The organism is Buttiauxella brennerae ATCC 51605 (assembly GCF_001654925.1).
Taxonomy (GTDB): Bacteria; Pseudomonadota; Gammaproteobacteria; order Enterobacterales; family Enterobacteriaceae; genus Buttiauxella; species Buttiauxella brennerae.
The window spans coordinates 1-56337 of record NZ_LXER01000018.1 but is presented as its reverse complement, the minus strand read 5'-3'; the positions used below and the strand labels follow the sequence as shown (position 1 = coordinate 56337).

60 protein-coding genes, 5 tRNA genes and 1 pseudogene (1 of these 66 only partly in view) are annotated in these 56337 nt (G+C 49.5%); 36 read left to right on the top strand and 30 right to left on the bottom strand.

Annotation, left to right across the window (positions count from 1 at the left end; translation table 11 throughout):
• Positions 1-154, top strand: the 3' end of a protein-coding gene (gene dgcQ / locus M975_RS10995) for a cellulose biosynthesis regulator diguanylate cyclase DgcQ (protein ID WP_064559281.1). 1523 nt of this gene lie to the left of the window's left edge; only the last 154 of its 1677 coding nucleotides appear in the window; its start codon lies off the left edge, out of view; the stop codon is at positions 152-154.
• Positions 155-163: 9 nt separating this feature from the next.
• On the opposite strand, the gene M975_RS10990 is transcribed toward dgcQ, so the two are convergent.
• On the bottom strand, positions 164-976 hold the full coding sequence (locus M975_RS10990; protein ID WP_064559279.1) for a mannosyl-3-phosphoglycerate phosphatase-related protein: 813 nt from the start codon (positions 974-976) through the stop codon (positions 164-166).
• Between the two features lie 337 nt (positions 977-1313).
• The gene (yodD, locus tag M975_RS10985) at positions 1314-1535 is read right to left on the bottom strand and encodes a YodD family peroxide/acid resistance protein (RefSeq protein ID WP_064559277.1); all 222 of its coding nucleotides are present in this window, start codon (positions 1533-1535) and stop codon (positions 1314-1316) included.
• 131 nt (positions 1536-1666) lie between these two features.
• On the opposite strand from yodD, the gene dsrB reads away from it, so the two are divergent.
• Entirely contained in the window at positions 1667-1855 is a 189-nt protein-coding gene (gene dsrB, locus M975_RS10980; protein WP_064512068.1) for a protein DsrB, read from the top strand.
• Between the two features lie 107 nt (positions 1856-1962).
• On the opposite strand, the gene rcsA is transcribed toward dsrB, so the two are convergent.
• The 14 genes from rcsA to fliF form a co-directional block, all read right to left on the bottom strand.
• Positions 1963-2586 carry a transcriptional regulator RcsA gene (gene rcsA, locus M975_RS10975; RefSeq protein WP_064559275.1) on the bottom strand — a complete coding sequence of 208 codons (624 nt, stop codon included), beginning with the start codon at positions 2584-2586 and terminating at the stop codon, positions 1963-1965.
• Between the two features lie 212 nt (positions 2587-2798).
• A complete protein-coding gene (gene fliR, locus M975_RS10970; RefSeq protein ID WP_064559273.1) occupies positions 2799-3584 on the bottom strand; it encodes a flagellar biosynthetic protein FliR in 786 nt (261 codons plus the stop codon).
• On the bottom strand, positions 3581-3850 hold the full coding sequence (gene fliQ / locus M975_RS10965) for a flagellar biosynthesis protein FliQ (protein ID WP_064545507.1): 270 nt from the start codon (positions 3848-3850) through the stop codon (positions 3581-3583). Before fliQ ends, fliR begins: the two co-directional genes overlap by 4 nt.
• An 11-nt stretch (positions 3851-3861) precedes the next feature.
• Positions 3862-4599 (bottom strand): flagellar type III secretion system pore protein FliP, encoded by a 738-nt coding sequence (gene fliP / locus M975_RS10960; RefSeq protein ID WP_064559271.1) that lies wholly within the window; start codon positions 4597-4599, stop codon positions 3862-3864.
• Positions 4599-4988 (bottom strand): flagellar biosynthetic protein FliO, encoded by a 390-nt coding sequence (fliO, locus tag M975_RS10955; protein ID WP_064559268.1) that lies wholly within the window; start codon positions 4986-4988, stop codon positions 4599-4601. Before fliO ends, fliP begins: the two co-directional genes overlap by 1 nt.
• 4 nt (positions 4989-4992) lie before the next feature.
• Positions 4993-5403 carry a flagellar motor switch protein FliN gene (gene fliN / locus M975_RS10950; protein WP_064559266.1) on the bottom strand — a complete coding sequence of 137 codons (411 nt, stop codon included), beginning with the start codon at positions 5401-5403 and terminating at the stop codon, positions 4993-4995.
• Positions 5400-6404: a flagellar motor switch protein FliM gene (gene fliM, locus M975_RS10945; protein WP_064559264.1), complete on the bottom strand. Its 1005-nt coding sequence runs from the start codon at positions 6402-6404 to the stop codon at positions 5400-5402. The genes fliN and fliM overlap by 4 nt, the downstream gene beginning before the upstream one ends.
• 4 nt (positions 6405-6408) lie before the next feature.
• Positions 6409-6876, bottom strand: a complete 468-nt coding sequence (fliL, locus tag M975_RS10940; RefSeq protein ID WP_064559347.1) for a flagellar basal body-associated protein FliL — start codon at positions 6874-6876, stop codon at positions 6409-6411.
• A 126-nt stretch (positions 6877-7002) separates the two neighbouring features.
• A complete protein-coding gene (locus M975_RS10935; RefSeq protein WP_064559262.1) occupies positions 7003-8211 on the bottom strand; it encodes a flagellar hook-length control protein FliK in 1209 nt (402 codons plus the stop codon).
• Positions 8208-8651 carry a flagellar export protein FliJ gene (gene fliJ / locus M975_RS10930; protein ID WP_064559260.1) on the bottom strand — a complete coding sequence of 148 codons (444 nt, stop codon included), beginning with the start codon at positions 8649-8651 and terminating at the stop codon, positions 8208-8210. The genes M975_RS10935 and fliJ overlap by 4 nt, the downstream gene beginning before the upstream one ends.
• A gap of 62 nt (positions 8652-8713) precedes the next feature.
• Positions 8714-10072: a flagellar protein export ATPase FliI gene (gene fliI / locus M975_RS10925; protein ID WP_064559259.1), complete on the bottom strand. Its 1359-nt coding sequence runs from the start codon at positions 10070-10072 to the stop codon at positions 8714-8716.
• On the bottom strand, positions 10072-10773 hold the full coding sequence (gene fliH / locus M975_RS10920; RefSeq protein WP_064559253.1) for a flagellar assembly protein FliH: 702 nt from the start codon (positions 10771-10773) through the stop codon (positions 10072-10074). Before fliH ends, fliI begins: the two co-directional genes overlap by 1 nt.
• Positions 10766-11758: a flagellar motor switch protein FliG gene (gene fliG, locus M975_RS10915; protein WP_064512055.1), complete on the bottom strand. Its 993-nt coding sequence runs from the start codon at positions 11756-11758 to the stop codon at positions 10766-10768. Before fliG ends, fliH begins: the two co-directional genes overlap by 8 nt.
• Entirely contained in the window at positions 11755-13440 is a 1686-nt protein-coding gene (fliF, locus tag M975_RS10910) for a flagellar basal-body MS-ring/collar protein FliF (protein WP_064559251.1), read from the bottom strand. Before fliF ends, fliG begins: the two co-directional genes overlap by 4 nt.
• Positions 13441-13657: 217 nt before the next feature.
• Between fliF and fliE the strand changes: the two genes are divergently transcribed.
• Positions 13658-13969, top strand: coding sequence for a flagellar hook-basal body complex protein FliE (gene fliE / locus M975_RS10905; RefSeq protein ID WP_064559249.1), 312 nt, complete (start codon positions 13658-13660; stop codon positions 13967-13969).
• Between the two features lie 176 nt (positions 13970-14145).
• Here the strand turns inward: fliE and M975_RS10900 are convergent, their stop codons facing one another.
• A complete protein-coding gene (locus M975_RS10900) occupies positions 14146-14658 on the bottom strand; it encodes an LbetaH domain-containing protein (protein WP_064559248.1) in 513 nt (170 codons plus the stop codon).
• A gap of 252 nt (positions 14659-14910) precedes the next feature.
• Between M975_RS10900 and yedD the strand changes: the two genes are divergently transcribed.
• Complete coding sequence (yedD, locus tag M975_RS10895; protein ID WP_064559247.1) at positions 14911-15324, top strand: lipoprotein YedD; 414 nt, start codon at positions 14911-14913, stop codon at positions 15322-15324.
• Positions 15325-15370: 46 nt separating this feature from the next.
• Here the strand turns inward: yedD and amyA are convergent, their stop codons facing one another.
• The 4 genes from amyA to fliD form a co-directional block, all read right to left on the bottom strand.
• A complete protein-coding gene (gene amyA / locus M975_RS10890; RefSeq protein ID WP_064559246.1) occupies positions 15371-16858 on the bottom strand; it encodes an alpha-amylase in 1488 nt (495 codons plus the stop codon).
• A gap of 94 nt (positions 16859-16952) precedes the next feature.
• The gene (gene fliT, locus M975_RS10885) at positions 16953-17327 is read right to left on the bottom strand and encodes a flagella biosynthesis regulatory protein FliT (protein ID WP_064559245.1); all 375 of its coding nucleotides are present in this window, start codon (positions 17325-17327) and stop codon (positions 16953-16955) included.
• A complete protein-coding gene (gene fliS, locus M975_RS10880; RefSeq protein WP_064559244.1) occupies positions 17327-17737 on the bottom strand; it encodes a flagellar export chaperone FliS in 411 nt (136 codons plus the stop codon). Before fliS ends, fliT begins: the two co-directional genes overlap by 1 nt.
• 17 nt (positions 17738-17754) lie before the next feature.
• The gene (gene fliD, locus M975_RS10875; protein WP_064559243.1) at positions 17755-19167 is read right to left on the bottom strand and encodes a flagellar filament capping protein FliD; all 1413 of its coding nucleotides are present in this window, start codon (positions 19165-19167) and stop codon (positions 17755-17757) included.
• Between the two features lie 265 nt (positions 19168-19432).
• On the opposite strand from fliD, the gene M975_RS10865 reads away from it, so the two are divergent.
• The 8 genes from M975_RS10865 (at position 19433) to sdiA (ending at position 26681) form a co-directional block, all read left to right on the top strand.
• Positions 19433-20779, top strand: coding sequence for a FliC/FljB family flagellin (locus M975_RS10865; protein ID WP_064559242.1), 1347 nt, complete (start codon positions 19433-19435; stop codon positions 20777-20779).
• A gap of 164 nt (positions 20780-20943) precedes the next feature.
• Positions 20944-21663, top strand: a complete 720-nt coding sequence (locus M975_RS10860) for an RNA polymerase sigma factor FliA (protein WP_064559241.1) — start codon at positions 20944-20946, stop codon at positions 21661-21663.
• Between the two features lie 51 nt (positions 21664-21714).
• A complete protein-coding gene (gene fliZ / locus M975_RS10855) occupies positions 21715-22266 on the top strand; it encodes a flagella biosynthesis regulatory protein FliZ (protein WP_064559240.1) in 552 nt (183 codons plus the stop codon).
• Between the two features lie 84 nt (positions 22267-22350).
• Entirely contained in the window at positions 22351-23151 is an 801-nt protein-coding gene (tcyJ, locus tag M975_RS10850; RefSeq protein WP_064559239.1) for a cystine ABC transporter substrate-binding protein, read from the top strand.
• A 130-nt stretch (positions 23152-23281) separates the two neighbouring features.
• Positions 23282-24268 carry a D-cysteine desulfhydrase gene (dcyD, locus tag M975_RS10845; RefSeq protein ID WP_064559238.1) on the top strand — a complete coding sequence of 329 codons (987 nt, stop codon included), beginning with the start codon at positions 23282-23284 and terminating at the stop codon, positions 24266-24268.
• A gap of 68 nt (positions 24269-24336) precedes the next feature.
• A complete protein-coding gene (tcyL, locus tag M975_RS10840; RefSeq protein ID WP_064559237.1) occupies positions 24337-25005 on the top strand; it encodes a cystine ABC transporter permease in 669 nt (222 codons plus the stop codon).
• Positions 25002-25754: an L-cystine ABC transporter ATP-binding protein TcyN gene (gene tcyN / locus M975_RS10835; RefSeq protein WP_064559236.1), complete on the top strand. Its 753-nt coding sequence runs from the start codon at positions 25002-25004 to the stop codon at positions 25752-25754. The genes tcyL and tcyN overlap by 4 nt, the downstream gene beginning before the upstream one ends.
• A gap of 204 nt (positions 25755-25958) precedes the next feature.
• Positions 25959-26681, top strand: coding sequence for a quorum-sensing transcriptional regulator SdiA (gene sdiA, locus M975_RS10830; protein WP_064559235.1), 723 nt, complete (start codon positions 25959-25961; stop codon positions 26679-26681).
• A gap of 73 nt (positions 26682-26754) precedes the next feature.
• Here the strand turns inward: sdiA and M975_RS10825 are convergent, their stop codons facing one another.
• The gene (locus tag M975_RS10825) at positions 26755-26979 is read right to left on the bottom strand and encodes a DUF2594 family protein (protein ID WP_064559234.1); all 225 of its coding nucleotides are present in this window, start codon (positions 26977-26979) and stop codon (positions 26755-26757) included.
• Between the two features lie 425 nt (positions 26980-27404).
• On the opposite strand from M975_RS10825, the gene uvrY reads away from it, so the two are divergent.
• From uvrY to ldtA, 4 genes are all read left to right on the top strand, one after another.
• Positions 27405-28064: a UvrY/SirA/GacA family response regulator transcription factor gene (gene uvrY / locus M975_RS10820; protein WP_064559233.1), complete on the top strand. Its 660-nt coding sequence runs from the start codon at positions 27405-27407 to the stop codon at positions 28062-28064.
• Positions 28057-29889, top strand: a complete 1833-nt coding sequence (gene uvrC, locus M975_RS10815; protein ID WP_064559232.1) for an excinuclease ABC subunit UvrC — start codon at positions 28057-28059, stop codon at positions 29887-29889. The genes uvrY and uvrC overlap by 8 nt, the downstream gene beginning before the upstream one ends.
• A 57-nt stretch (positions 29890-29946) precedes the next feature.
• Positions 29947-30504 carry a CDP-diacylglycerol--glycerol-3-phosphate 3-phosphatidyltransferase gene (gene pgsA, locus M975_RS10810; RefSeq protein WP_064559231.1) on the top strand — a complete coding sequence of 186 codons (558 nt, stop codon included), beginning with the start codon at positions 29947-29949 and terminating at the stop codon, positions 30502-30504.
• Positions 30505-30717: 213 nt separating this feature from the next.
• Positions 30718-31653 carry a L,D-transpeptidase gene (gene ldtA, locus M975_RS10805; protein WP_425339005.1) on the top strand — a complete coding sequence of 312 codons (936 nt, stop codon included), beginning with the start codon at positions 30718-30720 and terminating at the stop codon, positions 31651-31653.
• A 45-nt stretch (positions 31654-31698) separates the two neighbouring features.
• On the opposite strand, the gene M975_RS10800 is transcribed toward ldtA, so the two are convergent.
• The 4 genes from M975_RS10800 to M975_RS10785 form a co-directional block, all read right to left on the bottom strand.
• Positions 31699-31774, bottom strand: a tRNA-Asn gene (locus M975_RS10800).
• 132 nt (positions 31775-31906) lie between these two features.
• The gene (locus M975_RS10795; protein WP_064559229.1) at positions 31907-33685 is read right to left on the bottom strand and encodes an aminopeptidase P family protein; all 1779 of its coding nucleotides are present in this window, start codon (positions 33683-33685) and stop codon (positions 31907-31909) included.
• 12 nt (positions 33686-33697) lie between these two features.
• On the bottom strand, positions 33698-35158 hold the full coding sequence (locus tag M975_RS10790; protein ID WP_064559228.1) for an AMP nucleosidase: 1461 nt from the start codon (positions 35156-35158) through the stop codon (positions 33698-33700).
• A gap of 129 nt (positions 35159-35287) precedes the next feature.
• A tRNA-Asn gene (locus M975_RS10785) sits at positions 35288-35363 on the bottom strand.
• A gap of 190 nt (positions 35364-35553) precedes the next feature.
• On the opposite strand from M975_RS10785, the gene M975_RS10780 reads away from it, so the two are divergent.
• The 9 genes from M975_RS10780 to M975_RS10740 all read left to right on the top strand — a co-directional run bounded on the left by M975_RS10780 (position 35554) and on the right by M975_RS10740 (position 41665).
• Positions 35554-35919, top strand: a complete 366-nt coding sequence (locus tag M975_RS10780; protein ID WP_064559345.1) for a hypothetical protein — start codon at positions 35554-35556, stop codon at positions 35917-35919.
• Between the two features lie 49 nt (positions 35920-35968).
• On the top strand, positions 35969-37852 hold the full coding sequence (locus tag M975_RS10775) for a cytochrome c biogenesis protein CcdA (RefSeq protein ID WP_064559227.1): 1884 nt from the start codon (positions 35969-35971) through the stop codon (positions 37850-37852).
• Entirely contained in the window at positions 37852-38463 is a 612-nt protein-coding gene (locus tag M975_RS10770; protein WP_064559226.1) for a DsbA family protein, read from the top strand. Before M975_RS10775 ends, M975_RS10770 begins: the two co-directional genes overlap by 1 nt.
• The gene (locus tag M975_RS10765) at positions 38453-38956 is read left to right on the top strand and encodes a protein disulfide oxidoreductase (protein ID WP_064559225.1); all 504 of its coding nucleotides are present in this window, start codon (positions 38453-38455) and stop codon (positions 38954-38956) included. Before M975_RS10770 ends, M975_RS10765 begins: the two co-directional genes overlap by 11 nt.
• Before the next feature lie 220 nt (positions 38957-39176).
• On the top strand, positions 39177-40094 hold the full coding sequence (nac, locus tag M975_RS10760; protein WP_064559224.1) for a nitrogen assimilation transcriptional regulator NAC: 918 nt from the start codon (positions 39177-39179) through the stop codon (positions 40092-40094).
• Positions 40095-40199: 105 nt separating this feature from the next.
• On the top strand, positions 40200-41144 hold the full coding sequence (gene cbl, locus M975_RS10755) for an HTH-type transcriptional regulator Cbl (RefSeq protein WP_064559223.1): 945 nt from the start codon (positions 40200-40202) through the stop codon (positions 41142-41144).
• A gap of 223 nt (positions 41145-41367) precedes the next feature.
• Positions 41368-41443 (top strand) — tRNA-Gly (locus M975_RS10750).
• A gap of 49 nt (positions 41444-41492) precedes the next feature.
• Positions 41493-41566 (top strand) — tRNA-Cys (locus M975_RS10745).
• 12 nt (positions 41567-41578) lie between these two features.
• Positions 41579-41665 (top strand) — tRNA-Leu (locus M975_RS10740).
• Between the two features lie 150 nt (positions 41666-41815).
• On the opposite strand, the pseudogene M975_RS10735 reads toward M975_RS10740, so the two are convergent.
• A pseudogene (locus tag M975_RS10735) lies at positions 41816-42330 on the bottom strand (site-specific integrase); the annotation flags it as partial.
• Positions 42331-42372: 42 nt separating this feature from the next.
• Between M975_RS10735 and M975_RS10730 the strand changes: the two are divergent.
• Both M975_RS10730 and M975_RS10725 read left to right on the top strand, forming a co-directional pair.
• Complete coding sequence (locus M975_RS10730) at positions 42373-42978, top strand: hypothetical protein (RefSeq protein ID WP_064559222.1); 606 nt, start codon at positions 42373-42375, stop codon at positions 42976-42978.
• A gap of 63 nt (positions 42979-43041) precedes the next feature.
• On the top strand, positions 43042-43401 hold the full coding sequence (locus M975_RS10725) for a hypothetical protein (protein ID WP_064559221.1): 360 nt from the start codon (positions 43042-43044) through the stop codon (positions 43399-43401).
• 56 nt (positions 43402-43457) lie between these two features.
• Here the strand turns inward: M975_RS10725 and M975_RS10720 are convergent, their stop codons facing one another.
• Genes M975_RS10720 through M975_RS10710 form a run of 3 tightly spaced genes read right to left on the bottom strand, consistent with a single transcriptional unit; the run spans position 43458 to position 44664 of the window.
• Complete coding sequence (locus tag M975_RS10720; RefSeq protein WP_064559220.1) at positions 43458-43706, bottom strand: hypothetical protein; 249 nt, start codon at positions 43704-43706, stop codon at positions 43458-43460.
• On the bottom strand, positions 43706-44185 hold the full coding sequence (locus tag M975_RS10715) for a DUF2778 domain-containing protein (protein WP_064559219.1): 480 nt from the start codon (positions 44183-44185) through the stop codon (positions 43706-43708). Before M975_RS10715 ends, M975_RS10720 begins: the two co-directional genes overlap by 1 nt.
• Positions 44182-44664 carry an Hcp family type VI secretion system effector gene (locus M975_RS10710; protein ID WP_064559218.1) on the bottom strand — a complete coding sequence of 161 codons (483 nt, stop codon included), beginning with the start codon at positions 44662-44664 and terminating at the stop codon, positions 44182-44184. Before M975_RS10710 ends, M975_RS10715 begins: the two co-directional genes overlap by 4 nt.
• A 508-nt stretch (positions 44665-45172) precedes the next feature.
• Between M975_RS10710 and M975_RS10705 the strand changes: the two genes are divergently transcribed.
• From M975_RS10705 to M975_RS10665, 9 genes are all read left to right on the top strand, one after another.
• Positions 45173-45757 (top strand): YecA/YgfB family protein, encoded by a 585-nt coding sequence (locus M975_RS10705; RefSeq protein WP_064559217.1) that lies wholly within the window; start codon positions 45173-45175, stop codon positions 45755-45757.
• A gap of 320 nt (positions 45758-46077) precedes the next feature.
• Positions 46078-47493: an undecaprenyl-phosphate glucose phosphotransferase gene (locus tag M975_RS10700; RefSeq protein WP_064559216.1), complete on the top strand. Its 1416-nt coding sequence runs from the start codon at positions 46078-46080 to the stop codon at positions 47491-47493.
• Complete coding sequence (locus tag M975_RS10695; RefSeq protein WP_064559215.1) at positions 47483-48769, top strand: outer membrane beta-barrel protein; 1287 nt, start codon at positions 47483-47485, stop codon at positions 48767-48769. Before M975_RS10700 ends, M975_RS10695 begins: the two co-directional genes overlap by 11 nt.
• A 1-nt stretch (position 48770) precedes the next feature.
• On the top strand, positions 48771-49328 hold the full coding sequence (locus M975_RS10690) for a polysaccharide biosynthesis/export family protein (RefSeq protein WP_064559214.1): 558 nt from the start codon (positions 48771-48773) through the stop codon (positions 49326-49328).
• A gap of 2 nt (positions 49329-49330) precedes the next feature.
• Positions 49331-51466, top strand: coding sequence for a GumC family protein (locus tag M975_RS10685; protein ID WP_064559213.1), 2136 nt, complete (start codon positions 49331-49333; stop codon positions 51464-51466).
• A complete protein-coding gene (locus M975_RS10680) occupies positions 51463-52674 on the top strand; it encodes a lipopolysaccharide biosynthesis protein (RefSeq protein ID WP_064559212.1) in 1212 nt (403 codons plus the stop codon). Before M975_RS10685 ends, M975_RS10680 begins: the two co-directional genes overlap by 4 nt.
• Complete coding sequence (locus tag M975_RS10675) at positions 52671-54044, top strand: hypothetical protein (protein ID WP_064559211.1); 1374 nt, start codon at positions 52671-52673, stop codon at positions 54042-54044. Before M975_RS10680 ends, M975_RS10675 begins: the two co-directional genes overlap by 4 nt.
• 1 nt (position 54045) lies before the next feature.
• The gene (locus tag M975_RS10670) at positions 54046-55035 is read left to right on the top strand and encodes a glycosyltransferase family 2 protein (RefSeq protein ID WP_064559210.1); all 990 of its coding nucleotides are present in this window, start codon (positions 54046-54048) and stop codon (positions 55033-55035) included.
• Between the two features lie 9 nt (positions 55036-55044).
• Complete coding sequence (locus M975_RS10665; protein ID WP_064559209.1) at positions 55045-56256, top strand: glycosyltransferase family 4 protein; 1212 nt, start codon at positions 55045-55047, stop codon at positions 56254-56256.
• Positions 56257-56337: the final 81 nt, after the last annotated feature.

The following is a 56337-nucleotide window of genomic DNA, read 5'->3' as shown; positions in this document are numbered from 1 at the left end:
ACAGGGCAATACCGTGAGGATCAGCGCATCCTTTGGCGTCAGCAGCGCTGATGAATTTAGCGATTACGATTTCGAGCGGCTGCAAACCTACGCCGATCACCGCTTGTACAAAGCGAAGCAAAACGGGCGTAATCAGGTTTGCCATCACGATTAAAAGGCTGACTCAACGGGGGATGAAGTGATCAAGTCCCTCTTTCCAGCCTTCCGGGCCATAGCTCTGACTGCGGTAAACGCGCTGAGGACTGTCGTTTTGTAGCGTCATCGTCTGGCGACTGTAGCCTTTCACAATGACGGCGTAATCGACGCTATCAAGCAATAACGCGTCACTTGGGCTGTCGCCAAGCCCAATCGTGATGCGTTGTTTCCCATCGCGTTGCCTGAATTGCTCTTGCAGCCAGTGGAGTGCTTTATCTTTACCCGCCTGCATATCCAGCACATGCCAGAATCGCCCACCTTGTAATAGCACCAGACCGAGCATCATCAGCTGGTCGCAAAATGCCGTCATCATTTCATCGCTGTCACGCCAGATTAAGGTTTCCGAGGCTTCATTAAGCTTCGCGAGACTCGCTTGTTTGCGCGTTAGCCCGGTCAGCTCGCAAAGGGTGCTTTCGTCGACATCCGCAAAACAGGTGAACTTAAAGCCAAATTTTTCACGCAGCTTGTCCAGAATCGAGAAAAGTTCTTCGTGATGAATCCCGGTCAGCAGGCGGGGGTAGTCCTCGCTGTCGCTCCAGCGCGCATCAAGCTGAATGACCGCACCGTTTTCTGCAATGAACGGCTGCCCGGTTAATGAGAACTCATTTTGCCAGTCAATGATTTCAGCCGCACTTTTCGCGCTACACAACACCAGCGGGATCTCATGTTGACGCAATATGTTGATCCAGGGGCTTGCGGCCTCCCAACGGTAGGAGTGATGCTCCAGCAGCGTGCCATCAAGATCAGAAATAATTAATAACGGATCGTGCAGACTCGGCATGATGCTTCTCCTGAAATAAAAATATTAAGGGCCAGGTTGGTTAGGAAAAATCTCAATTAAATTCATCAGCTAATCATTAATGAGTACTCGCATTGAAGTCGAAAACCGCCAGTACCGGGGGATTGCGCTTCGTTTAAGACTGCCTATAGCGAATAATTTAATATTCATAGAATGAATCATTTCATTGTTTTGAAATAAATCTGAGGTATGGTGAATGCACGTCAGACTTCCTGATGTAACGAATTTTCAAGTGCTTCTTGCTTACGCAAGTTTGATCCCGGCGTTCCTGCCGGGATTCTTTTATCCCCTGCAACTCGAATTATTTCGCGTATGTGATCTAGCGGTTCACTTCGTTCACACTAAAATCATGGATATCCAGTTCAAACGCTTCCGCTAATTCGGAGTAGGTATGCCATGTGCGCCCATCGATACTGACTCGATGCGGATCGTCGCTATCACTCGCACGTGTCACTTCACTTTCGCTAATCTCATTGATGGCCGCCAATAGCGCATCGACATCGATACGTGTGGTTTCATTGAGCTCTTTCGCGGTCTTCATGCAGTCGTCCTCCAGGCTGTACCCGTGTTTAAGTATAGACGCTTAACAAAATGCATAACCTTGCGCATCATGCGATGCGAATGAGTCGTTTTTGTTCTACACTGGCACAAAGAAACCTGAGGATTTTTGTTATGAATATCAACGATCGCGTCACAGTAAAAACCGATGGTGGCCCGCGTCGGCCAGGCGTGGTGTTAGCTGTCGAGCAGTTTAGCGAAGGGACAATGTACCTCGTGTCGCTCGAAGAGTATCCGTTAGGGATCTGGTTCTTTAATGAACTGGGGCATCCCGATGGCGTTTTTGTCGAACGTTCTGAGTAATCTATTTCAGGTGGATGTCGCTTGCGCTAATCCACCCTGCAAAATTGTCTCAACCGCGCAGGTCGGATTAGCGTAGCGACATCCGACATTAACCTGACGATTAAGCTTTAGCGTAAATTAACAAAAATACCGTTCGTGACATTATCGGTAAGGCGCACCACATGATAAATGACCTGTTTATTATGTGTTTTTATCTTTCGTTTTATATTTCCTTTGTGCGACGACACCGTTTTGGCTTTGATATTCATCTGGTCAGATATTTGAATAGTGCCTTGCCCGGACATCCACATTTTAAGCATGCTGGACTCAGTCCGGCTTAATGATAACGTGGGTAAATTAATATGACCGATACAATGCGCATTTTTTGCTAAATATTCAGAAAGTATTTCGTCCAGCGATTCTGGTTTAATCGATTTAGAACTGATAAGCAGATTATTTCGTACTAATAAATACTCATCGAAATGAACATTCGCTATTGCCATAAATACCAGAAATAACGTGCTGGGATGTTGATTAATGATCTGCTTGATGCGCTCGCTGCTCTGAGCGTCATGGATGAAACAGTCTTCATTAATAAACACCACATTAGGCGTCTGGGACTCACAAGCAAGCGCTAATGCATCTATCGTCTCTACGTTGGTCATCTGTCGTTTTCGGATGCCACGGCTGGTTAAATAACCTGTTAATCCCAGTCGGGTATAACTGCATAAGTCCATAATGATCGTTGACATAACATCCCCCACCTGTAATTAAGTATTTTTAGGCGTACTCACTATCTAGTAAAGTTATGTATAATTTGCTAAGAATGTTCCCAAAGTAAAGTGAATGTTACGTTATGTGAGATAGCTAAAAGCATATAAGCCGCACCGGATATATCCTGGTGGATGTTATTTAAAAAAGTTTTTAGGAATATCCTTACGAAGGCTATACAAACAATGTGGAATTAAGTTGCAGGTATTTCGCTCACAATATCGGAGAGCAAATTAAAGACTTCGCCAAATAAGTGTTCAGCGAACGGGGCCATTAACGGAATTAATGCAGCCATCACTAACATGCCCACTGCCAGCGTCAATGGGAAACCAATCACAAACACAGAAAGCTGTGGCGACATTCGGTTTAGCAAACCCAGGGCTATGTTCAGCGTGAGGAGCAGGGTGATTAACGGCAATGCCAGCATCAAACCATTGAGGAAGATTAAACCGCCAGCCCGCGTGAGCGCCATAAACGCGTTGCTGTTAATGGGGTTACCGCCGATTGGCAGAGTATGAAAAGTATCGACCAGCATCGAAATAAGCCATAAATGGCCGTTAAACACCAGAAACAGCAGCATCGCCAGCATGTCCATAAAGCGGGCGAGGACCGGCATATTCAGGCGGCTACCTGGGTCAAAGAAGGTGGCGAAAGAAAGCCCCATCTGCAAGCCGATGATTTCACCTGCGGTACGAATTGCGGCAAAGGCAAACTGCATGGTGAAGCCCAGTGCAATGCCAATCAGAATTTGTTGTGCAGCGAGCCAGAACCCGGCGGCGGAGAAAATCGTCACATCGGTTGCCGGAAGTGTGGGGGCCACTATCCAGGTGATCATCAGCGCAAGGCCAACTTTCACCTTTTTGGAAATAGAGCGTTCACTCAGAATTGGTGCTGTCGAGATCAGCGCCAGAATACGAATAAATGGCCAGAAACCCATACTTAATAATGTGAGCCACTGCCCGCTATCAATATGAATCATCCAATGTTCATCGGAATGTTCGTCAGCAGCGTGCGCATATAATCCAACAGCAGATTCAGCATCCACGGCCCTGCAACGATAATAGTGACAAACACGGCCAGAATTTTTGGAATAAACGACAGCGTCATTTCGTTTATTTGGGTGGCGGCTTGCAACATACTAATTATCAGACCGGTGACCAGCGCCACCATCAATAATGGGGCGGCGAGCGCCAAAGCCACTTTCATCGCTTCGGTGCCCATCATCATGACCGACTCAGGAGTCATCTTTTTCCCCTCTAACTATAGAAACTTTGCGCAAGCGACCCGACTAACAACTGCCAGCCATCCACCAGGACAAACAACATCAATTTGAAGGGTAGGGCAATGGTTGCCGGTGGCACCATCATCATCCCCAGCGCCATCAGTACGCTGGCGATAACCAGGTCGATAATCAAGAACGGAATGAACACGGTAAAGCCAATCTGGAATGCGGTTTTCAGCTCGCTGGTTACGTACGCCGGTAACAATATGCGCATCGGGACTACTTCCGGCCCTTCCAGCGGCGGGGTATTGGCTAAGCGTGCGAACAGTGCCAGATCCGCTTCACGGGTCTGGCGCAGCATAAATTCACGCAGCGGCTTCGAGCCTTTTTCCAGCGCTTCATCCATCTGGATTTTGTTTTCACTAAATGGCTGATAAGCATCGGTATAAATTTTGTCGAATACCGGCGCCATAATGAAAAAGGTTAAAAACAGCGCCAGCCCAAGCAGCACCTGGTTTGGCGGTGCAGAGGGCGTTCCCAGTGCACTACGCAACAGGCCAAAGACAATGATGATGCGCGTAAAGCTGGTCATCATTAGCAAAATTGCCGGTAGAAAAGTCAGCGAGGTTATAAAGACCAGCGTCTGAACCGGCAGTGACCAGCTTTGCCCGCCGTTAGACATCGGTTGGCTGATCAGGCCCGGTAACTGGGCGAAGGCGGCTGGCATCACCAGCCACAAGCCGAGCAACGAGAAGGGGAGCCAACGTTTCATTATTCTTTCCCGTTACGTTTAAGCAGGTTTTTCATCAGAGTCTGGAAATCTGCCGGTTGAGCGGGTGCTGCACTTTCACTAACCGGTGCGGCAGGCAGCGTGTGCAGATGAGTGATTTGCCCGGCGGTCACGCCGAGCACCAGACGTGCATCTTGCACATCAACAATTACCACGCGTTCACGCGCGCCAACGCTACAACTGGCGCTGACTTTCATCTCTTTGCTGGAGCCTGTTTTCGGTGTAAAGCCAAAGCGTTTTGCCACCCAGGCGGCAAGCAAAATAAAGAAGATAATTGCCGTTAACGCACCGCTCACCTGCACAAGCGGAGATTCAGTGCTGGTGGCCGTCTGTTGCGGCACGGCTTGTTGTACAGTTGCCTGGGTTTTCATTGGCTTAACGGCTCAAACGACGCATACGCTCAGACGGCGTGATGATGTCAGTGATACGCACACCGTATTTATCTGCCACCACCACCACTTCGCCCTGGGCAATCAGGTAGCCGTTGATCAGAATATCCAGCGGTTCGCCCGCAAGGCCATCCAGCGCCACAACCGAACCTTGCGACAAGCGCAGCAGTTCTTTAATGGTCATGCGTGTGCGACCTAATTCCACCGTCAGCTTAACGGGAATGTCCATAATCAGGTCGATATCCTGCATCGCCCCGGCAATGTCATTGCCTTCCAGTGCACGGAATACGCTGTCTGAAGTGCTTTTGGTCGACACTTTTTGTTCGTTCAGCGCATCAGCCCACAGATCGTCCACAGAGCCTGCATTGTCGTCGGACGGTTGATTAATATCACTCATTTGGGCTGTTCCTCGTTCAGCGAATTCAGTATCGGGTTGATCAAGTGTTCGACGCGCAATGCGTACTGGCCGTTAAGCGTGCCGTACTGACTGGTCAGTACCGGAACACCATCAACGTGCGCCAGAATCCTGTCCGGTTTATCAATCGGCAGCACGTCACCAGGCTTCAGTTTTAAAATTTGCGACAGGCGCAGCGGAATGTCAGCGAAGTTGGCAATCAGTTCCAGCTCGGAATGCTGCACCTGGCGTACCAACGTATCGCGCCAGCTTTGGTCTTCCTGACGGGAGTTTTCCAGCGGCGGGTTCACCAGCAGTTCGCGCAACGGTTCAATCATGCTAAACGGCAGGCAGATATTAAACTCGCCGGTCAGGTTGCCAATTTCGACATGGAATGGCGTGTTCACCACGATGTCGTTCGGTGACGTCGTGATATTGGTAAATTTCACCTGCATTTCGGAACGCACATATTCCACTTCCAGCGGATAAATGGCTTTCCATGCGTCGCTGTAAGATTCCAGCGCCAGTTTCAGCATGCGGTTAATCACGCGCTGCTCGGTATGGGTAAATTCGCGGCCTTCCACTTTGGTCGGGAAACGCCCGTCGCCACCAAACAGGTTATCAACGGCGATAAACACCAGGCTTGGTGAAAACACGAACAAGCCAGTACCGCGCAACGGTTTGAGGTGCATCAGGTTGAGGTTGGTCGGTACCGGCAAGTTGCGGGCAAATTCGTGATAAGGCTGAATACGAATCGCCCCAACGGTAATGTCCGGGCTACGACGCAACAGGTTAAACAACCCCATACGGAACTGACGGGCAAAACGCTCGTTGATGATCTCCAGCGCTTGCAGGCGCTCACGCACCACGCGACGCTGGGTATTGGGATCATACGGACGAATGTCGGTTTCGTTAGTGACGCTTGTTGCCGGTGCGTCAGCGTTGTCACTGTCGCCATTTAACAGTGCGTCAATTTCGGCCTGAGAAAGAATGCTATCGCCCATGGGGTTACCGCAAAATAAAGGCGGTATACAGCACGTCGCTGACTGCCTGTTGAGGTTGACCGGCGACAAGCGGTGGTGCCAGGGTATTTTTTATGGCTTCAACCAGCTTCTGTTTGCCTTCATCGGTCGCAAGGGCGGCGCTATCCTGGCGTGAAAACAGCAGCAGTAAACGGCTGCGGACTTCTGGCAGGAATTCGCTTAAACGTTGACGCGTGGCATCGTCTTTCAGACGCAACGTAATACCGATGTACAACACGCGATCCGCATCACCGAGGTTCACGGTGAAGGTATCGAGTGCATAAAATACCGGTGCTGGCGGTGGCTCTGGTGCTTTAGCTTGAGCCGTCGCTGGCTGTTGATGCATACGCCAGTAGCTGTAACCTGCGGTAGCGCACGCTGCAAGAGTGATCAGGACCAGTAACGGCATCCAGATGGAGCGCTTGCGGCCTTTTGGCAAAGCGTTGTCAGTCATATAACGCATCTTTCCTGTATTCGGTACTGCATATTGGGGTGATTATCCCGTGTCTGCGGGCGTTCAAAGGCCCGAAAACAAGGGATATTTGTGACTACCTTTCTCGTTTAGCTTAGGGAACGCGACTCAGGCGAAAATATCTACCGCGTTATTACCTGACGCTAAACGCTGAATGCTGGCAGGCACAGCAAGGGATTCGGCATCACCCATTGACGGGAAATTGCCCCCTGAACGTTGTGCCTGCTGCTGTTGCTGGCCCGATTGCTGTTGCTGCCCGGCAAAACTTTCGCTGCTGATACTGCTTTGCCCCAGCTCAATTCCGCTTTCTGCCAGCGCAATACGCAAGTTCGGCAATGTCGCTTCCAGTGCTGCACGCACGTGGCTGTGAGCTGAAACCATCTGCAACTGAGCCTGGTTATCATCAAGTTTCATGCTGATTTGAATCTGGCCCAGATCTTCAGGATGCAGGCGTAGTTCTGCGGACTGCTGGCCCTGACGCGTAAATAATGTGATGTGCTGGCTCACGGCCTGCTGCCACTCCTGGCTGCCTAACTGGGCGCTGATCTGCGGTGCGACAGGCACGGCAATTTGTGCAGTAGCCGGTGTGGCAACCGTCGCGGTGCTAAAGGTTGGCGTAGCGAGCGCCGTCGCGGTGGTGGTGTTGTTTGCCGCCGCATCACGGTTACCGGTTTCCGCATTATTGACGGTGAATGCTTTCGCATCGGTAAGGGGCTCGTTGGTGGCGAGGGCGTTTTTGGCGGCCGGAGAGGTATCCAGTGCCACCGTTTTATCGACCACCGCATCATTTCCACGGTTATCTGTAGTGACAGGCGTTTTAATGCCGCTACCGGCCAGCAGGGACGTTAGCCCGCTGGTTACACTTATATCTGTCTCAGGCGAAATCACCATTGCGCTGCTGGCTGGTGCTTGTTGAGGCAACATGGCGAATAGCGCGCTCAAGGCCTGCATATCGGCATTACTCAAGGTATGCGTTTGCTCATTTTGCGCATCGACTTGCGCGGTTTTATCTTCCGTACCCGTTTTTTTCACATTGGCGAGCAGGGCAGATAATGCTTCCGGTGAACCGAGATTATCCAAAAGCGATGCGAGCGTTGTTTTTTCATCAACAGCGGCCGTGGCTTTGCCTGCCGTTTTGTCCTGCGCGGTTTCAAGTGGCAGGGTTTTACCCTCACCGAGTGCGAGCTGTCCCGGCAGTGCTTTTCCGAGCAGGCTCAGGAAATCTTCGCCAGACCCTTTTTCAGTGGTCGCGGCACTGCCTGAGCCAGTCGATGTGGTGACATCAGGAGAAGTAATCATCAGGGGCTGTGTCATCATTCTACTTTCCTCAGAGTTGCCCGCTGGGCATATTCATCCATCTGTTTTTGATCGAGTTTGTTTTCGGCCAGCAACACCTGCGCCGCTTTTCTGTCCTGCAATGTGCGCCAGGCCTGCAATCTCTTTTGCTTTTCTTGCCAGAGATTAAGCGCTTGATTGACCTTATTATTCCACTGCAACAACTGTTGGCGGTGCTGGTCGATGGCTTTCTCAAGCGTCTGTATAAATTGCTGATAGTTCTGCCAGCGGTTGCTGGCAATGCCCTCTGCCATGCTGTTATTGAGGCTCGAGCTGTATTCAAATTGATAGTTCATCAGCATGTTGAGCTGTTCTTCTGCCGCCTGGCAGCTGCGGCGCATTTCCCCTAAGCGTACTGCTGCATCTTCGACCTCTTTTTCTGCCAGGTCGCGCAGGGTATCCAGTGCTGTGCTTTGGTTCATTGTTACCTCTCGTCAAGCTTATGTCGGATGGCGCGAGCGCTTATCCGACCTACGATGGGTTATCAAACCGTTGGAAAAATAATCTCCAGTGACTGACACGCCTCTTCCCAGCCGCTGCGCTCAAAAATCCCTTGTTGTAAAAACGCTTCCAGTTGCGGCCACAGCAAAATGGCTTTATCAAGCTGTGGGTCACTGCCTTTGGCATAGGCGCCGACGCTGACCAAATCGCGGTTACGCTGGAAACTGGATAACAATTGTTTGAAATGGCGAACGCGGGCGTAATGCTGATCGGTAATTAATGACGTCATGGCACGGCTGATCGACGCTTCAATGTCGATTGCAGGGTAATGCCCACCTTCTGCAAGACGGCGCGACAAGACAATGTGACCGTCAAGAATGGCGCGTGCGGAGTCGGCAATCGGATCTTGTTGATCGTCACCCTCGGTCAGCACGGTATAAAACGCAGTAATGGAACCGCCGCCAGAAATGCCGTTACCCGCGCGTTCGACCAGCGCCGGGAGTTTGGCAAACACCGAAGGCGGGTAACCTTTGGTGGCAGGCGGCTCGCCAATCGCCAGCGCGATTTCACGCTGCGCCATCGCATAACGGGTCAATGAGTCCATAATCAGCAAGACATGCTGACCACGGTCGCGGAAGTCTTCTGCGATACGCGTGGCGTACGCGGCACCCTGCATACGTAACAGCGGTGAAACGTCAGCAGGGGCGGCAATCACCACTGAACGGGCGCGGCCTTCAGGGCCAAGAATATTCTCGATAAAATCTTTGACTTCGCGACCACGCTCACCGATCAAACCCACGACGATGACATCGGCCTGGGTGTAGCGCGCCATCATGCCCAACAACACACTTTTCCCAACGCCGGAACCGGCAAACAGACCCATACGTTGCCCACGGCCAACCGTTAACAGCGCATTGATCGGGCGCACGCCAACATCGAGAACGTGTTCGATGGGGGTGCGTTGTAAAGGGTTGAATGGAGCCGCACCGAGTGCGCCAAGCGTGGTGGTTTCCGGGGCGGGAAGGCTGTCTAGCGGGCGGCCGCTGCCATCAAGCACACGCCCCAGCAGTGCCGGGCCAAGCGGGAGTTGTTTGCCGCTGTGCAAACCGCCTTCACTGGTTGCGCGTGCGTAAACGCGTGCGCCAGGCAGAATGCCTTCCACTTCTTCAAGCGGCATCAGGAACAGTCGCTGGCCGTTAAAACCAACGACTTCACACTCGATGTCGCGGGAATGCTGCTCGATAATGCAGGTTGCACCCAGCGGTAATTGCAGGCCAGTCGCTTCCAGTACCAGGCCGGTTGCCCGCGTCAGGCGACCATAACGGCGCACCGTCGGCAGTTGCGACATTTTCGCTTCGAAAGTGTCGAGCGAATTGAGCCAGCGAGTCAGGCGCGCAGTCATCACAACACTCCAGGGGCTGCGAGGCGGCAAAGTTCCTGCCAGCGCGTGGCAACACTGGCGTCGAGGTCACCTTCATCGGCTGAGACTTTACATCCGCCCTGATGCAGGCTCGGGTCACCACGCAAACGCCAGCCATGCAGGCTGAGGGTGGCGCCCAACATCTCTTCAACACGTTGCAAATCATCCGGGTGAACGCGCAGTTGCGGTTTACCACTGAACAGCGGTTCTTGCTGTAATAACGACTGGATCTGTTTAATCAGCGCCGTGTTATCAATGCCTTTTGTCTCGCCAATCACCTGGCGTGCGGCTTCCAGTGCCATTTGCATCAGACGCGATGCGATGACGCTGTCGAGCGCATCGAGGGTGTACTGGAACTCGCTCACCAGTTGCTGCATACGTGCATGCACTGGCGCTTGCTGCTGTTTAGCTTCAGCAAGGCCTTGCTCCAGGCCCTGCTGGAAACCCGCTTTGCGGCCTTCTTCTGCACCGGCGACCTGGCCGGCGGCGTAACCTAGCTGGTGGCCTTGCTCATGTGCCTGTATCTGCAATTGCGCAAGCTGCTGTTGTAAATCCGGCTCGCTTTCTTCGGGCTGTTCAGCGCCATCACTGTCTGTATCGGACGGGAATAGCGGCTCGAACGCCTGTGAGGGCGGCGCTAAATCATCAGGCATCCAGATTTTCCACGGCAGCGAGTTAGACATAAGTATCCTCGCTGGTGCCAATCACCATCTCGCCGGTTTCTGCCAGGCGACGAACGATAAGCAGAATCGCTTTCTGTTCGTTTTCCACCTGCGACAGGCGCACCGGGCCACGGTTGGAAAGGTCGTCGCGCAGAATATCTGCCGCACGTTGCGACATGTTGCGCAGGAATTTCTCGCGCAGCGGTTGCTCGGCACCTTTGAGGGCGATAAGCAGCGATTCGGACTCCACTTCCTGCAACAGGCGTTGAATGCTGCGGTCGTCGACTTCGACCAGGTTTTCGAACAGGAACATTTCGTCGATGATTTTCTGTGCCAGCTCGCCGTCGAAGTCGCGAACAGCAGAGATAACTGCTTCTTCCTGCTGCGTTTTCATCAGGTTGATAATTTCTGCTGCCGTTCTCACGCCGCCCATTTTGCTGCGTTTGAGGTTCTGGCCATCGAGCAGGTTGTTAAGCACTTCGGTCAACTCTGCCAGGGCCGCAGGCTGCACGCCGCCGAAGGTGGCAATACGCAGCATTACATCGTGGCGTAAACGTTCGTCGAACAACGCCAGAATGTCGGCCGCCTGAGCGCGTTTGAGATGAACCAGAATCGTGGCGATGATCTGCGGGTGCTCGTCGCGGATAAGATCGGCGGCACTTTGCGGCTCCATAAAGTTGAGCGTTTCCATGCCCGAAGTGGTTTCGCGAGTTTCGAGAATATCTTCCAGCAGGCTGGATGCACGCTCTTCACCCAACGCTTTGATCAGCACCGAACGCAGGTAGTCGTTGGCGTTAATCGACAGCGCCGCATATTGCTCGGCTTCTTGCTCGAACTCAGCTAACACTTCGGTCAGTTGTTTGTTGGAAATCTGCCGAATGCTGGCCATTGCCGCACTGAGATGCTGGACTTCACGTGGGCTGAGGTGCTTGAACACCTCTGCCGCACGGTCTTCGCCAATGGTCATCAACAGAATTGCGCTTTTCTCTGTTCCGCTAATACTCATAGTTCGTTACTCATCCATTGGCGTATCACCAGCGCAACGACGCGCGGATCGTTATCAGACATCTCGCGAATGCGTTGGCTCATCACTTCAGCGCTCAGTTTTTGATTCACTTTGCGTTGTTGCTGCTGTTCGTCTTTAGTCAGGCGGACTGAAACGGCTTCGTCTTCTTCCACACGCTGGCGTTGTGCTTCCTGCTGGGCTTGTTGCACCACTTCTTTGCGCTGAATGAGTGGGCGAACCAGTTTGCGCCACAGCAGCCAGGCAACAATCAGCACAACCAACCAACGGCCTGCGGACATCAGCATTTCGAAGAAGGCTTGTTGCTTCCAGAATGGCAGCTCCAGGCTGGTGTCTTCTGTTGCGCTAAACGGTGAGTTCACCACGTTGAGCGTGTCGCCGCGCTTATCGGAATAGCCCATCGCTTCACGCGTCAGGTTCTCAATTTGCTTCATCTGCTCAGGCGTGAGAGGCAGCGGTTTGCCATCAGCTAGCTGGCGGTAGTTCACGACGACCGCAACGGACAGGCGTTGAACATCACCCACGTTCAGCTTGGTATGCAAAATGGTGCGGTCGACTTCGTAGTTGGTGGTTTCGTCACGTTGCGTGTTACTTGAACCTGTCGGGCTGGACCCACCCATCGACGCCGACTGATTTTGTTGTGGCGCATTCGCCGCATTATTTTGCGGTGGCGTGGAAATAGGCGCGTTATTAGCGGGTGCCGGTTGGTTTGACAGTGCACCCGGCACGCCGCCTGGGTTACGGCCATTTACCTGCTCGCTTTGGTTTAACTGACGAGAGCGGACAGCCGCCTGAGAAGGGTCACTGTTCGGGTGATACTGCTCCTGAGTTTGTTCTTTATTCGCAAAATCAATCTGTGCTGTGACCTGGGCGTGGACATTACCACTGCCAACGATCGGACCGAGAATGGACTCGATACGGCGCTGGAAGCGACTTTCGACATCCATCGCATATTTAAGCTGCGCATCATTCAGGTCGCGGCCTGCGGTATTGGACTGCGTAAGCAGGTGCCCACCTTGATCAACCAGCGTTACGTTGCCAGGCGGCAAGCCGGCGACGGCACTGGAAACCATATGAACGACAGCGCTGATTTGACCTTCATCCAACGCGCGGCCTGGCTCAAGGTTAAGGGTGACGGAAGCAGAAGGGGATTTTTGTTCGCGCACAAATAAAGACGGTTTTGGCATCGCAAGATGCACGCGCGCCGATTTAACCGGGCCGAGAGTTTCGATAGTTCTGGCAAGTTCACCTTCCAGCGCACGCTGGTAGTTAATTTGCTCGCTGAACTGGCTGATACCAAATTTTTCCTGGTCCAGCAGCTCAAAGCCGACCGCGCCACCTTTCGGCAACCCTTGTTGGGCCATGCGTAAACGCAGTTCGTGGACTTTATCTGCCGGGACTAAAATCGCGCTGCCGTTATCCGAGAAGCGATAAGGCACATTCATTTGGGTCAACTGGGTGACGATTGCCCCACCATCCTGATCGGCCAGATTGCTGTAAAGCACTTTGTAATCAGGTGATTTAGCCCACAGCACAAGTGCCATAACAATGGCGATAGCGGCAGCACCGGCGACCATCAGCGGGATTTTAGGATTTGCACGAATGCGGTTAAGCCACTCCTGGGTTTTGTTTTGTGGCGTTTGTGCCTGGTCCGCAGCGGTCATTGAGCGCCTCGTGGCTGGGCATAGACAACATATTTAATAGAAAGAGTGAACAAAACGAGCTCCCACAACAAAAGTTCCACATAGATGGCAACGTCATTATTTTCTTTCTCAGAAGTTTCGATGGCTGAATTAGGTCTATTTATTGACGCTAATTACCGCCTTTGTCCTATTGACAAGGTGGTAATCTTGCCGCGGTAAAAATCATTGGGGCAGGAAAATGGCCATTCAGGGTATTGAAGGTGTACTTCAGCAGTTGCAGGCAACCGCACTGTCGGCGGGGAATCAGGTTCAGAGTTACGAGCCTAAAGTCAGTTTTGCCGGTGAATTGCAGGCAGCGCTGGGTCGTATCAGCGAAACACAAACCTCTGCCCGTACTCAGGCTGAAAAATTTGCTCTCGGCACACCAGGTGTTGCACTCAATGATGTGATGGTCGATCTGCAAAAATCGTCGGTTTCATTACAGATGGGAATACAGGTGCGCAACAAGATGGTTTCGGCGTACCAGGAAGTGATGAACATGCAGGTGTAGTTACCCCTCATACTTGAAATTGTATCTGTGTTGGCTGCGCTTACGCGCCAGAATCACTGACTTTAGCTAGCTCATCGGGAGTGACTCAATTGCCGCTTTGATACAATTCCAATTATTTTTGGTGATTGATTTTGTTAATTAAGTCAATACAACCTAAGCATGAGATTTAATATTAATTAAATGGTTAAGGTTTCGTGTTTCTCGAGAATAACCATTTTATTGCTGGAAATGACGGTGCTATTTGCTGGCACGCTTTTTAGAACCAGGGTGCCAACACCAATGGTCACGTTGTCGCCTATCTCAATATCATCACCAATGATGCACGAATGGGCACCCATATTGACGTTGTTACCCACATTGAATTTGATATCGACACCGTTTTTATTGCTGCCTAGGGTGCAGAACTGGCGAATAGTGAAACCCTCACCAATGACGCAACTTCTGTTGATAATCATGGAGTTGCCGTGCCATATCTTGAAGCCTTTTCCTATTTTCAAATGATAAGAAAGTTCTACCCCAAATAACCCTTCATTCACGACTCTGTTCAAAATGACAAACAGTAAGGTGAGGGGATACAACGCCTTAGTTCTGGCGTGAAGCGTCGCCATCCTGAAAATAAGAATAATCAGTTTAGATTTAGCGGTATTGATTTTTAAGTCATAAATTAATATGGAAAAAAATTCACGCATTGCGATATTCCCTTTAGGGGTTATAAGAATAATCTTAATTCATATTCTGTGACTCGCCATTGAACGGGCGAAAACTTTTGTTGTTGCGTTTTACCTGAATTAAGAAGTCGAAGCTAATCAGAGAAAAAGGCTTTCGCACGCGGGTGGCCGTTGGGCTCCATTTGCGCATCAATGAACTGCAAGTCACTGAAACACTGGCGGGCTCAGTGCTTTAATGCGAAAATTATTTTTTCTCCGCAGTCGGGATAGATGATGAAGAAGATTGCATTATTGACAGTGTTGCTAGCGTTAAGCGGCTGTGTGCAGGTTGATGATTACCGCGAAGTCGTGAAAACTCCGGCACCTGCTGGGCTTGCCGGGTACTGGCAATCACAAGGCCCGCAAAGTGAAATGGTCAGCCCGGAAGCGATTGCGACTCTGGTGGTTACGCCAGAAGGCGACACGCTGGATTGCCGTCAGTGGCAACGCGTGATTGCACTTCCAGGTAAACTGACTCAGCGTTCGGATGACTGGTATAACGTCACAAACAAGCGTGATGTTTATAGCGTGGAACGTGAAGGCGATACGCTGGAATATGCGGGCATGACGATGAAACGTGTTGAGCGCCCAACACAAGAATGTGCTGATTATTTGCAGAAAAACCCGCTCGAAACGAAGTTGCCGTAAGCGGAAATTTCCCTCTCCTTTAATCCAGGAGAGGGAATGATTGATTCTATAACACTTCTTCTATCACCCACACGCTGACGCTGCCGCCGTTACAGGCAAACGTCGCGTTTCCTTTTTCGTCAGTTTTCACGATTTCTTCCCGGTTGCCAAGGTAATCCCGCCAGTTCTTGTTGCCATAATTGTCGCCAAGCGTAATGGTCTTTTCACCTTCATCACCGTTCGATAACACCACCACACAGCCCGGGTTTTCATCGGTACCGCTGCGTGAAAACGCAATACAGTTTGGGTGGTCAAAATAAAGTGTCTGCACGCCGTGGGCAAAGAGTTCGCGGGCATGGATTAAATCATCAAGCTGTTCGATAACAGGCATGTCGATATGATAAGTTTCGCCGTCACCGCCTTCGTCATCGTAACTGGCGCCAAATAAATCCGGATAAAACACACTCGGCACCCCATTTTCACGTAATAAAATCAGTGCGTAAGCCAACGGTTTGAACCACGGTTCAACAGGGGCTTCGAGGGATTGCAGGGGTTGGGTGTCGTGATTAGCAACCAGCGTTACGGCATGGAAGGGGTCGGCTTCAACCAGCGTGCCGGTGAAAATTTGGCTCATGTCGTAATCACGGCCTTGTTTTGACGCCTGGTGAAATTTCATTTGCAGCGGGGCATCAAATAACATCGTTTTTCCGTCGACCTGGGCGATATATTCCTGGAGTTTATCGACTTCATGCGACCAGTATTCGGCAACGATAAACAGCGGCTGTTCAGCCACTTCCTGAACATGCTCGATCCACTCTTTGTAGAACCAGGCCGGAATGTGTTTGACCGCATCGAGGCGGAAGCCACTACAACCGGTTTCTTCCATCACCCAGCGCGCCCAGTATTTCAGCTCTTCGGTGACGGCGTGGTTACGGAAGTCGATATTCTCGCCCATCAAATAGTCAAAATTACCGAGTTCATCATCAACCTGATCGTTCCAGCCTTCGCCAGTGTAGTCGTTGATGATTTTAAAGATCCCGTCTTCATTCGGGTTTTCGATGTGGTCTACACCGCTGAAGCATTTGTAATCCCAGATAAACTCCGAATATTTACCGGCGCGAGCAGGGAAGGTGTAGCGCGTCCAGGCTTCGCACTCGATGACCTCGTCATCGATTTCATTACGGTTTTCTTCATTGACGCGGTTAACACGAATGCGCTCTTTTTCGTCAGCGCCCATTTTGTGATTGACCACCACATCAAGCAGCACTGCTATATCGTTTTCTTTTAGGGCTTTTATTGCTGCCAGCAATTGAGTTTTGTCGCCGTACTTGGTGGCCACCGACCCTTTTTGGTCAAATTCGCCGAGATCAAAAAGGTCGTAGCAGTCGTAACCTACCGAATAGCCGCCAGAACTGCCTTTATATGCAGGAGGTAACCAGACCATATTGACGCCAATGTCATTGAGCGTTGCCGCGCGTTCGGCGACTTCTGCCCACAACTGACCCCCACCGGGGTAATACCAATGGAAAAATTGCAAAAGGGTTGGGTTGCGCATCTTCAGGCTCCATGAAAGAGGGATCTCAATTATGGATGATATGCCTGAAAATGCATGGTGCGATAAAGCTTAACCTTTATCACACCTTAGAACGTCAGGAGGTTGTGTCCTGACTGTCTTGCGGTGCCAGGATCTGCCCACCTTGTTTACCATAGGTGGTTAAAACAGACTGTTGGATGGAAGATTGCCCCACCAGTTTCGCAAGTTCATCCATACGAATCTGTAACAGACGCTTTATCTCGCTCTCATTATCAAGAATGGCGCGGAGTATCGGGCTAAGTTGCTCCTGCATCAGTATTGAAAGCTTAATATCGCTCATGAGTTGAGTCAGTTCATGCACCGCATTAACGTAATCCATTTCACTGGCGATTAATTCGTCCCACATTCCTTTGCGGGCGTTGTTCAGCATAACCTTACTTTTTTCTAATAATTGCTGATAGCGAGTGTACAGTTGCGGCGCATGGTTCATTAGACGACGTCCTGAATCCGGTTAGGCATCTGAGCAACTTCTTTCCAGGCATCGGCAATATTTCGCAGCAGGTTCTCGACCTCTTCGATCGCGCTGATGTCATTGTGTAAGTTGGCCTGGAAGATACGTCGCACCATATAACTATAAAGAGCGAGCAGATTTTGCGTGAGCTCATCGCTGCTGGTTTCATCAATGCCGATTTTCAGCCCGTTATCGATGATATTAATGGCTTTGGACAGCGAAAGGCCTTTCCCTTCCAGATTGCCATCCTGCAAAAAAAGACGCGCACGAACTAACGCATTGAGAGCACCATCGAACAACATGGTTACCAACTGCTGTTGGCTGGCGCTCATCACTGCGCTTTCCACTTCAATTCTTGCGTAGGCCTGAGTACCTTTTGCCCCGTACATATCTGCTCCTGAATTAATTAGCTTTTGGAACTGCTGGTATCGAACTGTTGAGTCAGATAGCTGCTGGTGGAGTTCAGTGAGCTCATCATTACGTCCAGCTGAGTAAATTGCGCTTTGTAACGCGCCATTTCTGAATCGATGCGGTCGCTGGCTTTGTTGTACTGAGCGGTCAGATTGTTCAGCGTTTTACTCACACCATCTGTTGCTGCCTGGATAATCCCGGTGCTCGATAGCCAACTGGTCAGATTCTTGCTGATGGTGGTAGTGATACCGCTGGTTTTGCCGTCGCCAACGATCATATCTTTCACACCAGCGGCATCTTTGCTCAGCGCAGTTTCCAGTTTGTCGTTATCGAGCGTTAATTTGCCGGTGCTCGGATCTGAAGTTACGCCAATCTGTGCCAGCGTTTTAAAGGACGAAGTGCTCTGGGTGTTAGTGAGCAAACCTTTTAGCTGCGATTGAATGGTGCGTAATGTGGAATCACCTAATAGTGCGCCATTGCTGGTGTCCTGAGTCGCAGTACCACTATCAACAGCGGTGTATTTAGTTAAGCTGCTGAAGGTGTCCTGCAATGAGTTATAGGCATCGACCCAGGCTTTGACCGCGCTTTCTGCCTTAGAGGTGTCTTTCGTGATGGTCAGCGTCTGGTTGCCGGTGGTGACATCTTTCAGATTAAGCGTGATGTCTTCCAGCGCATCACTGATGGTGTTGCTGCTGTTGATGATTTTAATATTGTTAACCGTCAGCTCAGCATTCTGCGCGGTCACGCTCTCTTCCATACCGTTGCCAGCATCGGTACGAGTGCCGTTGTAGCCCATAAAACTTTGGAGCGCACTGTCACCGCTGACGCTCAGCTTCATCGCATTGTCACTGCCGGTGTCATCGGAAGTCACAGACAGGCGATATTGACCATTACCAACGTTGATAATACTGGCGCTAACACCGCTTTTGGAATTATTGATGGCATCACGGATACCGCCCAATGACGAGTTGGCCGCGCTAACATTAACTGTGACGGGATCTTTTCCACCACCTTGTTGGATAGTGATCACGCTATCGCCAGTAGCAATTGCGGTTTTGCTGTCAGCCTGGGTATTTTTGGTGGTCAGCGTTTGCGATTGCGCCAGTTGAGTGACGTTAATCGTATATTTCCCGGCGACGGCATTGCCAGTTGTTGTCGCGCTGAACGCGGTGCTGCTGCTGGCAGTTGATGTTGCAGTAAATAAGTCTGCTTTATTCAGCGCAGTGTTCGCGGTCTGGAAGCTAACCAGTGCACTTTTTAAGGTGCCATAAGCGCTCAGTTTTGCCGTGTAGGAGCTTTGTTGTTTCGAAATTGGCGTTAACGTTGCTTTTTGTGCTGCCTGCAGACTATCCAGAATGCTGCTCAAATCCAGACCGGACCCAATTCCCAGCGTAGAAATACTAGCCATATTATTTCCTTAATGTATCGACGCATAAAATGAATACCGGGATTATCGGCCTGGATAATGCAAAGTTTACGATTAATTTCTTTTTTTTAATGGCGAGAATAGCGGCAGGGGAAAAGAGTATTTCCGGGGCTAAATATTTTTCTGTGAATGTGAAAAAAATCTAAAGGTTGTGGATGACCAGACGATAACAGGTTTAACGGCGACGAAGCCGAAGGGTGGAAACCCAACCCATAAACCCTAGACTTGAAACACAGGAAAATTAATCATGGCACAAGTCATTAATACCAACAGCCTCTCGCTGATTACTCAGAACAACATCAACAAGAACCAGTCTGCTCTGTCGACTTCTATTGAGCGTCTGTCTTCTGGCTTACGTATTAACAGCGCTAAGGATGACGCGGCAGGCCAGGCGATTGCTAACCGTTTCACCTCCAACATTAAAGGCCTGACTCAGGCTGCGCGTAACGCCAACGACGGTATCTCTCTGGCACAAACTGCGGAAGGCGCACTGTCAGAAATCAACAACAACTTACAGCGTGTGCGTGAACTGTCCGTTCAGGCAACTACTGGCACTAACTCTGATTCTGACCTGTCTTCAATCCAGGACGAAATCAAATCCCGTCTGTCTGAAATTGACCGTGTATCGGGTCAGACTCAGTTTAACGGCGTGAACGTTCTGGCAAAAGACGGCTCCATGAAGATCCAAGTTGGTGCTAACGATGGCCAGACTATCTCTATCGATCTGAAGCAGATTGATTCTTCTACTTTAGGTCTAAAAGGCTTCTCTGTTTCTAAAAGCGCTGTTTCTGTTGGTGATGCAATCACTCAGTTGCCAAACGCAACAGCGGGTCAACCACCAGTTTCCATTACATTTGACAGCACTGTTTCAACAGATCTCAAACTAACCGATACTTCCGGGCTATCCCTGCATAACTTAAAAGATAGCGCAGGTAAATTAACTGATCAGTATGTTGTCCAAAGTGGTGATAAAACTTACGCTGCTACCGTAGACACTGCGGGTAAAGTAACTCTCAACAAAGCTAATGTAACTTACAGTGATGTTGCGAATGGTATCGATACTGCTACTCAGGGTGGGCAGCTTGTTCAGGTAGGTACTGGCTCTACTGGTAACCCAACTGGTTTTGTATCTATTCAGGGTAAAAACTTTGATGCTGGTACTGCTGTATTGGCAAATAACGGCGGTGACGCCACACTTGGTACTCCGACTACAACCGGTACTACAATAGAAGCAGTGTCAGTTGGCTTGAGCACTGGTCTTAAATCTGATGGTACCACAGCCGTTACAGCATCAGCTGAGTTTGCTGGTGCTTCTACCTCTAACCCATTAGCTCTGCTGGACAAAGCTATTGCTCAAGTTGATACCTTCCGTTCTTCCCTGGGTGCGGTACAAAACCGTCTGGATTCTGCAGTAACCAACCTCAACAATACCACCACTAACCTGTCTGAAGCGCAGTCCCGTATTCAGGACGCCGACTATGCGACCGAAGTGTCAAATATGTCTAAAGCGCAAATCATCCAGCAGGCGGGTAACTCCGTGTTGTCTAAAGCTAACCAGGTTCCACAGCAAGTACTGTCTTTGCTGCAGGGCTAATCGCCTGATACCTGACCAAACCCCGCGCTTGCGGGGTTTTTTCTTTCTGCTTGTTACCCATAACCCCCAAATAACCCCTCATTTCACCCACTATTCTTGCGATTAAAAACCCTCCAGAAACGGATAATCATGCCGATAACTCAATTAACGCAGGGCTGTTTATCGTGAACTCACTGTATACCGCTGAAGGTGTGATGGATAAACACTCGCTGTGGCAGCGTTATGTACCGCTGGTGCGTCACGAAGCATTGCGCCTGCAGGTTCGCCTGCCCGCGAGTGTGGAGCTTGACGACCTGCTACAGGCGGGCGGCATCGGGTTGTTAAACGCAGTGGACCGTTATGATGCCCTGCAAGGAACGGCATTTACTACCTACGCGGTGCAGCGCATCCGTGGGGCGATGCTTGATGAGTTGCGCAGCCGTGACTGGGTGCCCCGCAGCGTCAGGCGTAACGCCCGCGGCGTTGCGCAGGCAATTGGTCAACTGGAGCAAGAGCTGGGCCGTAATGCTACCGAAACAGAAGTGGCAGACCGGTTGGATATCCCGCTCAACGAATACCGTCAGATGTTGCTCGACACCAATAACAGCCAACTCTTCTCTTATGACGAGTGGCGTGAAGAGCATGGCGATAGTATCGAACTGATTACTGAAGAGCATCAGCAGGCAAACCCGCTTCAACAACTGTTGGAAGGCAATTTGCGTGAGCGTGTGATGGGTGCAATTGATGCGTTACCGGATCGCGAAAAAATGGTGCTGACCCTTTACTACCAGGAAGAGCTTAATCTGAAAGAGATTGGCGCGGTACTGGATGTGGGGGAGTCGCGCGTCAGTCAGTTGCATAGCCAGGCGATTAAACGTTTACGCACCAAGCTCGGTAAGTTGTAGGGAAGGGAGTGCCGCCGAACAGTTATTATATAAGATGACCGGGATACCATAATGACGGTGCAGCAATTAAAAAAACGGCCATTAAGCCGATATTTGAAAGACTTTAAACACACACAAACTCATTGCGCACAGTGCGCAAAATTGCTCGACAGGATCACACTTACGCGCCGTGGCGAAATTGTCAGCAAAACTGCCATTGCCCAACTTGATACTCTAATCGATGAAAATGGCTGGCAGCTTGAGCGCCAGTCATGGGCAGCCTTATGCCGTTTCTGCGGCGATTTATATTGCAAAGAACAGCAGCATTTTTTCGATATCATCGGTTTTAAAGAGTATTTGTTTGAACAAACCGAGATGAGCCACGGTACGATCCGCGAATATGTGGTGCGTCTGCGCCGCCTGGGTAACCATTTTGCGGAACATAACATTCCCACTCCCTCCACGGTTAAAGCGTATTTCGACGATTCAATGGATGCGTGGCTGCCGCCAACCAGTACCAATAACTACCGTATAGCCCTGCGCAAGTACGGGCAGTTTCAAACCCTGAACAAAAATACCAGTGCCCATTTCCAGGAAAATAAATCAACTTCTGATATATATTAAAATGGCATAAGTTGTAGCGTAGTGGTTTTGATTGATTATATTAAGTCGTTACACTACATCAAATTATCGACATTCGGGGTATCTATGAAATTAGCAATGGTAGGGCGTCAGGCGCTGATGGGCGTGCTGGCTGTGGCAATGGTAGCTGGCGCGAGTGTGCAGACGTTTGCGGCTGAAAACTTACTGAATAAAGTTAAAGAGCGCGGCACGTTGTTGGTTGGGCTGGAAGGGACTTATCCTCCGTTTAGCTTCCAGGGTGATGATGGCAAACTAACCGGTTTTGAAGTGGAGTTTGCCGAGCAACTGGCACAGCATCTGGGTGTGAAAGCCGCGCTGAAACCAACTAAATGGGATGGCATGCTGGCGTCGCTGGACTCTAAACGCATCGACGTGGTGATTAACCAGGTGACCATTTCCGATGTGCGTAAGCAAAAATATGATTTCTCCACGCCATACACCGTTTCCGGTATTCAGGCGCTGGTGAAAAAGGGCAATGAAGGCAGCATCACCGGGCCTGATTCGCTGAAAGGTAAAAAAGTGGGCGTGGGTCTTGGGACTAACTACGAAGAGTGGTTGCGTGCCAATGTGCAGGGCGTTGATATCCGCACCTATGATGATGACCCAACGAAATATCAGGATCTGCGCGTAGGCCGTATTGATGCGATTCTGGTTGACCGCCTGGCAGCATTGGATCTGGTGAAGAAAACCAAAGATACCCTGGCAGTCGCCGGTGCTCCGTTCTCTCGTCAGGAAGCGGGTGTTGCAGTGCGTAAAGGCAACGAAGACCTGGTTGAAGCAATCAACAAAGGTATCGCTGATATGCAGAAAGACGGCTCTCTGGCTAAGCTTTCCGAGAAATGGTTTGGGGCTGACGTGACTAAGTAATTAACTCGGCAGCCTAAGGCGGATTAGCGTAAGCGACATCCGCCTTTTTTATTTGTATTTGTCGGCATTTTACCCGGCTGGTGCATAATGAATAAATCTGGATTTTATTCAAAGTGTAATGGAGTAGCTCATGTCACTGCACAATCTGACGCGATTTGCGCGCCTGGAGTTTATCGGCGCCCCGACGCCACTCGAATACCTGCCGCGTTTTTCCGATTACCTGGGGCGCGAAATTTACATCAAGCGCGACGACACGACGCCAATGGCGATGGGTGGTAATAAACTGCGTAAGCTTGAGTTTCTGGCCGCCGATGCGTTGCGCGAAGGTGCGGATACGCTGGTTACCGCAGGGGCCATTCAGTCAAACCACGTTCGCCAGACCGCCGCAGTCGCCGCGAAGCTCGGGCTAAAATGTGTCGCGTTGCTGGAAAATCCGATTGGGACTAAAGCGGAAAATTACCTCACCAACGGCAACCGTTTGATGCTCGACCTGTTTGATGCCGAAATTGAAATGTGCGATGCGCTGCATTCGCCGGACAAACAACTGGAAGAGATAGCCATCCGTCTTGAAGCTCAGGGTTTCCGCCCGTATGTGATTCCTGTTGGTGGTTCTAATGCATTAGGCGCGCTGGGTTATGTGGAAAGCGCCCTGGAGATTGCCCAGCAGTGTGAAGGGGCGGTGAATGTCTCTTCTGTTGTGGTTGCCTCGGGCAGTGCCGGGACTCATGCGGGTCTTGCGGTTGGGCTTGAGCAAGTCATGCCGGATGTCGATTTAATCGGCGTGACGGTTTCACGTTCTGTCGCTCTACAGTTGCCAAAAGTGGCAGCGTTGCAGCAGGCGGTGGCGCAATCGCTGAGCGTGAGCGCGAATAACCCGATCACTTTATGGGATGATTATTTCGCGCCGGGTTATGGCACCCCTAACGAAGAAGGGCTGGAAGCCATTAAATTGTTGGCACGCCTGGAAGGCATTTTGCTTGACCCTGTTTACACCGGCAAAGCAATGGCTGGCCTGATTGATGGTGTGGCACAGAAGCGTTTCAAAGACGACGGTCCGATAATCTTCATTCATACCGGTGGAGCGCCTGCGTTATTTGCTTATCATCCTCTTGTGTAATGAGATTATGAAGGGCGACACCCGGTTGGGTGTATGACAAGAATAAAAAGACAGGGTGTAATTCAAGTATGCAAGAAAGTATTCAACTGGTGCTCGATTCGGCACCGTTTCTGCTCAAAGGTGCGGTCTTTACGCTGCAACTCAGCATCGGCGGTATGTTCTTTGGGCTGATACTCGGCTTTTTACTGGCGCTGATGCGCTTGTCACCGTTTTGGCCAATCTCGTGGTTGTCGCGGTTTTATGTGTCGATTTTTCGTGGCACGCCGCTTATCGCGCAGCTGTTTATGATCTACTACGGCTTACCGCAGTTTGGTATTGAGCTTGATCCGATCCCGGCTGCGATGATCGGTTTGTCCCTTAATATGGCGGCCTATGCTTCAGAAACACTACGTGCGGCTATCTCATCTATTGATAAAGGGCAGTGGGAAGCGGCGGCAAGTATCGGTATGACGCCATGGCAGACACTGCGCCGCGCGATATTGCCGCAGGCTGCGCGTGTAGCTTTACCGCCACTGAGCAACAGCTTTATCAGTCTGGTGAAAGACACCTCGCTTGCCGCAACGATTCAGGTGCCAGAACTGTTCCGTCAGGCACAGCTCATTACCTCGCGTACTCTGGAAGTGTTCACCATGTATCTTGCCGCGTCGTTGATTTACTGGGTGATGGCAACCGTGCTCTCTGCGTTGCAAAACCACTTCGAAAATCAGCTTAACCGCCAGGACAGGGATCCAAAATGAGCGCAATCGACGTAAAACAACTGGTCAAAAAATTCCATGGGCAAACTGTGCTGCATGGTATCGATCTGGAAGTTAAAGCCGGTGAAGTGGTGGCGATTATTGGGCCGAGTGGCTCCGGTAAAACCACGCTATTGCGCTGCATTAACTTGCTGGAACAACCGGAAGCCGGAACCATCAAGGTTGGCGATATCACCATTGATGCGGCGGTTTCACTAAGCAAACAGAAAAATCGCGTTCGCGAACTGCGCCAGCATGTGGGTTTTGTGTTCCAGAGTTTTAACCTTTTCCCGCATCGGACGGTTATCGAAAATATCATCGAAGGCCCGGTTATTGTAAAAGGCGAGCCGAAAGAAGAGGCCATCGCCCGGGCGCGTGAGTTGCTGGCAAAAGTCGGCTTGAGCGGTAAAGAAACCAGTTACCCACGCCGCCTTTCGGGTGGTCAGCAACAGCGTGTCGCCATTGCGCGTGCACTGGCGATGCGCCCGGAAGTGATTCTGTTTGATGAGCCAACTTCGGCTCTCGACCCTGAGCTGGTAGGTGAAGTGCTGAGCACCATCCGCCAGTTGGCTGAAGAGAAGCGCACCATGGTGATTGTGACGCATGAAATGAGCTTTGCTCGTGACGTGGCCGACCGCGCTATCTTTATGGATCAGGGGCGGATTGTGGAGCAGGGGCCTGCCCGCGAACTGTTTGCTAACCCGCAACAACCGCGCACGAAACAGTTTCTGGAAAAATTCCTGACACAGTAATTTTTATGGCCCCATCCGGGGCCGTAATGACAACTCATGACGCCAGGATTCATTAGCGTGGTCAATTGAAAATGGCTATTTAGCACGAGTTTTCAACATTTGGGCGCTGTTACCGTTAAATCATATTAATAATATTGATAAATGTGATAGCGTTGGGTATTAGCTTTGGAAATGATTTCAGTGTCAGGAGCAACGCCAGACATAATGGATGATCGCAACTTTTTTCACTGGCGGCAGGATGCGCTTAATACTTTCCAGTCTGTCACTCAGGCTGATGAAATAACCACAATTCTTCATCAGCAAACAGAATTGCTGGAATTTGACTATTACTCACTGTTTATTCGCCACCCGGTGCCGTTTACCCGTCCGAAATCGTCTTTACGATCGTCTTATCCACAAAGCTGGCTTGATCACTATCATGCTGCTAATTATTTTGCGATTGATCCGGTGTTACGCCCTGAAAATTTCATGCGTGGGCACTTGCCCTGGGACGATGCGCTGTTCAGCGATACTCAGGAGTTCTGGAACGCTGCGCGGGATCACGGCCTGCGCCGTGGCATCAGCCAGTGTGTAATGTCGCCTAACCGTGCACTGGGTTTTTTATCTGTTTCGCGTTCGGCAAGCAAAGGCAAAATATTACCGGATGTTGAGCTGGAGTTACGCCTGCAATATTTGGGCGAATTGAGCCTGATGACATTAACGCGTCTTAATGATTCATCTATGGATGCGATGACGTTGAAACTGAGTAAGCGTGAGCGGGAAATATTGCAATGGACGGGCGAGGGGAAAACATCAGCGGAAATCGCTATTATTTTGTCGATCTCGGAAAATACGGTGAATTTTCACCAGAAGAATATGCAGAAGAAATTTAATGCACCCAATAAAACGCAAATTGCCTGTTATGCAGCAGCGATTGGGATAATTTGAAGGGGCATTATTGACGCGATTGTGTCAACAAAACGGCTGGCGAAACGTTGCTCATCCAGCCGTTGTTCACCGATTACTGACGGTAAGCCTGTTTAATTTGCTTAACAGTGTTACCAAACACTTCTGCGTGCTCTGAGTCTTCCATCTGAGCAATTTGCTTTTCCATTTTGATGATAACCTTGCCTGCATCGGCTTGGCCCATGGCTTTCAACATCTGAGTCAGCATAGCTTTCAGGCAGGTGACTTCAATAGCCAGTTCACTACTGTTGTCTGCAGTGGAAAAATCAGGAGTGCTCATTTGTGTTCCTCGGTCTCGGTTGGTACACCGTTGTTTCGTGTAACGGTTTCGTAAGGCGGCGGAGTATAGCACAAACCTAAGCCAATTTATTAGTGCTTACGTGAAGTCTGGGCGGGTTGTTTCCTGTACACTACAGATCATTTGTTTTAAATATGTTTATTTATCGTTAAATAAAAGTGGATGCATTAGCGTTATTAAATATGTTCATTAGTAATGGATTATCGTTTTTTTTAATATGAAAAGCGTTTTTATTAATTAAAGCTGTGAATTAATCCGTTTGCTGTACAGTTGCCACTGTACAATTAAATTTCCAAAAACAGTCAGAGTTCTGAAAATCTGTTTTTGCATTTTAAAGTTGCCGGAAAACCCGTTAATATGTCCTGGTAATTTTTAGAAGCGTAATCCCATTTCTGGAGAGTTCCCCTTTGATCAACGTACTTCTTGTTGATGACCACGAACTTGTGCGCGCAGGGATACGACGCATTCTTGAAGATATCAAAGGGATCAAGATATCAGGTGAAGCAAATTGCGGTGAGGATGCCGTAAAATGGTGCCGTAGTCATCCGGTTGATGTTGTCCTGATGGACATGAACATGCCCGGTATTGGCGGCCTTGAAGCAACACGCAAAATCGCGCGATACTCAAACGATATCAAAGTGATTATGCTAACGATTCACACCGAAAATCCGTTACCTGCTAAGGTTATGCAGGCAGGGGCTGCCGGTTATTTAAGTAAAGGTGCCGCACCTCAGGATGTGGTCAACGCTATACGTTCGGTTAATGCCGGGCAGCGTTACATTGCATCTGACATCGCGCAGCAGATGGCGTTAAGCCAGATTGAACCGGAAAAAACGGACACGCCGTTTGCCAGTTTGTCGGAGCGCGAATTACAGATTATGTTGATGATCACCAAAGGCCAAAAGGTCAATGAGATCTCAGAACAACTTAGTCTCAGCCCGAAAACGGTCAACAGTTACCGTTACCGTATGTTTAGTAAACTGAATATTAGTGGCGATGTTGAGCTAACTCACCTGGCGATTCGCCACGGTTTGTTTAGTGCGGAGACGTTAATCAGTAGTGAGTGAAATCTTTGACCCGCGAGCTTTTCTTAAAACGGTAACCAGCCAGCCTGGCGTCTATCGCATGTATGACGTCAGCGGAACGGTTATTTACGTAGGTAAAGCCAAAGATCTTAAAAAGCGCCTGTCGAGTTACTTCAGGAGCAATCTTGCCAGCCGTAAAACAGAAGCTCTGGTTGCATTAATCCAGCATATCGACGTGACGGTAACCCATACCGAGACAGAAGCGTTGTTGCTGGAGCACAACTACATCAAGCTTTATCAGCCACGTTACAACGTGCTGTTGCGTGATGACAAATCTTACCCTTTCATTTTCCTCAGTGGCGACACGCACCCTCGACTCGCGATGCATCGCGGGGCGAAGCACGCGAAAGGGGAATACTTTGGGCCATTCCCGAATGGTTATGCCGTTCGTGAAACTCTGGCGCTGTTGCAAAAAATCTTTCCTGTTCGCCAGTGCGAAAACAATGTCTATCGCAACCGTTCACGCCCATGTCTGCAATATCAAATCGGGCGTTGCCTTGGCCCGTGCGTCGCGGGCTTAGTCAGTGAAGAGGATTATGCTCAGCAGGTTGAGTACGTGCGCTTATTTCTTTCCGGTAAAGACGATCAGGTGCTGAACCAGTTGATCGCCAAAATGGAAGAAGCGAGTAAAAACCTCGAATTTGAAGCTGCCGCAAGAATCCGTGACCAGATTCAGGCTGTCCGTCGTGTGACGGAGAAACAGTTCGTCTCCAATACCGGCGATGATATGGATGTGATCGGTGTGTCGTTCGATTCGGGTATGGCGTGTGTACACGTGCTGTTCATCCGACAAGGTAAAGTCTTGGGCAGCCGCAGTTACTTCCCGAAAGTGCCAAATGGTACGGAGCTGTCAGAAGTCGTCGAAACATTTGTCGGTCAGTTCTATTTGCAGGGTAGCCAGATGCGCACGCTGCCTTCTGAGATCCTGCTCGATTTCAACTTACCGGATAAAAACCTGCTTTCTGATTCCCTGACGGAACTGGCAGGGCGGCGTATCAACGTGCAGACCAAGCCACGAGGCGACCGCGCACGTTACCTGAAACTTGCTCGTACCAACGCTGCTACGGCTCTGGTGACACGTCTGGCTCAGCAATCAACCATCCATCAACGTTTAGCGGCCTTAGCCAGTGTGCTTGAGTTGCCAGCCATTAAACGGATGGAGTGCTTTGACATCAGCCACACTATGGGTGAGCAGACGGTTGCGTCTTGTGTGGTGTTTGATGCCAATGGCCCGCTTCGGGCGGAATACCGGCGCTATAACATTGAAGGTATTACGCCGGGTGATGATTATGCGGCGATGAATCAGGTACTGCGTCGTCGCTACGGTAAGGCTATTGATGAGAGTAAAGTCCCGGACGTAATTCTGATTGATGGCGGCAAAGGGCAACTTGGTCAGGCAAAAGCCGTTTTTGCACAACTTGATGTGCCGTGGGATAAAAACCACCCGCTGCTGCTGGGCGTGGCAAAAGGTGCCGATCGTAAAGCCGGGCTTGAGACACTGTTCTTCGAACCGGAAGGGGAAGGGTTTTCGCTACCGCCGGACTCCCCGGCATTGCACGTTATTCAACATATCCGTGATGAATCGCATGACCATGCCATTTCCGGGCACCGTAAAAAACGGGCTAAAGTGAAAAATACCAGTGCGTTGGAAACAATTGAAGGCGTTGGGCCAAAACGTCGCCAGATGTTGTTGAAATATATGGGTGGATTGCAACCATTAAAGAATGCATCCGTAGAAGAAATTGCAAAAGTGCCAGGTATCTCGCAAGCGTTGGCAGAAAAGATCTTCTACTCGTTGAAACATTAAGGCCTCTGTAGCAACATAGAGACAATTTCCACTTACGACAGACAGTTAACCAGCACTATGCAATTTAATATCCCAACATTGCTTACTCTGTTTCGTATCATCCTTATCCCATTCTTTGTGCTGGCTTTTTATCTGCCGTTCAGTTGGGCGCCGTTCCTGTGCGCGTTTATCTTCTGGTTTGCAGCGATCACTGACTGGTTTGATGGGTATCTGGCACGCCGCTGGAACCAAAGCACGCGCTTTGGAGCCTTCCTCGACCCCGTAGCGGACAAAGTTATGGTCGTCGTGGCGCTGGTACTGGTGGTGGAACACTACCACTCGTGGTGGGTGACACTACCTGCTGCGACCATGATAGCCCGCGAGATTATCATCTCTGCATTGCGTGAATGGATGGCTGAAATTGGCAAGCGCAGCAGCGTTGCGGTCTCCTGGATTGGTAAATCCAAAACCATGGCGCAAATGCTGGCACTGATTGGTATGCTCTGGCGTCCAAATATGTGGATTGAGTATGCGGGGATCGGCTTGTTCTTTATCGCTGCGGTATTAACTTTCTGGTCAATGTTCCAGTACTTGAAAGCCGCCAGCAAAGACCTGCTCGACAGTTCCGGCACTTAATAACCGTATCAGACACAAGAGATGAGCTCGCGTAGGGCTCATCTCTTAAAAGCACAAAACTCCCGCCAGCACCACATCCCGAAAATTACCCTGCATATGCCATAGCAAATGAGTGGCTCAGTTATGAGGCTCTTTTGTGCGGCTTTCCTTACCGAACGCTTAAGTGAGGGTTATATTTAACCTATCGATTCCATGTCCAATAATAGGGAAATTATGATTCGCTTATCCTCGCTTGCCCTTGTGCTTGCTGCCGTGACCAGTAGCGCCCAGGCCGTTACCTATATGCTTCCAACAGACGGTAGTCGGTTGGTCGGCGCGCCGTTAACTATTACCGTTCCTGAAGGGAATATCGAGCCGCTGGAGTATTTTGCCGCGCAGTATGGGCAGGGGCTTAGCAATATGCTCGAAGCCAACCCGGGCGTTGATCCATTCCTGCCAAAAGCGGGCACCCAGTTGACGATTCCGCAGCAAGTCATTTTGCCGGATACCGTACGACAGGGGCTCGTGATTAACGTCGCCGAAATGCGGCTTTACTACTACCCGGAAGGGGGCAGTACGGTGGAGATTTTGCCTATTGGTATCGGGCAGGCCGGGCGTGAAACGCCGCGCAACTGGGTGACGAAGGTGGAGCGTAAGCAGGAAGCGCCAGGCTGGACGCCAACAGCGAATACCCGTCGTGAATACGCGAAAGAGGGTAAAACCCTGCCAGCGTATGTGCCGCCGGGTGAGGATAACCCAATGGGGTTGTACGCAATTTACATCGGCAAGCTTTACGCTATCCATGGCACAAACGCCAACTTTGGTATCGGTTTGCGCGTCAGCCAGGGTTGCATCCGCCTGCGCAAAGACGACATAAAATATCTGTTCGATAATGTGCCGGTAGGGGCGCGTGTGCAGTTGATTGATCAGCCGGTGAAAGCAACCATCGAGCCGGATGGGAAGCATTGGGTGGAAGTGCATGAGCCACTGTCCCGTAACCGTGCGGAGTTTGAGTCTGACAAGAAAGTGCCGCTGCCCATGACGACAACACTGCGCGATATAACGCAGGGTTCAGGCGTGGATGCAGGTATGGCGAGTGCCGCGTTAACCCGCCGTTCCGGGATGCCGGTGCCCATTAGCGCGGAACCTGGAAATCCTGGGCATTTATGAAAATGCAAAAAGCCCGCTTAGTTTCCTAAGCGGGCTTCTCTAATATGGCTCCTCTGACTGGACTCGAACCAGTGACATACGGATTAACAGTCCGCCGTTCTACCGACTGAACTACAGAGGAATCGGTTAACGGGGCGCATAGTAACGAGCGACCACCGGGTTGTCAAAGGCTGTTTAGGGGAAATGTGTTTGATTGCTGGTTTAATCAGCAAAAAGAAGAAAGGAGCCGCAAAAACACGGCTCTTTGAGGGTTTTACATGCGCTGCGTTCTGACTGGCGCGGTGGCTTCAATCAACCATGGGCGCGCAATACTGGAAACATGTGGCGACAGTGTTTCCCGTACTAACTGGTGGTAATCATCAAGCCAGGCAATCTCTTGCTCACTTAACAATGGTAATTCCACTGCGCTTAAATCAATTGGGATTAGCGTCAGCGAGGCAAATTTACAGAAACCAGGAACAGAGGGGACAACTTCCACCTGGTTTTCAATACGAATGCCATGGCTGCCTGCCAGGTAATAACCCGGTTCGATTGTCAGTACATTGCCCGGCACCATTGGCCATGGGTTCACTTTCTTCGCCATGCGGTGCGGGTTTTCGTGAATCAGCAAGTTGTGGCCGACACCATGACCCGTGCCATGGTCATAATCCAGACCCAGTTCCCACAGTGGACGACGCGCAAATGCATCCAGTTGGTGGCCCTGTGCACCTTGCGGGAATTGCAGCGAAATGAGCGACAGGAAGCCCTTCAGCACTGCGGTGTAATGCAGGCGGCGCTGGGAGTCGAGTTGCCCGAAATTCAGCGTGCGCGTGGCATCGGTGGTGCCGTTGTAATACTGGCCGCCGGAGTCATTGAGATAAAATTCATTTCCGACGATCGCAAAGTTGGTTTCCGGTGCGCTGTGGTAATGGCACATGGCGGCATTGCCCGCTGCTGCGGAAATCGTACCGAAACTCTGCTCGATGAAATTGTCACATTCCTGACGGAAAGCGAGCTGCTTTTCCTGCGCTTCCAGTTCGGTGACCGGGTTACCAGCCGCTTCACGCAGTGGCACTTCGTGGCTAAGCCAGGCAAGGAAATTCACCCAGGCGGTGCCATCCTGAATATGGCTTGAACGGAAACCTTCCAGTTCGATACCGTTCTTATTAGCTTTCATCAATGTGATTGGGTCTGGCTGCCATTTGATTTCACCACCACCTTGCTCCACAACAAAGCGCACAGCGACAGGCGTGTTGTCGCCATCAAGCAAGAAGCGCTTCCCGGCCGCAAGCTGCTGACAACGTTCCAGGAATGCATCCGGGTGATGGACGATGATCGCATCCAGCACTGAACTGTCGAGCTGTTGCAATTTGGCATCATCAACAAACCACTCAACGGCACCATCATTTTTGACCAGCGCAAATGAAAGTGGCACAGGGCTTGTCGGGATATCTGAACCGCGAATGTTAAGCAGCCAGGCAATATTGTCTGGCAACGTGAGAGCTAGATAATCAACACCTTCGTGCGCCAGTGCCTGCGCGACGCGGGCGCATTTGGATGCGGTTGATTCACCGCTAATCTCATCAGGCATCTGGCGTATCAGGCCACGAGGTATCGCCGGGCGAGCTGCCCAGATTTCGTTGATCGGGTCATCATTCACAGCCACCAGGTCGCAGCCACTGGTCCGCAGGCTTTCATACTGGCTGTTAACCATCAGCAGCGGATCAAACGCGATGCGTTTGCCAGCTGATAAGTTTTCGTGAAGCCAGAGGTGAATCGGCTCATCGTGCAAATGGTGGATTTCAAACTCGGCAAGATTCACTTGTTGGCGAGCCTGAACCTGGTAGCGACCATCGACGAAAAGCAATGCGCGGTCTGCCAGAATAAGAGCCAGCCCGGCAGAACCGTCAAAACCACTGATAAATTCCAGTTTGTCGTCATAAGGCGCGCAATATTCACTCTGATATGCGTCGGTGCGCGGAACCAGCATGCCATCGAGTTCGCGCTCTTTAAGCAGGCTGCGCAAGGCAGCCAGGGGTGATGTATGTTGCATTATTATTTTCTCTTAACGGAATGGTGGTTCATTAAATGTGCGTAATTTGCGCGAGTGCAGGCGTTCCCCTTCGGCTCGCAGCAGGTCAATGGCGCAGATACCGATTTGCAGGTGTTCCGAAATCGCACCTTCATAAAAGCGGTTTGCCTGGCCGGGGAGTTTAATTTCGCCGTGCAGCGGTTTATCGGAAACACACAGCAACGTGCCATAGGGTACGCGGAAGCGATAACCCTGTGCGGCAATGGTGGCACTTTCCATATCAATAGCGACGGCGCGACTGAGGTTAAAACGCAAGGCTGATGCGGAGTAACGCAATTCCCAGTTGCGGTCGTCGGTGGTGACGACGGTTCCGGTACGCAAACGCTGCTTAACTTCTTCACCCGGCATGCCGCTCACCAGTTTGGTGGCGTCGTACAGGGCGCGCTGTACTTCAGCGATGCTTGGAATCGGAATATCCGGTGGCAGTACCGCATCAAGCACGTGGTCATCACGCAAATATGCGTGGGCCAGAACATAATCGCCAATCGACTGGCTTTCACGCAGGCCGCCGCAGTGACCAATCATCAACCAGGCTGCCGGGCGTAATACTGCCAGGTGGTCGCAAATGGTTTTCGCATTTGACGGGCCAACGCCGATATTAATCAGCGTGATACCAGTGCCGTTAGCATCAATCAAATGCCATGCGGGCATTTGGTGTTTTTTCCACGCGAGATCGGAAATCGCTTCTTCAGGAGCCTGGCTGTCTGCTGTTAACCACACACCACCGGCACACGACAGTGCGACATAAGGGCTTTCCGGATCAAGGATCTGCTGGCAGCCCCAGCGCACAAACTCGTCCACGTAACGGGTGTAGTTGGTGAACAACACGAATGACTGGAAATGTTCAACCGGGGTGCCGGTGTAGTGGCGTAAACGCGCAAGTGAGAAATCGACGCGGCGAGCGTCAAAATGCGAAAGCGGGTAGAACTCGGTCGGGTGGAACAAGCCATCGGCTGTCTCATCGCCAATTTGCGCCAGTTCGGTGGTCGGAAAATGGCGAGGCAAACCGGCACTCATCGAGCGGTCCAGTGACAAACTGGAACCATCAATCACATACGGATACGGGATTTCATGTTGCGATAAGCCCACTTCGATTTGCGCGCCGTAGTCGTCATACAGCAGTGTGAGTTGTTCGGCGAGATAATGGCGGAATAGAGCAGGGCGGGTGACGGTGGTGGTGTAGCTGCCAGAATGGGTGAAGCGGGCATAAGCACGTGTTTTATTTGGGTTGTGTACCGTGCCATCCCAACTGACGCGTAACTCCGGGTAGACAAATAAACCGGCGGCACGTTTTTCTATTTCAGGAAGTGATCCGTTTTCAACATATTGGCCAATGGCGTCGCGCAGTGCGTTGACCGAGGCATCGTACAGCTCCTCTAATTTATCGAGGGCCTGGTTCGGGGTAAGGGCAGTGTCGGCTGTCTGATGCGTCATGTTCTCTCCTTATCCTGCTGATTTTAAGCAGGGCTGCTTCGATAGTATGTCATCGACGGGAGGGAACGGAAGGGGTTGGTGAGGACAGAAAAGCAAAAAGCCTGCTTAAATAAGCAGGCTTCTTTAATTTGGCTCCTCTGACTGGACTCGAACCAGTGACATACGGATTAACAGTCCGCCGTTCTACCGACTGAACTACAGAGGAATCGGTTAACGGGGCGCATATTAGCGATGCGCATCGGGCTTGTCAAAGCCTGTTATCACCCCGCGAGTTCGTTTGCTGATAAAACAATCAAACTGCGCTGTATGGGCGTGCAGACATATCTTTACAGCGCATTGGTTGCCAAATGAGAACGACTGGTTAAGATATGCGGTTCAAAGAGTGTGAGGGTTTCATGTTTAAACGGAAGCATTTAGCAAAGTGGTTTTTATTTCTGGCCTGTCTGGTGGTGTTAGTCTGCACCGCGCAGCGCATGGCAGGATTGCACGCTTTGCAAATGAAAGCTGCCGAAAGTGTCATGCTCTCGCAAACCAGCCCTTCTGAAGCTGAAAATAATGCCCCGGTTACGCCTTGCGAATTGAGTGCAAAGTCACTCCTTGCCGCCCCCCCGGTACTGTTTGAAGCTGCTTTTTTTGTTTTTAGCCTGCTTCTGGCGCTCATTGCCCCCTTACAGGCTGAACGATCTCCTGTTTCCCCCGCAAGAGCATTTAGCTCGCCCACCCTCAGAGTTCATCTGCGATTCTGCGTTTTCCGTGAATGAAAAACCGGCTGTTTAACACAGTTCGATAATTCATTTACGGAGAAAAAATATGTTGAGTCTTTTTAGGCGAGCGTTGCTCTGCCTGCTACTGCTATGGCTGCCATTTTCCTGGGCTGCGGATACGGGCTGGCTTCATTCCAGCGAAAATAACCATTCAAGCGTCAGGCTGCGTGCCGATACCTCTTTGCCTGGGGAAACCCGTGTTTTGCTGGATGTGAAACTGGAGAAAGGCTGGAAAACTTACTGGCGTTCGCCGGGCGATGGTGGCGTTGCACCGGTTATTGTCTGGCAGGAACCGGTGAAGTCAGCCCAGTGGTTCTGGCCAACACCGCAACGTTTTGACGTGGCGGGGATCACCACGCAGGGCTATCACAACCAGGTCACAATCCCGATAACGCTTGCCGGTGAAGCTGCGGCAAAAATCGCCGGGGTGTTGACGCTGTCGACCTGCAAAGATGTCTGCTTGCTGACAGATTTCCCATTCGCGTTAACACCAGACAATAGTGATGCTGCTTTTGCTCACGATTACGCTCAGGCCATGGGCTCGGTGCCACGACCTGACGGCTTGACGGATAATCTGACCGCCGGGTATCACAACGCACAAGTCGTGGTGCAAGCGACGCGTTCAGCAGGCTGGCAGAACCCTGAACTGTTTATGGATATGCCGGATGATGCCAGTTTTGGTAAACCAAAATATCATATCGATGGTGAAACGCTCTGGGCCACCATTCCAGTAAGCGATGGCTGGGACGGTGCCGGGCCTGATTTGCGCGGGCGAAATCTGTCGTTGGTTATCGCTGATAACGATGTTGCGCAGCAGAGTGTCGTGGCGATAACCGATGCGTTAACGGTGCCGGATGCAGGTAATAACTTCACGCTTTGGCGCGTGTTGCTACTGGCGTTGGCGGGCGGTTTTATTCTCAACTTAATGCCGTGCGTTTTGCCTGTTCTGGGTATGAAGCTCGGTTCCGTTTTGCTGGTAGAGCAGAAAGAGCAACGCGCCATTCGCCAGCAATTTCTCGCCTCGGTTGCCGGAATTATCGTTTCATTTATGGCACTGGCACTATTAATGACAGTGTTGCGTTTGACCGACCAGGCGGTTGGCTGGGGCATTCAGTTCCAGAATGTCTGGTTTATCGGCTTTATGGTGCTGGTGATGTTGGTGTTCAGCGCCAATCTGTTTGGGCTTTTTGAGTTCCGCCTTTCATCTAATGTGACCACTAAACTTGCCACGCAGGGTGGAAGCGGCATGAGCGGGCATTTCTGGCAGGGCGCACTGGCAACCCTTCTGGCAACGCCTTGCAGTGCGCCATTCCTCGGCACTGCTGTCGCTGTGGCGCTTGGTGCTTCGCTGCCAACTTTGTGGGGCATCTTCCTGGCGCTTGGCATTGGTATGAGCCTGCCGTGGCTGCTGATTGCCATGCGCCCGACGCTTGCACTACACCTGCCAAAACCTGGCCGCTGGATGCAATGGCTGCGCCGTATCTTAGCGGTGATGATGCTCGGTTCCGCGCTTTGGCTCGTGACTCTGCTCCCGGTGCATTTCAGTTCAGGAAGCACTCACACCGCTAAAGAAACCATCGCCTGGAAACCGCTGAGTGAGCAGGCGATTCAACATGCACTGGCGCAAAACAAGCGTGTCTTTGTTGATGTTACGGCTGACTGGTGTATCACCTGCAAAATTAACAAATTAAATATTCTTTCACGCGACGATATTCAGGCGGTTTTACAGGAGCCTGATGTGGTGGCACTGCGTGGCGACTGGACACTTCCTTCCAAAGAGATCACCGAGTTCCTCCGGCTGCGCGGGCAGGTCGGTGTGCCTTTTAATCAGGTTTACGGGCCAAACATTCCCACTGGGAGAGCCTTACCCACGCTGTTAACTCAGGACTCGGTACTGAATGCACTTCGCGATGCGAAAGGAGACAAATAATGAAAATGATCATCACACTTCTGTTTTTGTTGGCGACGGGCTTTGGAGCCAATGCCGCCACTCAATCCAACGAAGAACAATTGCAGGAAATGATCTACCAGGCGCTTTATCACGACCCCGCCAGCCCACGGATAGGTGCGGCATCGCCAAAACTCACGCTTATCTCGTTTACTGATTACAACTGCCCGTTTTGTAAAAAGTTCGACCCGATGCTTGAGAAAATAGTGCAGAAATACCCGGACGTGGCGGTTGTGATTAAGCTGCTGCCGTTTCGCGGGGAGTCCTCATCGCTTGCAGCGCGAGTCGCGCTCACCACCTGGCGCGAACATCCACAGCAGTTTCTCGCGTTGCACCAGCGTTTGATGTCGAAAAAGGGCAATCACACGGCGGCGACCATTGACGCAGCACAGGCAAACAGTGGTGCCGCGCCGGTACAACCCGATGAAATGAGCATGGAAACCTTGAATCTCAACCTACAACTGGCGCGTGTTGTTGGTGTCGAAGGCACGCCTGCGACACTGGTGGGCGATACGATGCTCGCAGGGGCTGTCACGTGGGAAGAACTCGATGCGCTGGTGAAACAAAAGCGGGAGCAGGCCAATGAAAGGTAAGCTCAAACGTTGGGGGCGTGAAGCACTGGTCATGGCGGTGATTTTCATCACTATTGTCGTTTTGATGGACCTGTGGCGCGCGCCGAAAATGCCGACATCATTCGACAGCACTCCGTTTCACACGCTGGATGGTCAGCAAGTCACGTTGCAAGCCTTGAGTGAAGAACGCCCATTACTTCTCTACTTTTGGGCGAGCTGGTGTGGCGTGTGCCGTTACACCACACCCTCGGTTGCACAGCTGGTGGCCGAGGGGGAAAACGTCATGACGATCGCGCTGCGCTCCGGAGCCCCACCGGAGGTGAACCGTTGGCTTGAGCAAAAGAAAGTGCAGCTTCCGGTCATTAATGATGCTTCTGGCGAGTTGTCCCGTAACTGGCAGATTGGCGTTACGCCCACAATAGTCGTGCTCTATAAAGGAGAGGTTGTCTCCTCTACGACCGGCTGGACAACGCTTTGGGGAATGAAACTACGTCTTTGGTGGGCCTCATTGTAATGACATGAACAGGCGCACCTTTATGGTGCGCTTATACCTCTAATGGGGCATAAGAGAACCGCTGTTTTAATCTCCATTCCCATCATTTAAATCACTTTTGCTTATTATCCAGCCTGTTAGCGCATCTGGTCGGATGTTTCTCAAAAGTGGCAAGCATATTGCAATTCCTAGGGAGACATCACTGCCGAGACTGGCGTTGGCATTCCGTGTAGGAGGCAAAATGAATTTAAGACGACTGAAGTACTTCGTAAAAATCGTCGATATTGGTAGCCTGACTCAGGCCGCAGAAGTGCTGCATATTGCGCAGCCAGCACTGAGCCAACAAGTTGCTACCCTTGAAGGTGAAATGGATCAGCAGCTGTTAATTCGTACCAAACGCGGCGTAACGCCAACTGAAGCAGGAAAGATTCTTTATACCCATGCGCGGACTATTCTGCGCCAGTGCGAACAGGCACAGTTAGCCGTTTGCAACGTGGGCCAAACATTAGGCGGACAGGTTTCTATAGGACTTGCGCCTGGCACTGCGGCATCTTCGATTACCATGCCTTTATTACAGGCAGTACGTGCGGAATTACCCGACGTGCTGGTCTATCTGCATGAGAACAGTAGTTCTGTCCTGAATGACAAGCTGTTAAGCGGCCAGCTTGACATGGCGGTCTTGTATGACCGTTCTCCGACGGCGGGCATCATTAGCCAACCGTTACTTAAAGAGGAGTTGTTTCTGGTCGGCACCCGCGACTGTCCAGGTCAGACAGTCGATCTCGCTGCGGTTGCCGAAATGAACCTATTCCTGCCGCGTGACTATAGCGCCGTGCGTAAACGCGTGGATGAAGCTTTCTCACTTCGCCGCCTGACGGCAAAAATTACCGGTGAGATTGATTCTATCTCGACGCTGACTGCGGCAATTGCCAGCGGAATGGGCGTAACGGTGTTGCCGGAATCTGCGGCACGTTCGCTTGTCAGTTCCGCAAATGGATGGATGGCGCGAATTACCAGTCCATCACTTAATTTGCCGCTCTCCGTTAACTTGTCTGCGCGCACCGCGTTGACGCCACAAGCGCAGGCTGTAAAAGACATTCTGCTGTCATTAGTGGTGCGTCCTGTACAGGAGAATCGCGAGTTGTTGCTGGTGGGTTGATCTGGCTTATTGCTAAATGGAATAAGTTGCTGGTTTTTATTATTTGTTATATCGGGGTTGCCACTTTAACAATAGTGTAAAGCCAGGTTATGCCCCGGGGGCAATGTGAACTTCCAGCAACTTAAAATTATTCGCGAGGCGGCTCGGCGGGATTACAACCTGACTGAAGTCGCCAACATGCTTTTCACCTCGCAATCAGGCGTCAGCCGTCATATTCGTGAACTGGAAGAAGAACTCGGCATCGAGATTTTCATCCGTCGTGGTAAACGTTTATTAGGGATGACTGAGCCGGGCAAAGCCTTGCTGGTGATTGCCGAACGTATTCTTAATGAAGCCAGTAATGTCAGGCGTCTTGCTGACGTATTTACTAATGATGCCAGCGGTGTGTTGACCATTGCGACCACGCACACACAGGCTCGTTATAGCTTGCCCTCGGTTATCAAATCTTTCCGCGTACTGTTTCCTGAAGTGCGCCTTGAGTTAATTCAGGGCACGCCGCAAGAAATAGAAACGCTGCTGCATAACGGCACGGCGGATATCGGTATCGCCAGTGAACGGCTCAGCACCGACCCGCTCGTTGTCGCTTATCCGTGGTTCCGCTGGTCCCACACTTTACTGGTTCCACGTGGCCACCCGCTGATTCATGCTAATCCGCTGACACTCGACGATATCAGTCGCTGGCCGATTATTACTTATCGTCAGGGGATCACGGGGCGTGCGCGCATTGATGAGGCTTTTTCACGCCGTGGGCTAACACCGGATATTGTTTTAAGCGCGCAAGATTCTGACGTCGTCAAAACGTATGTGGAATTAGGTTTAGGCATTGGGCTGGTGGCATTCCAGGCCAGCAGCGAAGAAGGGGAGTTGGTCAGGATCGATACGCGCCACCTTTTTGATGCCAACACGGTCTGGCTGGGTTTGAAGCGCGGGCAATTGCAACGTAATTACGTCTGGCGCTTTATCGAACTGTGCAACCCTGAGCTTTCTGTTGCCGACATTAAAAGACTGGCACTTGAACCAGATGAAACGGTGCTTGATTACCAAATCTAGTTCCATTTTCTTGTCAGATGCGCCACTATCTGCCCGCGCCGAGCGGTTATTTGTTCGAACCGTGATCGGTACGGTGCAAAATTCAGCAAACGAGACGAGTTGAAAGAAAATTTCATTGACTCATCGCGTCAGGTAAGTAGAATGCAACGCATCGAACGGCAGCACAGCTTGCCAGAAGATAGTAAAATCAAATGATTAGCTTTAAGCTTCATTAAATGATTTTGCGGGAATAGCTCAGTTGGTAGAGCACGACCTTGCCAAGGTCGGGGTCGCGAGTTCGAGTCTCGTTTCCCGCTCCAAATTTATGTAGCAGAATTTCTGTTACAGCCTGCAAAGGTAAAAAGTTTTGGCGCGTTAGCAAAGCGGTTATGTAGCGGATTGCAAATCCGTCTAGTCCGGTTCGACTCCGGAACGCGCCTCCACTTTCTTCCCGAGCCCGGGTGGTGAAATCGGTAGACACAAGGGATTTAAAATCCCTCGGCGTTCGCGCTGTGCGGGTTCAAGTCCCGCCCCGGGCACCATGGGAATAAAAGCTATAAAATCAATGATAAAGCAGTGTCGTGAAAACCACCTTCGGGTGGTTTTTTATTTTCTAAAAACTGCTTTTCCTAACATCTTTCCTAACATGAATCGCCAAAAAATGGCGATGAAGTGACTGGTCATCATAATTATTATTGGCCGCCAACCACCGGCACAATTTTTATTTTTCTGTCGTAGCGAGCGGTTTGTGAAATCGTTTTGTGACCAGAGATGCTCTGTTTTTCTTGCAGCGTTCCTTTTAAATCTGAAATCCCCTTCGCCTTTAAATCATGGAATGTAAAATCAAAAAGCAGGTGCGGGAATTTCTTGATCGCATCCTCGCGAGCCTTATACCACCGACTATTAAATCCATCCCGCGTATAACAGCCCCCGTTTTTTGGTGCAATGCGTACACACTAGAAACACCATCTTTCAGCGGTAAATTTTTTGCTAACTCCATAGCCGCCATGAGGCGACCGCTCCATGCCTTGATCTGTTTCTCGCCCGTTTTTCCCTGGCGAATAAAAATCCCCTCCTCGAGTAGTTGTGATTTTTGCATGGCTAACACGTCAGCCTGGCGCGCAGCGCATAGATAGGAAACCTCCATGGCAACTCGCACAATATCTGGTGCCACACTAAATATCGCATCATATTCAGCGTCGGTTATGGTAATGGCGGGCAAGATAACCGCGTACTCGATACTGCAATCTTGCAGCAGCTGGGCAACGTGCAGGCGGCGGTACCGCTTTCAGCTCTGCAAACTCAGGCGCAAATTGCTGAGGCCACTGGCTCTATCAATGCCATGACCCAACAGCAAACCATTGCCCTGGGCAGCGAGATTGCACGTCAATCTCTCGGAAATCAGCAGGGTTTCAGTAACGTGAAAGATTCGGTTCAGAACTCTTTCGCTGTGCTAAATGCTGGCGTCCAGGGTGTTGGCTCTGCCGTGAACATCGGCACGCTAACAACTGCGATTTCAATTCGTGAAGACGGCGACAAAACCCGCGCACTGATTAACTCAATCGACCGCGATAATCTGTCCCGTCAACTGACCGTGGCAGAGAATACGATCACTGAGCTGCGTTTGCATTCTGGTCGCCGTGACGATCAGCATGCGATTGAAATCCAGATGACCAACAACCAGAACCAAAACCAGCTGCAATTCCAGGCACAGGCACAAGGTCTGAACTGGCTGCAACATGGCCTGGCTGAGTGCAATCAGTACGCCAAGGCAACGAATGCACAGGTTAATATGGGCTCAGGCACTCTGACAGGGGCAGCGCAGACCGCGGCACCCGTCAACGCCAAGCTGTAAGCCTGGCAACCTAAACCGCCCTTGTGGGGCGGTTTTTCAGGAACTTGATGAAGAGGAAAGGGCATGTATCCGCAAGCCTATAACCACCCGTTTGGTAATCTCAACGTTTACGACCCCGGTGTTCGTCAGTGGATTGCGCAGAATCATCCGCACATGGTTCACATGTTGCCGCAGTATCCGCAGCAGCAACAATTTCAGCCTCAGCAGTATGCTGCGCCGCCTCCACCTGCTGCCCCTGATTTTGGGCTTTCACTTGCTGAGCAACAGTTTCTTTATCAGAACGCGAATTTAATTCCGGCGTTTTATCAGACAGCAGACGGCAAGGCGCTGAATAAAATGTTAGTGGAAGGACTGCAAAAAATGCTGGGAGGGAGCAGTGGCGCTACAATAGCGGCCGCCCAGTCCGGGCAGACCGCCGGATGATGATGACGATTTTAAGTGGCTTGATGAGTTGCCAACGATGGCATCAAGCCAATATGTTACCCCGCCTTAAATCTTCGAAATAACTTTACTGTGATAATAATAAATAAATTATTAACAAATAGTGCTGCTATAGCTAAGAAAATCAAATAGTAAAGGTCCCAATATTCAATATCTATAAAACCATAACGCTTTGTCAAAAAAGAAAATGCTTCTAATTCAGGAAAAATAGCAAATAGAACTACTAAAAAAAATATAAAAGTAAGGGAAAATAAATGCCATGCTAGTAAAAATTTCTTAATTTTCATCAGTATACCTGAACTGTTCCATAAGCTTCTAACTGGCCAGATATTTTTGTGGCTGCTGTGGTTAAAAGCGCCTGCCTCAGAATGTTGTAGTGATCTTTACTGATGAACGTTATACAACCATTGCTGATTCCTCTATATCCTGCGGGGTGTAGCCTGAAATTTCCCCGCTCAACCTGCCCAATAAAAGTGTAATCGTCAATGCTAGAATCCTCACGATACAGCGCGAACCAGGTAAAGTGATTTGAACCGGATGTAACAGAATAAAGAGCATCTTTTATCGCGTGTTTTAAGCCGCTTCCGGGCCTGGCTACAATGTAATAATTTCCAGGGGGGAGTGGCCCAACTTCGGAAATTCCCACCGCATCAGGATTGTTCCTGAGTGGTCCAGCATTACCCGAGTAAGCAGGGAAGAACCCAACCCCCGGACAACTCAGCGTGGATAGCGCCCCTCCATTCAGATGAAATGTGCAACGGATCATCGATCATTCCATGAGTCAGAAAAAAGAATATTACCGTCGCAATGTTTCCATGTGATTTTTTCGTAGCGTAAGGAAATGCTTTCAAGGTGATTGTGTTTTTCGGTCGCAGGGTTTTTAACGTCATGCATTAGAGGGCAGACCGACACGATTTTCACGTTCTCAAGTAGCATGTTGAAGTATTCAACTTCTTGGCCTGCGTCGTTAATCCTGTACCACTTGAACTCCGCGCTTTGAAGCGTCTGGCCCTTCGCTACAGCCTTGTAAAGATAAGGACTTGAAGAATCAAACTCCTTCTCAAATGTCATGGCGGAATGAACGCGAGTACCAGTAATTTTCCCTGTATTGTTGTCGGTTGGTAAATGCAATCCGTGTGCAAAGCCTAAAATCTCTATGCTTTGCTCACGGTCTTTAACGTCAACCGATCCCTTGATATCTGCGCCACCGTCGTCTTTAAGCCAAAGATAAGCAGGTATAGCCATGATGAAATCCCTTTATTAGTGAAAATCGTTACCGAACAGCTAATAAAACACTAAAAAAAAGGGGGTTTGTTGCACAAGGTGCCATAGAAAAAAAGAATAATCGGCGCTCAATCAATCAGTTGCAATGGTAGCTTGAAGGGAGTTTACAGAATTTTCGTTCCTAACATAAAAGCATCAGAATCGCGCCATAACTGGCCGGAAAAAAACTGAAATGTTAGGAAGGTAGAGCGTAAGTATTTGAAAAATAATAACAAGATGGGTTTGAAATCCCTCGGCGTTCGCGCTGTGCGGGTTCAAGTCCCGCCCCGGGCACCATGGGAATAAAAGCTATAAAATCAATGATAAAGCAGTGTCGTGGAAACCACCTTCGGGTGGTTTTTTACTTTCTGCGATTTGTAGTTCCTGACATCCTTCCTGATATACCTTTCATTTTGTATTACGCTAGTTGCCATCAACGGCTACCCGGTAAACTTAGGGTAACGAATCGATCATTCTCTGGAGAAACTGTATGAACCAAGGGCCGCTAAACGAAGAAGAGCTGGAATGGCTTGATGACACGCTCACCAAATACGGTAACGATGACTCTGTGCTCGATGTCTCCGAGTTAGACGGTATGCTCACTGCCATTCTTTCCGCACCTGAACCGATTGAGCATGCTCAGTGGCAGGTTGCAGTATGGGGTGGCGAAAAGCAGCTTCCTCATTGGGAAAATGAGCAAGAACAGCAGCGTTTTAACGATCTTGCCATTCAGCATATGAACGATATTGCAGAGCGCCTGTGCCACGCACCCGATCAGTTCGAACCCCTGTTTGGACTTCGCGAAATGGATGATAAGGAATACACCATCGTCGAAGAGTGGTGTTTTGGTTATATGCGCGGTGTGGTGCTGGCCGACTGGAAAACTTTGCCAGCACAGCTGGAAAAGGCTCTGGACGCAATTGCGTTGCATGGCGATGAAGTCAATATCGCAAAACTCGAACAGATGACCGAGCAGGAATACGAAGAAAGCCAGGAAGCGATCGGCCCGGCAGCCCTGCAACTTCACAGTTATTGGCAGGAGTTACGTAAAGCTGATTCCAAAACATTACATTAATCACATCCCGCGAAATATTTCATCACAACAACCGGGCAGTTATTTGATGTACTGCCTGGGTTGCTCATCCCAAACTCAGTCGTTCTTGTTCACCATAAGTTAAATAATCAAGTTAAAAAACTGCACTAACGTTCTGTAATAAAACAAATAGCAGGCAAATTCCAGCTTCCCCTCGCATAGGAAAAAAGTCACGCATAGTGACCAACATTATGTTTTACAATTCTTAACAAGTTCACATCATGAGGTTTACACTTATGTTATAGTTGAATTGGGTCAGAAAAGTATCAATAACGATAATTCAATGAATAATGAGTCTAATGATGCTGAGAAACTCACTGAAATATACCCATGGAGGGTATCCCGCATTTATTAAGCTGGCTGATTTTATTTTTATTAACTCGATTTTAATATTGAGCGCCTTGCTATTAGCAATGGAATCAACTAGCACTGTTTTAATGTTCAGTATTCTGTTCTCTACCTCTTTTTTACTCTTTGGCGAGTACACTGAGCTCTATCGCCATAAACCCAAAAAATCCAGTTTACGTGGCCAGCTACGTCTGATTCTTTGTGCTTTTCTGACTATCGTCTTTGTTGAAGTTGTCAGAGTTTCAACGGGAGGTTTTCAATCTTTAGGTCATTTAAGCATTGTCGAGAATCCTTTTTTCCCGGCAACCCTATTCTGGTATGCCATTCCGTTAGTTTTGCTCCGCTCCATCCACCTGATCGTTCTTAAATACTCAACCAAAAAAAGCATCCGCGTGGCTATTGTTGGCGTTACCGACAATGGTCTGGCAATAGAAGAAGCCCTTCTCAAAGAATATTCCAATATGAATGTGGATCTGGCTTTTTATGATGAGCGAGATGTCACGCGGTTTAGCGAGCTGTTTAGCCAAATTAATAACCCGTTCAAAGGTTCTGTCAGTGGGCTGGTTGAAGAGGCAAAACAGGGCAAAGTAGATGAAATCTATATTGCTTTGCCGTTAGTGGCCCTGGAAAGAATACGCCACTTTTTAGCAATGATGTCTGACACAACGGTGAACACTTATATCGTTCCTGATTTTAACTCTTACAGCACGCATATGTCGCAGTTGCGCACCATATACAACATACAGACGATTAGCATTCTGAGCTCTCCATTCGAAGGAGGGGGCTCCTTTGTTAAACGTGCTGAAGATTTAGTGCTGGGTAGCATTATCATGGTCCTGATTTCTTCACTATTATTAATCATAGGCATCGGGATAAAACTGACGTCACGCGGGCCGGTATTCTTCAAACAAGACCGATATGGCCTGAGCGGGCAAAAAATTAAAGTCTGGAAATTCCGTACTATGCATGTCATGGAGAATTCTGACAAGGTCGTTCAAGCGACAAAAGACGACCCGCGCGTTACGCGCTTTGGTGCGTTTTTACGCCGGACCTCGCTTGATGAATTGCCGCAGTTTTTTAATGTGTTGCAGGGCAGCATGTCGATTGTCGGCCCAAGGCCACATGCAGTCACGCATAACGAGCAATATCGGAAGCAGGTTGAGAACTACATGATTCGCCATAAAGTTAAGCCAGGCATCACAGGGCTGGCACAAATAAACGGCTATCGTGGTGAAATTGATGCACTTTATAAAATGGAAAAACGTGTTCAGTACGATATTGAATACATCCAGAACTGGTCCTTATGGCTGGATATAAAAATTATTATAAAAACTATTTTTAAGGGATTTATCGGTAAAAATGCATATTAAATATATTATTGTTGCCGGAATAGTTTTATCACAACCGGCCCTGGCAGAACTAACACCGAAATCTCATGTCGGCTTTGCAGGTATTGATTTTCAAAGCAATGTCGGTGTGAATTACGGCCATGACAATAATGTGACTTATCAGCCACATGATAGCGATGCTATTGGTTCCGATTTCGTCAGTGCGATGCCAGTGTTGACGATGATGGGAGAGCGGTATCAGGACAAATACCTGTTAATGTATTCAGGTGATTATCGTAGTTACAATAGTGACTCAGCTGATAATTACGCTGACCATTTCTTCCGTTTTAATGGCGCATGGCGTTATGGATTAATGCATGGCTTGATGTTTAATATCGAAGATTCTCTTGGCCATGAAGAGCGTGGTCGAGGCGTCACAGAAGGGTTTATCCCGGAACAATTTCAACAGTTTGGTATTACGTCGCCGTTAACCACCAACTTACTCAATAGTGAGCTGCGTTATAGCTATGGTGCGCCAGTAGGGCGCGGAAAGGCGGAAGTTGCACTTCTCTATAAAAAATTGCGCTTTGGTAATACCCAGGATGCGCAGAACAGTGACGACGATTTTTACAATTACATTCAGGAGCAGGAATGGCATGAAAATAGCCTGATTGCCGAGATTTTTGACCAGTACACCCCACAAACACGCTTCCGTTATAGCTTTATTACCAACCAGAGGCATTATGATAATGCCTCTGAAAAAGACAGTGATGAATATTATTTGCTTTATGGAATCAAGTCGCAGATTACCGGTAAAACTAACGTCGATATGAACGTGGCGTGGCTGTATAAAACATTTGAAAACGATCCCAACTCGCAGGATTTTAATGGGCTAAACTGGGATATTCAGGGTGAGTGGAAACCACTCAAACAGTCTATTTTTACCGCCCACACCTCACAACGCATTAAAGACCCTTCAGAAATTGGGGGGTATATTTTAGTTTCACAGTATGGCATTTCTTATAAACACTTATGGTTAAATGACCGTTTATCCACCTTGTTAGATTATTCGTACACCACGGAAGACTATAAAAAACAAGACAAGGACAGAAATGATAAGGATGGCATTTTTACATTCAGCGTAAGTTATGACTTCAGACCTTCTGTTAATTTTGAGCTTAAATATCAAATAGATACGTTACGTTCCAATAAAGATACCGATTCGTTTTATATCGGCCCCGATGACAACCGGGAAGTGCTGAGAACGTTGGGCTATGACAATTCGCTGATTATGTTTACAGCTAAGGTGCAGATTTAAAATGAAAATAATGAAACTGTGGGCGTTTTTATTATTCAGTGTGCTAATGGCCGGGTGTTCCGCATCTAAGCCACCACTCATGGATAATCCCGATGTTGAATCAAAAGGATACCTGCTCGATGCGGGCGATGCCGTTAACATTAATGTGTACGGTGAACCTGATTTAACGATGAAGTTTATACTCGATAAAAGTGGAATTATTACTTTCCCTTATATTGGGAAGCTGGTTCTGAAAGGAAAAACACCTGAACAGGTCAGCGAAGAGTTAACTAATCGCCTGCGCGGAGATTACCTGCAAAATCCGATGGTAACGGTCAATATCGCTGAATTCCGCAAATTCTATGTTTCTGGTGAAGTCAGAAACCCGAATGGTTTTGCATATGAACCAGGGCTTACTGTCGAAAAATCGATTGCGCAAGCCGGGGGCTTTACCGACCGTGCAGATCGCAAAGACATTAATATTCGTTTAGCTGGCACCAACCAATTGCTTGAGAACGTGGACGTAAGACACTCCGTTCACCCCGGTGATATCGTGATTATTGGCATGGGCTTCTTCTAAATATGAAACTATCAATAGTCGAAAATGGCAAGAAGCGAGAAAGCGCCGTCGATTTCTCCCGGTTTGCCAAAGAAATTAAAAAGAACGGTTGGAAGATCATTCTCGCAGGCGTTATTGCAGGAGCGATTGCCTGGCCATTAATCAGCATGATGACATCTAAATATGTCTCAACAGCAACCGTGCTCGTAAAAGCACAGCCCGATAATATCTCGCCTTTCCCACAAGTTGATGGCTATGATTCGACGCGCAGTGGCTACTACGAGACGCAGTTTGCGTTGATGCAGTCGCGTATCGTGCTGGAGCAGGCGGTACGAAATCTGAAACTGGATGAGAACCCCGATTTCAATGGGGTGAAATCAGACAGCAAAGAGGCATACACCCCTGAAAACCAGCAGCGTGTGGATCATGCGCTAAAAACATTGCTGAAAAATCTCACCATTACCAGTGTCCGCACCACGCATCTGGCGTCAATATCTTATGAATCTCCTTCGCCTGAACTTGCCGCGAAGATAGCCAACGGCGTTGCACAGGCATTTATCGACTATAGCGCTGCGCAAAAAAGCGCGAATACCTTGAGAGCGCGTGAAAGCAACCAGCAGAGAATGGATGAGCTGCAGAAACAAATTGCGGCGCAAAAACTGGCGATTAATGATTATCTGAATAAAGAAGGGCTACTGACATTCCGCGGCGTAGATGGTTTTGAAACGGAACAGTTAGGCATTGTCACCAACCGCCTGGCGGATGCGACTCAGCGCCGGATTGCTGCGGAATCGTTGTATAACGAAGTTCGTCGTGGCGGCGGCCGATCGCTCGAAGACGTCATTTCTCTGCCGGTAATTTCAGACCATGCTCAAATCCAGGACCTGCGTATTGCGCTGATTCAGGCGAAACGTTCGCTTTACGAATTGCGCAAATCCTATGGCCCTAAACACACCAAAATTCTGGAAGCTCAGGCGCAAGTTCAGGCCATTCAGGATCAAACTTATAGTGTGCTTGGTGAGCTGGAAACCGGCCTGCGTCAGCAATATCAGGCGGCTCTGGCAGATGAAAATAGCTACCAGAAACAGCTGGACCAGCAAAAAGAGGCTTTCCAGCAGTTAGCCTCCAAGCGTGAAGGCTACAACGGGTTGAAACTGGCGTTGGATAAAACGGAAGAGTCGTACAAAACGCTTTATCAGCGCACACAAGAGCAGTCACTTTCCGGCAATTATGCTGAATCTGACGCTGTGTTGTACGACCCGGCAGTCCCGGCAGAACGCCCGTCGAAACCTAACAAAAAGCTGTTGTTGGTTATGGTGGTGATGCTGGCGCTGGCTTTTAGCATCATGTACATCATTGTGAAAGCGGCGATGGACAGCACCATTAATAACCTGAGCCAGGTGAAGAAACGCCTTAATCTCGAGCCACTGGGTGAGATTCGCCGTTATAAAGGTATTGGAAGCCGTTCGCAAATCCGGGACGTTATCTCTAATAACCCACTTAACGCCGACATTATTCACAGCATCCGCACGCGTGTCATGCTGGATAACCGACACCTGCAGAGCATTGTAGTGACGTCGGCAGACCATGGCGAAGGGCGCTCTTTGCTTGCGAATTTGTTGGCCAATTCATTTAGTTTCGATCAAAAAACGCTGCTGATTGATTTGGATTTCTTTAATAAAGATGGCTTATCAAGTGAGCTGGCTAAATCCTCTGCACTCGGGGTGGCGGAATTGCTGCGTGGTGAAGCAACACTCGAGAATTTGAGCGTCAACATTAATGAAAACCTGGATTTCCTTCCGCGTGGCAATGCGACGGTTTCGTCATTATTGATGCTGTCATCTGAAAATCTTGAACACCTGATGCGTGAGTTAAGAAGCCGCTATCAGCGCATTATCATTGATGTTGCAGCGGTGAATCAAAGCCAGGACGGGCAACTGATTAGTCGGGTGACGGATGGCCTGATATTCGTGTTAAAAGCCGGTGCGGCGCCCGCAGAGCACATTACCAGCGGGTTGGATAAAATCGAATCTAATCAGTCTGTTGTGATCGGTGTGGTTCTCAACCAGGTAGTTGATAAACATCTCGAGACGAAAGAGGGATTACGTTCACTTAACTTGCAAACGACCGAACTGATGAATGGCCCAGGCCATATATGAGTTTATTAAAGAGCGCGTCCACGATAGCGGGTTCATCAGTCATTTCACAACTGATTGGTGCGCTCTCTATTTGGTTGATTTCGCACAAGTACGATCTGGCGGAAGTGGGGCTTTACGCGCTTAATTACAGCATTGCATTGATTGGTGCCCAGGTTTGTACGTTTGCCTCACAGCTATTAATTCCCAAACAAAATGACGATGAACTGGCGCAAAATGTGGTGTTTTGCTTATTACAAAGCCTGACCATAGCACTGCCTTATGCGCTGCTGACTGCGTGGCTATTTAATCAAAACATCTTTTTCCTTTATCTCCTCACGCTGTCGAATACCTGGGTTCTGGTCTCGGAAAACCTGGCGTTGCGCACGGCTAACTTTGGCTTTTTAGTTTTCCAACGTATTGCAGTTTCAGTGGTGGTAGTACTTTCAGTGGTGCTCACTACACAAATCCAGGCATTTTATTGGGCATGGGCTGTTTCCATGATGGCCCTGACGATTGGCTGCATTGTGCGGGCATTTGATATTCGCTCGGTGACTTTGCAGCATTTAAGCCTCAAGAATAACCTGGGGTTTTTTCATAAACATGTTCATCACATCACCAAAGTGGGAAGCGCTGAAGTCCTTGCGATGGCAAACAGTAACTTGCCCATTATGCTGATTAACTTTTGGTTCTCTGCGCTGACGGCGGGGTATTTTTCTATCGTCAGTCGTTTCTGCCTGGCTCCGGTGGTGATTGTCGGCAATGCGGTGCGTAACGCTATTTTCTCGAAATGGTCCATCGATTTCAGGCATAACACCTTTAACTTTGAAGAGTACAAAAAAGTCCGTTTACTCCTGTTGGTGCTGGGCGTTATTTGTACCCTGGGGGTGTTTATTTTCTATCCCGTGGTCATGCATCTTGGTTTTAGCGAAGACTGGATTAACTCAATTCCGACCTCACGCTACATGCTGCCTTATTTATTCCCGGCGCTGGCAGTTTGCCCGCTGACGGTGATCGAGCTTATTTTTGGTTCTCACCGTTACTTCCTGCGCATTCAGTTTGAGCAACTGGCGATCGTGCTGATTGCATTTGTCATCGTGCCCTATTTTTACAATGACTATGCGACATCCATTATTCTGTTCTCGGTATTAACTTTCGTTCGTTATGCCTTTATTTATCTTAAGGTAAATAAACGCGCCAATCTTTTGAACGACAGGCCGGTGGTATTATGAATCTCAATACTGGGCATTATTTACAGACCTACTCATTTATCACCCTGATTTTCTGCGGGTTGGTGCAATATTTCACCGGCGTACTGGCGGTGTTGTGGATCCCATTTTTCCTGACGTTGCTGATGTTTGGCTTACTGGTGATGCAAACCCGTTACGAAGCCTTGCAGCTGGATAAACAGGAAATCATTGTGCTGACGTTGTATTTGATTTTCCTGGTTATGGCGGGGGCATCGACGATATTACAAGCCGGGGTGACCGATGCGATTGTCGGTTTCAAAAACGAAATCGCGTTATCGCTGGTCATGTTTTGCCTGCTGCTCGGGTTCTGCCGTGAATCGCAAATCTATCGTGTCACCAAAGCGTTGTATTGGGTGTTTTACGCGCAGTTCCCGATAATCATTTATCAACTGCTGTTTGTGGTTCCTCAACGCGTGGTGGTGCGCGGTGAAGAAGATAAATGGGACTCCGTCGTTGGCACCTTTGGTGGCGACCCGATGGGTGGGGGGAACACGGCGGCAATGGGGCTTTTTTGCCTGCTGATTATGCTGTTGAAAGTCTCTGAGTTTAAGCACGGGTTGACGAGTTTTAAATCCATGGCATTGCATATCATCCTCGGCTTTGGCTTATGTATCGTTGGCGAAGTGAAATTTGTTATTTTGCTATCACCTATTTTACTGGCCTGGGTCTGGGTCATGCCCAGCTACGTTAAAGGCGTGAACAAAGTGAATATCAAAGCGCTGCTGCTGATATTTGCAGGCATGGCGCTGCTTATTGCTCTTGCTGTCGTCATTTTAGCCTCTGGATATTCGTCGGCATTTGGCAGCGACCCAACACAAAGCTCATTGAGCGTGTTCTTAGACTCATTAAGCTATATTTTTGACCCCAATTACATTCTGCCTTCCGGTGAAGTGGGCCGCTTTACGACGCTGATGTTCTGGATACAAAATAATGATCTATGGGGGCTTTCGGGGACATTATTTGGCTATGGGCTGAATGCGACAAACAGCGGTAGTGCTATCTCGCCAGGATTTTTAAACCTTAAGTACAATTTGATTCTCGACTCAACTTCTTTAAGCATGTTGCTGTGGGAAGTCGGCGTTGTGGGGACACTTTTATTTATTGGGCTGATGCTCTATATCCTGAAAATCGTGCAGCCCGAGGCGGTACTGGCTCGTGAACAATTGGACCCGGAAGACCTCCAGTTACTGAGTTTTTCACCCGCTTATAGTGTCTTTGCCATCAGTTGTTTACTGAGTTTGCCCTACAGCCAGATACTCACGATAACCCCAATGCTCCAGTTTTTGTTCTATTTAGCTCTGGGTTCCTGCCTGGTTATTCGCCGGTCCGTTTATCGTTATACGGAGCAATAGTATGGGTCATAAACCTTTTATTTCAGTCAGTATTAAAACGTTTAACGAAGCTGAATGCATCGAAAAAACCATTGATAGTATTCAGCAGCAGATTGTTGATTACCCGCACAAAATTATTGTCGCCGACAGTTTATCCACCGATAACACTCAACAGTTGGCCAGTAATAAAGGCGTAACGGTGGTGTCATTAACGCAGCCCGGCGACCGCTGCTGTGGAGTCGGGCACCAGCTTGGCTATCTCTACAGCGAAGGTGAATATTTGCTGTTGATGGATGGTGATATGGAGCTGGAAAAAGGGTTTATTGATAGCGCAATTGTCTTTCTGGAAACGCATCCAGAATATGCAGGTGTGGCGGGTACCGTCGAAATGGATGATGCGGTGAATTATGAATTTAAGTCCCGCAAGCAACGGCTGCACAAAATTTACCCTGTGGGGGATTGCGACCATTTAGGCGGTGGCGGTCTTTATCGTCGTTCCGCGATTGAAAAAATCGGTTACCTGACTAACCGCAACCTTCATGCTTTTGAAGAGGCTGAACTGGGAATGCGCCTGCTGGATGCGGGTTATAAACTGCATCGCCTGAACGTTCCATATTTCAGCCATACATCTCACAACATGCCCACTTTTAAACTGCTGATGTACCGCTGGCGCAGTGGCTATAACCAGGCTCCTGGCGAGTTATTACGCAGCGCCTGGGGGAAACCCTACCAGCGTCATGCCCTTAAAATGGTCAGAAATGAGATAGTTTTTGCCATTTATATAGTGGTGTTGCTTATCGCTATTTTGACGTTCAACCCTGAAATTATTGGCATAGCATTATTGCCGTTGCTGGCATTTATTATTTTGAAAATGATTAAGAACCGTTCATTGATGAGCGGCTTTCAAAGTGTCATCAATTTAGCTGTGCTCTCGGCAGGGCTTATCAAAGGGCTGCTTAATCCGACGCGAGATCCCATGACTCCCCCTGACAGCAAAGTTATTCACGAATAGGTAGGGACAATGAAAATTTTACTGGTGAATAAATTCTTCTACATCAAGGGTGGTGCGGAAACAGTTTATTTTCAAGAACGTAGCATGTTGAAGCAGGCGGGTATCGAGGTCATTGATTTCTCGATGCAGCATGAGAAGAATTTCCCGTCAGACTATGCCGACTATTTTGTCAGTAACGTTGATTACCACACAGGCAATAATTTGCTCGGTGGGGTAAAAACGGCGGTCAATTTTATTCATAATGCGCAGGCTTGTAAAAAAATGCAGGCATTACTGGAGAAAGAGCGCCCGGATATTGTTCATTTCCACAATATTTACCACCAGTTAACGCCCTCGATCATTAAAGTGGCGCGCGACTTCGGCTGCAAAACAGTATTAACCGCACACGACTATAAAATTTCCTGCCCTTCATACGCCATGCTGCGCGATGGCAAAGTATGCGATGCCTGTATTACGGGTTCAGTATTTAACGCGTTTAAATACCGCTGCTATGAAGGGTCGACTTCGAAAAGTTTACTACTCTCTTTAGAGGCGACCTGGCAACATATTGCCAAAAATTACCAGGCCATAGACGTGATTATTTCCCCCAGCGAATTTTTAAAAGGGGTGATAAAACACACATTGCCGCATTCACGTATTGACGTGATTGTGAATGGTATTGATGACAGCCAGCCTCTGAATGATATTGAAGATCTGGGCTATTTACTGTTTGTGGGCCGTGTCAGCCGCGAAAAGGGGATCGAAACTTTAGCGCGGGCACATCAACTGATGCGCAATAAAATCCCGCTAAAAATAGTCGGCAATGGCCCTATTTATAACGAGCTTATCAAACAATTCCCTGAAGCTGAATTTCTCGGTTATGTGCAGCAAGGCGAGGGTTTAGATAAGCTGATTAAACATGCCCGCGCAATTATCGTGCCTTCTGAATGCAATGAAAACTGCTCAATGTCGGTGCTCGAGGCGATGTCATTTGCGCGGCCAATCGTGGGTTCACGCATTGGTGGAATACCTGAACAAATACGCGATGGTATCGACGGTGCATTATTCGAGCCGGGGAATGCTCAAGAACTTGCTGATGTCCTTGATGATTTGGCCGCAAACCCGGAAAAGGCGAAACAGATGGGGTTAAATGCTCATGACCGACTTTGTGAAAAATATGCGATGCGCGACCATATGGCAGCGTTGCTAAAATTGTATGATGAACTGTTAAGCAAGCCATAATATGAGCAAGAAAATCACTGTTCTGGGCACGCGCGGCATTCCTGATGTGTTAGGCGGGGTGGAAACGCATTGCCAAAATCT

Coding starts and splice junctions, on each gene's coding strand:
- M975_RS10770 (WP_064559226.1), top strand. CDS start 37,852: ATGAAAATGATCATCACACTTCTGTTTTTGTTGGCGACGGGCTTTGGA.
- fliL (WP_064559347.1), bottom strand. CDS start 6,876: ATGACTGACAACGCTTTGCCAAAAGGCCGCAAGCGCTCCATCTGGATG.
- sdiA (WP_064559235.1), top strand. CDS start 25,959: ATGGATGATCGCAACTTTTTTCACTGGCGGCAGGATGCGCTTAATACT.
- fliP (WP_064559271.1), bottom strand. CDS start 4,599: ATGAAACGTTGGCTCCCCTTCTCGTTGCTCGGCTTGTGGCTGGTGATG.
- fliD (WP_064559243.1), bottom strand. CDS start 19,167: ATGGCTAGTATTTCTACGCTGGGAATTGGGTCCGGTCTGGATTTGAGC.
- M975_RS10710 (WP_064559218.1), bottom strand. CDS start 44,664: ATGGCTATACCTGCTTATCTTTGGCTTAAAGACGACGGTGGCGCAGAT.
- M975_RS10765 (WP_064559225.1), top strand. CDS start 38,453: ATGAAAGGTAAGCTCAAACGTTGGGGGCGTGAAGCACTGGTCATGGCG.
- fliF (WP_064559251.1), bottom strand. CDS start 13,440: ATGACCGCTGCGGACCAGGCACAAACGCCACAAAACAAAACCCAGGAG.
- fliO (WP_064559268.1), bottom strand. CDS start 4,988: ATGAAAACCCAGGCAACTGTACAACAAGCCGTGCCGCAACAGACGGCC.
- M975_RS10695 (WP_064559215.1), top strand. CDS start 47,483: ATGCATATTAAATATATTATTGTTGCCGGAATAGTTTTATCACAACCG.
- fliQ (WP_064545507.1), bottom strand. CDS start 3,850: ATGACTCCTGAGTCGGTCATGATGATGGGCACCGAAGCGATGAAAGTG.
- M975_RS10680 (WP_064559212.1), top strand. CDS start 51,463: ATGAGTTTATTAAAGAGCGCGTCCACGATAGCGGGTTCATCAGTCATT.
- fliR (WP_064559273.1), bottom strand. CDS start 3,584: ATGATTCATATTGATAGCGGGCAGTGGCTCACATTATTAAGTATGGGT.
- dsrB (WP_064512068.1), top strand. CDS start 1,667: ATGAATATCAACGATCGCGTCACAGTAAAAACCGATGGTGGCCCGCGT.
- fliZ (WP_064559240.1), top strand. CDS start 21,715: ATGACGGTGCAGCAATTAAAAAAACGGCCATTAAGCCGATATTTGAAA.
- yedD (WP_064559247.1), top strand. CDS start 14,911: ATGAAGAAGATTGCATTATTGACAGTGTTGCTAGCGTTAAGCGGCTGT.
- fliH (WP_064559253.1), bottom strand. CDS start 10,773: ATGTCTAACTCGCTGCCGTGGAAAATCTGGATGCCTGATGATTTAGCG.
- tcyJ (WP_064559239.1), top strand. CDS start 22,351: ATGAAATTAGCAATGGTAGGGCGTCAGGCGCTGATGGGCGTGCTGGCT.
- dcyD (WP_064559238.1), top strand. CDS start 23,282: ATGTCACTGCACAATCTGACGCGATTTGCGCGCCTGGAGTTTATCGGC.
- fliS (WP_064559244.1), bottom strand. CDS start 17,737: ATGTACGGGGCAAAAGGTACTCAGGCCTACGCAAGAATTGAAGTGGAA.
- M975_RS10775 (WP_064559227.1), top strand. CDS start 35,969: ATGTTGAGTCTTTTTAGGCGAGCGTTGCTCTGCCTGCTACTGCTATGG.
- fliM (WP_064559264.1), bottom strand. CDS start 6,404: ATGGGCGATAGCATTCTTTCTCAGGCCGAAATTGACGCACTGTTAAAT.
- M975_RS10935 (WP_064559262.1), bottom strand. CDS start 8,211: ATGATGACACAGCCCCTGATGATTACTTCTCCTGATGTCACCACATCG.
- fliN (WP_064559266.1), bottom strand. CDS start 5,403: ATGAGTGATATTAATCAACCGTCCGACGACAATGCAGGCTCTGTGGAC.
- M975_RS10665 (WP_064559209.1), top strand. CDS start 55,045: ATGAAAATTTTACTGGTGAATAAATTCTTCTACATCAAGGGTGGTGCG.
- M975_RS10705 (WP_064559217.1), top strand. CDS start 45,173: ATGAACCAAGGGCCGCTAAACGAAGAAGAGCTGGAATGGCTTGATGAC.
- nac (WP_064559224.1), top strand. CDS start 39,177: ATGAATTTAAGACGACTGAAGTACTTCGTAAAAATCGTCGATATTGGT.
- M975_RS10990 (WP_064559279.1), bottom strand. CDS start 976: ATGCCGAGTCTGCACGATCCGTTATTAATTATTTCTGATCTTGATGGC.
- tcyN (WP_064559236.1), top strand. CDS start 25,002: ATGAGCGCAATCGACGTAAAACAACTGGTCAAAAAATTCCATGGGCAA.
- M975_RS10725 (WP_064559221.1), top strand. CDS start 43,042: ATGTATCCGCAAGCCTATAACCACCCGTTTGGTAATCTCAACGTTTAC.
- M975_RS10700 (WP_064559216.1), top strand. CDS start 46,078: ATGCTGAGAAACTCACTGAAATATACCCATGGAGGGTATCCCGCATTT.
- M975_RS10690 (WP_064559214.1), top strand. CDS start 48,771: ATGAAAATAATGAAACTGTGGGCGTTTTTATTATTCAGTGTGCTAATG.
- M975_RS10795 (WP_064559229.1), bottom strand. CDS start 33,685: ATGCAACATACATCACCCCTGGCTGCCTTGCGCAGCCTGCTTAAAGAG.
- M975_RS10790 (WP_064559228.1), bottom strand. CDS start 35,158: ATGACGCATCAGACAGCCGACACTGCCCTTACCCCGAACCAGGCCCTC.
- fliE (WP_064559249.1), top strand. CDS start 13,658: ATGGCCATTCAGGGTATTGAAGGTGTACTTCAGCAGTTGCAGGCAACC.
- M975_RS10780 (WP_064559345.1), top strand. CDS start 35,554: ATGTTTAAACGGAAGCATTTAGCAAAGTGGTTTTTATTTCTGGCCTGT.
- fliI (WP_064559259.1), bottom strand. CDS start 10,072: ATGACTGCGCGCCTGACTCGCTGGCTCAATTCGCTCGACACTTTCGAA.
- tcyL (WP_064559237.1), top strand. CDS start 24,337: ATGCAAGAAAGTATTCAACTGGTGCTCGATTCGGCACCGTTTCTGCTC.
- fliG (WP_064512055.1), bottom strand. CDS start 11,758: ATGAGTATTAGCGGAACAGAGAAAAGCGCAATTCTGTTGATGACCATT.
- M975_RS10715 (WP_064559219.1), bottom strand. CDS start 44,185: ATGATCCGTTGCACATTTCATCTGAATGGAGGGGCGCTATCCACGCTG.
- ldtA (WP_425339005.1), top strand. CDS start 30,718: ATGATTCGCTTATCCTCGCTTGCCCTTGTGCTTGCTGCCGTGACCAGT.
- yodD (WP_064559277.1), bottom strand. CDS start 1,535: ATGAAGACCGCGAAAGAGCTCAATGAAACCACACGTATCGATGTCGAT.
- M975_RS10685 (WP_064559213.1), top strand. CDS start 49,331: ATGAAACTATCAATAGTCGAAAATGGCAAGAAGCGAGAAAGCGCCGTC.
- amyA (WP_064559246.1), bottom strand. CDS start 16,858: ATGCGCAACCCAACCCTTTTGCAATTTTTCCATTGGTATTACCCCGGT.
- M975_RS10675 (WP_064559211.1), top strand. CDS start 52,671: ATGAATCTCAATACTGGGCATTATTTACAGACCTACTCATTTATCACC.
- M975_RS10865 (WP_064559242.1), top strand. CDS start 19,433: ATGGCACAAGTCATTAATACCAACAGCCTCTCGCTGATTACTCAGAAC.
- M975_RS10825 (WP_064559234.1), bottom strand. CDS start 26,979: ATGAGCACTCCTGATTTTTCCACTGCAGACAACAGTAGTGAACTGGCT.
- M975_RS10900 (WP_064559248.1), bottom strand. CDS start 14,658: ATGCGTGAATTTTTTTCCATATTAATTTATGACTTAAAAATCAATACC.
- M975_RS10670 (WP_064559210.1), top strand. CDS start 54,046: ATGGGTCATAAACCTTTTATTTCAGTCAGTATTAAAACGTTTAACGAA.
- M975_RS10720 (WP_064559220.1), bottom strand. CDS start 43,706: ATGAAAATTAAGAAATTTTTACTAGCATGGCATTTATTTTCCCTTACT.
- rcsA (WP_064559275.1), bottom strand. CDS start 2,586: ATGTCAACGATCATTATGGACTTATGCAGTTATACCCGACTGGGATTA.
- pgsA (WP_064559231.1), top strand. CDS start 29,947: ATGCAATTTAATATCCCAACATTGCTTACTCTGTTTCGTATCATCCTT.
- fliT (WP_064559245.1), bottom strand. CDS start 17,327: ATGAACCATGCGCCGCAACTGTACACTCGCTATCAGCAATTATTAGAA.
- fliJ (WP_064559260.1), bottom strand. CDS start 8,651: ATGAACCAAAGCACAGCACTGGATACCCTGCGCGACCTGGCAGAAAAA.